Here is a 57,671-nt window from a genome sequence, read left to right as displayed (position 1 = left end):
ACGGTAAATGCCATTGCACCCGGATTTGTAGACACAGAGATGACAGGAGTACTCTCAGAAGAAATCAGGGAAAATGCATGTAAGCAGATTATCCTGGGACGTTTCGGAAAGCCTGAGGATATTGCAAATACAGCAGTATTTCTGGCATCAGACAAAGCAGACTATATTACAGGACAGGTCATCAGCGTAGATGGCGGTATGAACGTATAAATAAGGAGAACAAAATGAGAAGAGTTGTAATTACAGGTATGGGAGCAATCACTCCGGTAGGCCTTAGTGTAGAAGAATTCTGGAACAGCGTAAAAGAAGGAAAAACAAACTTTGCAGAAGTAACACGTTTTGATTCCACAAATTACAGAGCGCATATGGCAGCAGAGATCAACAATTTTAATCCAAAGGATTATATGGATTTCAAATCTGCAAAACGTATGGAGCTTTTCAGCCAGTATGCGGTAGCAGCAGCAAAAGAAGCTATTGAGCAGTCCGGACTGGATATGACAAAAGAAGATTCCTTCCGTGTAGGCTGTAGCGTGGGAAGCGGTATCGGAAGTATGCAGGTGGTAGAGAAATCCTGCGAAATTCTCAACACAAAGGGACCAGGAAGACTGAATCCTCTGATGATTCCTCTTCTGATCTCCAATATGGCATCCGGAAATGTTTCCATTCAGTTTGGACTCCGCGGAAAGAACATTAATGTTGTAACTGCCTGTGCAACAGGAACCCACAGCATTGGAGAAGCATACCGTACTATTCAGTGCTCTGATGCAGATGTTATGGTTGCAGGTGGAACGGAAGCAGCTATCACACCAACAGGCTTTGGTGGTTTTGCGGCACTGACAGCATTGACCTCATCCACAGATCCTGAGAGATGTTCCATCCCTTTTGACAAAGAAAGAAGCGGTTTTGTAATGGGTGAGGGTGCCGGCGTGGTAGTTCTGGAAGAACTGGAGCATGCCAAAGCACGTGGAGCGAAAATCCTTGGCGAGGTTGTCGGATATGGTGCAACAGGAGATGCTTATCACATTACATCCCCTGCAGAGGACGGTTCCGGTGCTGCCAAAGCTATGGAATGGGCTGTAAAAGAAGCAGGAATTTCCACAGATGATGTATGGTATGTAAACGCACATGGTACAAGCACACATCATAATGACTTATTTGAAACAATTGCCATTAAGAAAACATTTGGTGAACACGCAAAAGAAATGAAAATAAATTCTACAAAATCTATTACAGGACATCTTCTGGGAGCTGCCGGTGCAGTGGAAGTGATCACCTGTGTAAAAGAACTTCAGGAAGGCCTGATCCATCAGACTGTTGGTTATAAGGTGCCGGATGAACAGTGTGACCTGGATTATGTAGGAAACGGTAATGTAAAGATGGATATCAAATATGCACTTACCAATTCTCTTGGCTTTGGCGGACATAACGCATCCTTACTTATTAAAAAGTACGAAGACTGATCACGCAGATAATAAATGGTATGGTGATTTTGAAAACAATATACGACAGTGATCTTATAATATAGCTATTTCAGCAGGAGGAAATAAATGGAACTGGCAAATATATTAGAACTGATCCACGCAGTCAGCGATTCAGATCTCACAGAATTTAACCTGCAGGACGATACCTTAAATATTTCCATGTCAAAAGAGAAAACAATTGTACAGCAGATGGCAGTCAATACTGATCCGGCAGATGCTCAGCAGTATCAGCCGGTAGTGCAGCAGGCTGTACATGTAGAATCCGTCAATGCTGTTAACGATGAAGTACAGACAGGAAGTGTGGTAAAATCTCCTCTTGTAGGTACCTATTATGCAGCATCTTCTCCGGAAAATCCCCCCTTTGTAAAAGTAGGAGATAAAGTAAGCAAAGGTCAGGTCCTTGGCATTGTGGAAGCAATGAAGCTGATGAACGAGATTGAATCAGAATTTGATGGTACAGTAAAAGAAATCCTTGTAGAAAACGAGCAGATGGTAGAGTTCGGACAGCCGATGTTTGTGATAGAATAGAAGAAGGAGGTAAAAAACTATGAAACTTACAACAAAAGAAATCATGGAGATCATTCCCCACAGACACCCGTTCCTCCTGATTGATACTATTGAAGAACTGGTGCCGGGTGTGAAGGCAACAGGAAAGAAATGTGTTACCTATAATGAGCCGCATTTCGCAGGACACTTTCCACAGGAACCGGTTATGCCGGGAGTTCTGATCGTTGAAGCGCTTGCGCAGACAGGTGCAGTTGCAATTCTGAGTAAACCGGAAAATAAAGGAAAGATCGCATATTTTGCATCGATCAACAATGCAAAATTCAAGAACAAGGTAGTTCCCGGAGATACCCTTACTCTCGAAGTAGAGATCATTAAGGAAAAAGGTCCCATGGGAGTGGGAAAAGCAAAAGCAACAAACCAGGACGGTAAGGTAGCAGTGATCGCAGAGCTGACTTTTGCAGTAGGAGCATAACAGATGTTTAATAAAATTTTGATCGCCAATCGTGGTGAAATTGCAGTGAGGATCATCCGGGCATGTCGTGAGATGGGAATCCGCACAGTAGCCGTATACTCAGAAGCAGACAGAGATGCCCTGCATACCCAGCTTGCAGATGAAGCAGTATGCATCGGAAAGGCACAGTCATCAGACAGCTATCTGAACATGGAGCGAATCTTAAGTGCTACCATTGCCACAAAAGCAGAAGCAATCCACCCGGGATTCGGATTTCTCTCAGAGAACAGCCGTTTTGTGGAAATGTGTGAGAAATGTAATGTGGCATTTATTGGTCCTTCCGCAGAAGTAATTTCCAGAATGGGAAATAAATCTGAGGCGAAAAACACAATGCGGAAAGCTAAAGTCCCGGTAGTGCCCGGCACAAAGGAACCGGTCTACACAGTAGAGCAGGCTTTGGAAGCTGTAAAGGAAATCGGTTTTCCGGTCATGATCAAAGCATCAGCAGGCGGCGGTGGAAAAGGAATGCGTGTAGCCGGAAATGAACAGGAATTTGCCAAATTGTTTGAGACAGCACAGCAGGAGTCGGTCCATTCCTTCTCCGATAATACCATGTATCTGGAACGGTTTGTGGAGAATCCCAGACATGTTGAAGTGCAGATTCTTGCGGATAAATACGGAAATGTAGTTCATCTGGGAGAACGAGACTGCTCTGTTCAGAGACGTCACCAGAAAATGATCGAAGAGTCTCCATGTATCGCAATCTCTGATGATCTGAGAAAGAAAATGGGTGAGACAGCAGTACGGGCAGCAAAGGCAGCAGGCTATGAAAGTGCAGGAACCATAGAATTTCTTCTGGATCAGTCCGGAGAATTTTATTTCATGGAAATGAACACCAGAATCCAGGTAGAACATCCGGTAACAGAATTTGTGTCTGGTGTAGACCTGATCAAAGAGCAGATCTGCATTGCGGCAGGTGAACCGTTAAGCGTTCAGCAGAAAGACATAGAAATCCGCGGCCACGCCATGGAATGCAGAATCAATGCCGAGGATCCTGAGAGACATTTCATGCCATGCCCTGGTAAGATCACTGACTTACATCTTCCCGGTGGAAACGGAATCCGCGTGGATACAGCAGTTTATAATGACTACGCAATCCCGCCCTACTATGATTCTATGATTGCCAAGATCATTGTTTATGACAAAGACCGCCGCAGTGCCATTCGAAAGATGATCAGTGCACTTGGAGAAGTTGCCATCGAAGGAGTAAAAACTAACGTGGATTTTCTGTATGAACTTCTCAATCAGCCGGATTTTCAGGAAGGAAATATCACCACAGATTTCATTCCGCAGCATTATCCGGATCTGTAAAAGAAAACTGGTGCAAATATATTTTATAGTTCAGCAGAAATTACATATTTATTATTGAAAGGTAATTGATAAGCAAATCGATAAAATAATTTTTGACAGAATTAGTTTGATTAATAGTTATTAACGTTATTTTGTTGTCTGAAAGAACATCAAATTGGGTTACATAAAGGAGCAGGATTTTAATGGCAGACTTGAAGAGATTTTTTAAGAAAACAGTTTCAGAAGACCGGCATAAACAGGCCGCATCTGTTTCCGTACCTGAAGGCTTATGGATCAAATGTCCAAAGTGCGGAGAAATGGTTTACAGAGAAGACGTAATATCCAACGCCTATGTGTGCCCGAAATGCGGAGGATATTTCAGAATCAGTGCGAAACGCCGGATCAAAATGATCGCAGATAAAGGAAGTTTTAAAGAGTGGTTCACAGGAATTGACAACAGCAATCCACTGGACTATCCGGATTATCCGCAGAAAATTGAGGATCTGAGAGAAAAAACACACCTTGATGAGGCAATTCTCATCGGAGAAGCCACCATCGGAGGAATCCGTACAGTGATCGGAGCCATGGATACCAGATTTCTCATGGCTTCCATGGGATATGTGGTGGGAGAAAAGATCACCCGCTTATTTGAAGAAGCAACAAAACAGGGACTTCCGGTCATTCTGTTCTGTTGCTCCGGCGGTGCCAGAATGCAGGAAGGAATTGTATCACTGATGCAGATGGCAAAAACCTCCGCAGCCATTAAACGTCACTCCCAGGCAGGGCTTCTCTACACATCTGTGCTGACAGACCCGACTACCGGTGGCGTTACAGCAAGCTTTGCCATGCTTGGAGATATTATCCTTGCAGAACCAGGCTCACTGATCGGATTTGCCGGCCCGAGAGTCATTGAACAGACTATAGGTCAGAAACTGCCGGAGGGCTTCCAGAGACCGGAATTTCTTCTGGAACATGGATTTCTCGACGGAATTGTTGAACGAGGCTCTATGCGGGATGTTCTTTCGCTGACCCTGAAACTGCATGATACCAGAAAATGTTACGGAGAATTTCCACAGGAAACATCTGCCAGATCTTTCGATACTTTTGGCAAAAAGAAAAAGCAGAAGAAACAAAAAAATCTCACAGCCTGGGACAGAGTCCAGATTGCCAGAAGCAGTGACCGTCCGTCAGCAGCGGAATATATTGATGCCATTTTTGATGATTTCATGGAATTTCATGGTGACAGAGGTGTCAGAGACGACAATGCCATCATCGGCGGCATTGCTACACTGGACGGACAGCCCGTTACAGTAATCGGAATCCGTAAAGGGCATACTACAAAAGAAAACATCAGATGTAACTTCGGAATGCCATCACCGGAAGGGTACAAAAAGGCTCTTCGACTGATGAAACAGGCAGAGAAATTCGGACGTGCAGTCATTGCATTTGTAGACACTCCGGGGGCATTCTGTGGACTGGAAGCAGAAGAACGGGGACAGGGCGAAGCCATTGCAAGGAATCTTCTGGAAATGTCCGATTTGAAGGTGCCGGTTCTTTCGGTTGTAATTGGTGAAGGCGGCAGTGGCGGTGCACTTGCACTTGCAGTTGGCAATGAAGTCTGGATGATGGAAAATGCAACCTACACCATCCTTTCACCGGAAGGCTTTGCATCCATTCTCTGGAAAGACAGCAGAAAGGCACCGGAAGCTGCGGAGGTCATGAAAGTAACGGCGGCTCATCTGAAAGAACTGGGAATCATTGAACGGATCATACCGGAGGAATATCCTGCAAGTGAGGAGAGTTTGCCGGAAATTGCAGAATATATGAAGATCAGAATGAAGCAGTTCCTGGAGAAACAGACTGGTAAAAGTGGACTGCAGATTGCACAGGAACGGTATGAGAGGTTTCGTAAGATGTAGCACGATGTTAAAAGGGACGCGCAGAAAAATATTTTATTTGGAGTGCGGTTTCGGGGTCTAAGATATTCTAAGCTCTCAGAAATCTGCTAAAGGCATGAGCCGTCTTGTCAAACTCGCTCCGTTGCAAACTTCGCTCAGACAGTGATGCAGCCGGCTCATAACGCAGATTTCTGAGAACTAAGAATATCTAAGACCCCTGCAAATGCACTCCAAATAAAATATTTTTCTGCGCTGTTTTGTTGCATGTTGTTATGCGTTTTCTTAGGGTTTCTATAGTTATATTGTACAGTAGATATATTATTTTGGTTAATTATTCTGCGAAGTCAGGAGTGGTGCTTTCTTTACTGTTGTACGGTAAATATGTTATATAGCCAATAGTCAGCATGGGAAGCGATAGTGTCCGGGGGTGAATTTGAGGGTTCATTGTAGTTCTTGGCATTTGGGAAGACGCGTTATGAGCCAATCGTTTCACTGTCTGAGCGAAGTCGGAGACGTAGCGAGTTTGAGAGAGTGGCTCGTGATTTTAGCGGCTTCCCAAATGCCTAGAAATACAATGGTTCCGAAACTGAGCCCCCGGATACTATCGCTTCCCATGCGTCCCTATTCAAAAAACATTAAAATTTTCCTCCATCCCGACTTGAAATAAGAAAGCCTCTGACGTATAATAAACCCGAAAGTAGAAAGGCGCTGCTTTTAAGCAGGGTCTTTTTTTACAGATTTTGAATATATAAAAAATTCAGGAGTGAAAAAAGTTATGACCAAGATCAGAACAAGATTTGCACCAAGCCCTACAGGCAGAATGCATGTTGGAAATTTAAGAACAGCATTATATGCATACCTTATTACAAAACATGAAGGCGGAGATTTCATCCTCCGTATTGAAGATACAGACCAGGAACGTTACGTAGAAGGCGCTGTAGATATTATCTACCGTACTCTTGCAAAAACAGGACTTCTCCATGATGAAGGTCCGGACAAGGACAAAGGCTTTGGACCGTATGTTCAGAGCGAGCGTCAGGCACAGGGGATCTATCTGAAATATGCACAGCAGTTAGTAGAACAGGGTGATGCATACTACTGTTTCTGTAAGAAGGAAGAACTGGAAGGTATGAAACGTGTTGTGGCAGGAAAAGAGATTTCCATTTATGACAAACGCTGCCTTAAACTTTCCAAAGAAGAAGTACAGCGTCGTCTTGATGCAGGAGAACCACACGTAATCCGTTTCAATATGCCAACAGAGGGAACTACAACATTCCATGATGTAATCTACGGAGATATCACAGTAAACAATGAGGAACTGGAAGATCTGATCCTGATCAAATCTGATGGATACCCAACTTATAACTTTGCAAACGTAATCGATGACCATTTAATGGAGATCACACACGTAGTAAGAGGTAACGAGTATCTTTCCTCAGCTCCGAAATACAACCGTATCTACGAAGCTTTCGGATGGGATATCCCGGTTTATGTACATTGTCCGCTGATCACAGATGAGACACACCAGAAGCTTTCCAAACGTTGTGGACATTCCTCTTATGAAGACCTGCTTGATCAGGGATTCGTTTCAGAAGCGATCATCAACTATGTGGCACTTCTCGGATGGAGTCCTTCTGACAACAGAGAGATCTTTACACTGGATGAACTGGTACAGGCATTTGATTATCACCATATCAATAAATCTCCGGCAGTATTTGATATTGCGAAACTTCGTTGGATGAATGGTGAGTATATCAAGAAAATGGATGCGGATGAATTCTATGAGAGAGCACTTCCGTATATGAAAGAAGTTCTGAAGAAAGACTACAACTTCAAGAAGATTGCAGGAATGGTACAGACCAGAATCGAAACATTCCCTGACATTCCGGCTCTGATCGACTTCTTTGAGGAAGTACCGGAATATGATTCCGCCATGTACTGCCATAAGAAAATGAAGACAAATGAAGAAACTTCTCTTACAGTATTAAAAGAAGTACTTCCGGTTCTGGAAGAACAGGAAGATTATACAAATGATCCGTTATTTGAAACATTAAGTGCATTTGTAAAAGAGCATGGTTATAAGAATGGATATGTAATGTGGCCTCTGCGTACTGCTGTTTCCGGCAAGCAGATGACGCCGGCCGGTGCTACTGAGATCATGGAGATCATCGGTAAAGATGAGACAATCAAACGAGTAAAGGCAGCTATTGAGAAATTAAGCAAATAAATATGAAGAGAAATCCATCTCAACTTCGGGCAATCACTCACCTGTCAGGACCTATGATGGTCCTGGCAGGTCCCGGCTCGGGGAAAACTTCCGTTATTGTGGAGAGAACTGCATACATGATCAATGAGGGGAAGATACCGGCTTCTTCTATTTTGGTTGTAACTTTTTCCAGAGCAGCGGCAACAGAGATGAAAGAACGGTTTTTGAAATTCGTGGGACAGAACAGAAGCGAAGTGACTTTTGGAACTTTCCACGGAATTTTTTATGGGATTTTGAAAGCGGCCTATCATCTGAGTGCGGCCAATATTCTTTCTGAGGAAGAAAAATTCAGTATTCTACGTGAGATGACTGAGAAATATGGACAGGAAATGGCTCAGGAGGGAGATTTCATTGAAGAAGTTGCCAAGGAAATCAGTGTTGTAAAGGGGAACTGTATTTCTCCGGAGCATTATTATGCATCCTGTTGCTCGGATGAGATATTCAGGGACATTTTTCATGGCTATAAGCAGGCTCTGAAGGCGAAACGCAAGCTGGATTTTGATGATATGATCCTCTGTTGTTATGAACTTTTTTCTCAGAGACAGGATATCCTGAATGCATGGAGAAGAAAATTTGTCTACATTCTGGTGGATGAGTTTCAGGATATCAACAGCTTACAATACAAGATTTTGCAGATGTTGGCGGCACCTGTCAATAACCTGTTTATTGTAGGGGATGATGACCAGTCCATCTATCATTTCCGGGGCGCAAGACCAGAGATTATGTTAAATTTTACAAAGGATTATCCGAAGGCAGAGACAGTCCTTCTGAATGTGAATTACCGGTGCAGTAAGAATATCCTGCGTACAGCCATGGAAGTAATCGGATGTAATACCAGACGTTTCAAAAAGCAGTTGGATACTCCAAATGAAGAAGGGATGCCTGTGACGTGCAAGGAATTTGATAATCCAAGAGAAGAGTATATGTGCGTGGTGGCAGCACTGAAAAAAAGAATGGAGCGCGGCGAGGAGCTGCTAAATACGGCAATCCTGCTTCGTACAAATCAGGAATCGGAAGGTCTGATCAATGTGCTGATGGAATATCAGGTTCCTTTTACAATGAAAGAACAGCTTCCCAATCTTTTCCGCCACTGGATCTGCCGGGCGCTTCTGGCTTATCTTGAAATGGCAGCAGGAGACAGGAGCAGGAAGAATTTTCTGGAGATCATGAACCGGCCAAATCGCTATATTTCCAGAGAAGCGTTGAACAATTCACAGATTAATTTTAATGAACTTCGGGAATATTATAAAGACAAAGACTGGATGTGCGACAGGATTACCACACTGGAAACGCATCTGAGGATTCTTGGTACTCTTTCCCCTTTTGCTGCGATTAATTTTATCAGAAAAGGAATGGGATTCGAAGAATACTTGCGTGAATATGCACAGTATCGTAAAATAAAACCAGAGGAACTGCTTGAGACCCTGGACCGAATCCATGAGAGTGCAAAAGGCATGAAAACCCTGGCGAAGTGGCAGGCTTACATAGAAGAATATACGAAGCGCCTGAATGAACAGGCAAGGAAACAGCAGGATAAAAAAGAAGGAGTGACTATATCCACACTCCATGCGGTAAAAGGTTTGGAATATGATATTGTGTATATTCTGAATGTTAATGAAGGAAGCATTCCATATCGCAAGGCGGTTTTGGCAGAAGCAGTGGAAGAAGAACGAAGATTGTTTTATGTAGGGATGACCAGGGCGAAAAAGAAGCTGGTGCTTGCCTATGTGAAACGCCAGTATGAGAAGGAACGGGAGCCTTCCCGGTTTCTTGAGGAGACAGGCCTATGAATAAAGGAATTATTTACTGTACAAAAATACGGGAAGAATATGAAGGCGCACATATGGAGCATATGATCGCAGAGAAACTTCTGGAAATCGCACTGAAAAAAGAATATGGAATCAATCTGTACAATGAACCCAGAGCAGAGGGAGAACATGGAAAACCATTCCTTTCCTATCGTCCGTCCCTGCATTATAATATCAGTCATTCCGGAAAATATGTGGTATGTATTCTGGCTGATCAGGAGGTTGGAATTGATGTGCAGATTCATTGCAGAGCCAATTATGAAAGAATGCTCAGACGTATGGTACCCCGGGAACAGTATCTCGAAATTCTCTCAGATATAAATGTGGAAAAGAAATTTTTTGAACAGTGGGTACTGAGGGAAGCTTATATCAAATGGACCGGTGAGGGGCTTTCCAGAGACATGAGGACTATATCCATGGATGAAGGCAGTCATATGCTGCTTGATATGGAAGACGGTTACAGTGGAGCAGTATGGGCAATGAATCCCATGGAAATCAACTGGAAATATGAAGACATCATACTTGGGTAAGACATGAACAGACAAACGAAGAAAGAAATCCGGAGACTGGCAGTGAAGATTCTTGTAGCAGTACTGGCACTTGGACTGGCTTTCTGGGGATATGCTTTCGTATACAGGGGTAAGACGGAACCTCCTGCAAAATATCCGGTAACCAACCAGGATGCTGCAGTGTATTCATTACGTGGACAGATACAGATGCTGTCGCAGCAGGAGGAGTTAAATACCTTTGCCTTTGAGGGCAGAAAAAAAGAAAAAGAGTACGGAACTTATATTATTCCCGGACTGAGATATACAAGAACATTCCTGAATGCAGAGGGTACAAAACAGGCGGTATGTACTTCCATGACTCCTCAGGGACTTGCAGTGACCGATGAGTATGTACTTGTAAGTGCCTATTGTCATACGGAAAAACATAACTCTGTTATTTATGTGATCAACAAAGAAACTCACAGATTTATCAAAGAGGTAGTCCTGCCAGGTCTGCCTCATGTAGGCGGACTTGCCTATGATCAGGAACATGATATGCTGTGGTATTCTTCAAATACCAATGGAATCGCGCAGGCGATCAGCATTAAGATGGATGTGCTGCGTGACTATAATTATGCGGATAACCATATGCCTGTGCAGGTAAATCAGACATGTAGTCTTTATGGAATCGTGAGAGATTCTTTTATGACTTTCTATAAGGGGTGCCTGTATGTAGGATGTTTTAACAAATATACAGAAAGCACCATCGCGAGATATGCGGTGGATTCAAAAGGTGATCTGGTGAATACTTTTAATGAGGAACTTGGCATGATGTTTGAAATGGCGGTTCCGCTGGATTATTCTACAATATCAGAACAGGCACAGGGAATGGCTTTTTATAACGATAAGCTGTTGTTGTCTCATTCTTTTGGTATTCTGCCATCCAGGATTGTTTTTTATGAACAGTCGGATAAACGTCTGTATGTCAATGAAAATTCTGCAAGATCATACAGAATGCCTGAGATGATCGAGCAGATTGTTGTAGAAGGGGATGAACTTTACGTACTCTTTGAATCAGGAGCTTATGCGTACAGGGGGTATGCAGGAAATGTGGTAGACCGGGTTCTGAAGCTGAATCTGATAAAAATGGAAGAGTCTTATCAGGAAGAGTACTAAAATCGGTTTGTCCACATATATTAAGTGTAAAGAGGTGAGACATATAGAAGCGCAGCAGATTGAAAACCTGTTTGCCGGAAATATCCGGAATCTTTTAATGGATGCGAAGCTGGATTATGATAAATTATATGAGATACGCCTTCGTGTAGGGCGTCCGTTGTTTTTAACTTATGACGGAGGAGAGTGTTTTCTGCGAAAACCGGGTCAGGAACAGTATCTGGTGACAACGGAAGATCTGAAAGAAACACTGGAATATGTCACAGGATATTCCCTGTATGCTTATGAGGATGAGATCAGACAGGGATTTATCAGTGTTCAGGGTGGTCACAGAGTAGGTGTGACCGGAAAGGTAGTGCTGGATCGGGGCTGGATCATGGGAATGAAATATATTTCCTGCATCAATGTCCGTCTGGCACATGAGATTCAGGGATGTGCGGATAAGGTGATGCCTTATATCCGTACAGAGAAATGGGTTGCAAATACATTGATCATTTCACCGCCAAGGTGTGGAAAGACTACGCTGCTCAGAGATATTATCAGGCAGCTCAGTAATGGATGGGCCAATACCCAGGGTCTGACAATAGGTGTGGTGGACGAGAGAAGTGAGCTGGCAGGCTGTTATCAGGGAATTCCTCAGAATGATCTGGGAATGCGTACAGATGTGCTGGACTGCTGTCCGAAATCAGAAGGTATGCAGATGCTGGTCCGTTCCATGTCACCGGATGTGGTTGCAGTGGATGAGTTAGGCTGTGAAGAGGATTTCAAGGCAGTTGACTCAGTGATCCACTGCGGATGTAAGCTGATCGCAACTGCACATGGAAGCTGTCTGGAGGATGTTCTGGATCAGCCATTTTTTTATAAGCTTATGGGTGAGAAAGTATTTGAACGTTATATTATCCTGGACAAAAATGCTCAGGCGGGATGTCTGAAAGCTGTATTAGATGAAAATGGAAAAGTATGCTTAGAACAGTAGGATTATGTGTAATTGTAATTTCCGGTATCGGTTGCGGTTTTGCCATGAGCAATGAACTTGGCAGACGCAAAAAGATGATGGAAATGATCTTACGGATGATCATCCTCCTAAGAGGAGAAATACGTTATGGAAATAAATCTCTGTACGATGCCTTTACAGGTGCTTCCGGGAAACTGGAAGGGAAGTACAGAGAATTTTTTATACTTACGGCACAGAAAATGAAAGAAAAAACAGGGGATTCCTTTGGGACAATCTTCAGAGAATCGGCCGGAAAGTGTCTGGATCTGGATTGTCTTTCGCAGGAAGAGAGAGACAGATTTTATTCACTGGGAGATCAGCTTGGTTATCTTGGACTGGATATGCAGCTAAAACAGATGGATCTGATGGAAAAGGAAACAGAATATGCGATCAGGGAACTCAGGAAAGATTTTTGTGAAAAAAGAAAATTATACCGCAGTATGGGAATACTGGGTGGAATATTTGTGGCTGTGTTTTTTTGGTGAGCATGTATTTATAATCTGTTTCTTTACTGTGTAGATTACTGTTTTGCTATATCTGGCAGCAGAAGCCGGAAAGGAGAGACTGTGGAGGTAAGTCTTATTTTTAAAATCGCTGCAGTAGGGATTCTGGTTTCTGTTCTCTGCCAGATCCTAAAACACAGTGGAAGGGATGAACAGGCATTTCTGGTAAGCCTGGCGGGGCTTCTGATGGTGCTGTTCTGGATTGTTCCATATATTTATGAACTGTTTGAAAGTATTCAGCAGTTGTTTGTGCTGTGATTTCAAATCAACTGTTATGGCAGTTGACAGAACAGAAAGAGGTTTGAATGGCATGGATATTGTGAAAGTTTCAATCATGGGTATCTGCGGAATGATGCTTGGTTTTATTCTAAAAGAAACCAGACCGGAATTTGCTGCACTTGTGACCATGATGACGGGTTTTCTGATTCTTGGTCTTGCAGCAGGAAAAGTTTCTTATCTGTTTGAAACCATGAACAGGCTGAGAGAAAGCTTCCCCATAGACAGCAGTTATCTCACAGTTCTGGTTAAGATTATCGGGATTACATATATCGGACAGTTTTCATCTGCAATCTGCAAAGATGCCGGATATCAGATGATCGGAACACAGATCGACCTGTTCTGTAAACTGTCTGTGATGGTTCTGAGTATGCCAGTACTGCTGGCAATTCTGGATACGATTTCGGAGTTTATGATATGAGGCAGAATAAAGAGAAAAGTATCAGGAAACAGGCAGATCTGTGGAAAGGTTACTGGTGTATACTGGCATGTATACTTTTGGTGGGAAGAGTGTCATATCTTACATTCTTTCAGAATCATATAGTATCCGTATATGCCGCTGCGCAGACAGAACAGAAAGAAGATTCTTCAGTACAGATCCTGCAGGAGAATCTAATGGAAGAGATACAGATTGATGATGTGCAGAAAATGTTGGATGAGATCATGGATGACCATGTTTTTTCTGTCAGAGAAGCACTGATGAATATCATAAACGGGGAGGAGCCTGTTTCAAAAGAGACTGTACGGAGCTTTTTGTACAGTCTCTTTTTTTCGGATATAGAGAATGAAAAAGGATTAATACTGAAACTTTTACTTGTGATTTTTATTGCAGCGGTGCTGGCGGAGTTTGCTGAGGTTTTCGGAAACGGACAGGCTGGCAGTATCAGCTTTTATATTGTCTATCTTGCGCTGTTTACAATGCTTATGGAGAATTTCTCAAGGCTTGGAAGTACGCTTACAAACTGGCTTCTTGGACTGACGGATTTCATGAAAGTTCTGTCTCCGGCTTATTTTATGACAGTGGCTGCATCAACCGGATCATCAACGGCTGCTGCATTTTATGAAGGGATTTTGCTGATGATCTGGGCGGTTCAGTGGCTTCTTGCAAATCTGTTTCTGCCTGCTGTAAACCTGAGTTTGCTTCTGAAAATGGTTAATTATTTGTCAAAAGAGGAGATGCTTACAAAAATGGCAGAACTTTTGGAGGTAGCTGTAAACTGGGGGTTGAAAACTCTTCTGGGAGCTATTGTTGGTCTGCAGATTGTGCGGAATATGGTGAGCCCGGTGATGGATGCCATGAAGCGTTCTGCTGTTGGCAAGGCAGCGAGTGCGATTCCCGGCATTGGAAATGCAGTGACCGCTGTAACAGAATTAGTGCTGACCAGTGCAGTGATGGTGCGAAACAGTTTTGGCGCAGTAATCGTGATCCTTCTGTTGCTGATTGGAGCAGGACCGATTATCCATTATGGAAGTCTTTCTCTGGTTTATCGTTTTCTGGCTGCGATTGCACAGCCAATTTCTGACAAAAGAGTTGTGGGAGCCCTGAGTACAATGGGGGAGGGATGTGCAATGCTTTTAAAGCTTTTGCTGACAGCAGAAGTACTTTGCATGCTGACATTCCTGATAGTTGTAGTTTCTGTATCCTGATGAACTGACAGAAAGATTGCCGGAGGAAACATATGAAAGAAGAGCTGTATTTATGGATTCGGAATCTGGCAGTATTTTATATCTTTTTCACTGCGGTTCTGAATCTGATACCTGACCAGAAGTATGAGAAATATGTACGCTTTTTTATGGGCCTGCTGCTGATTTTTATGATGAGTACCCCGATATTTTCCATTCTTGGAAAAGGTTCGGAACTGACGGAAAGTTTTCTGGATAATTTTTCTGAAGAAAACAGAGAGAAAGAACTCCGGGAATTTCAGAATATTCAGAAAGTCTATCTGGAAAAAGGTTACGAACTGGAACTGGAACAGAAAATCCGGGAAACTCTGGAAAAAAGAGGCATAGAAGTATATAAGGTGAAAGTAAATATAGAAGGGGAGGAGACGCAGGCAAACCTTGTACTGAAGACAGAAATTTCTCAGGAGGAGAGAAAGGAGCTTAAAGATGTGCTGGTGGAAGAGTGGGGACTTAAAGAAAACAGAATTTGTATCCAGATTGTCCGAAATGAATCCGGCAAAATGGGGAATCCTGTTGCTCATCGGAGTACTTCTGGCAGTAGCGGCGATGCCTGTATCCAGTAAGCAGCAAAAGAAAAATACGGCAGGAGAGCAGAGTGAAGATATGCAAAAAAGTGTTCTGGAAGAGAAACTTGAAGCATTTCTTGAAAATACGGAAGGGGTGGGAAAGGTACAGGTTATCCTGATGACAGATGAGAAGAAAGACAGGCAGAGCTTCTATAATTCAGAAACCATACAGGTGACCGGTGTTCTGATTTCTGCGGAAGGCGGAGGAAATCCTGTAGTGGTCCAAAATATTCAGGAGGCGGTCATGGCATTATTTCAGGTGGATGCTCATAGAATTAGAATAATGAAAATGAAATGAGGAGATAAATGTGAAAAAAGTCATCGGAAAAAATCAGGTCATTATTACATCGCTGGCAATTCTGATTGCAGTGGCAGGATATCTGAACTTTGCGGATGTAGATCTTGGATTCAGGGATAAGGAGGCAAGTACGGACAGCAGCAGTATCCTTGAAGATGCAGGATATGATCTTACAGATGAAACTGCTCTTCTGGATGAAAATCAGGCAGATGGAGGTCTGACTGATAACAGTCTTACAGACAGTCAGGAAACGGATACTCCCGGGGAGGCTGTGTTTACGGGTTCTACAGGATTTGCCGCACAGGCAAAGATCAGCAGAGAACAGGTGCGCTCACAGAACAAGGCAGATCTGCAGGACATTATCAATAATGAAGAAATTGATGATGAAGAGAAGCAGGAGGCAATACATACGATGGTCTCGATGACAGACCTTTCAGAAAAAGAAGCGGCAGCAGAGCTTTTGCTGGAGGCGAAGGGCTTTAAGAATGTAGTTGTAAATCTTACCGGAGAAACTGCGGATGTTGTGATCCCTGAAGCAGAACTTTCTGATGCACAGAGAGCACAGATTGAAGATATTGTAAAAAGGAAAACAGGAATTGCGCCAGAAAATATTGTGATCACCCCACTGAAGGAGAGTGAAGATGCAGAAGATACAACACAGACAGATGAAACATCAGCAGATACTTCGTATGAGGAAGACAGCGAAACATCAGCACAGCCATATGAGGATACCGCAATCGATACAACTGATATTTATGACTGATATTTTGATATGAATATGCGAACATATATCTTGACAGAAAAGAGGTGCATATACTAGAATAGGAATGCTGTAAAAAAATAGAAAACGTAACTGATACCGGCTGTTGCCGGTGTTTTATGCAAACAATTATAAAAAAACGCAACAGGAGGCTGAACGTGTCTAAGTATACGAATGAAATAGAAAAAAGAAGAACATTTGCCATTATTTCCCATCCGGATGCAGGTAAAACTACACTGACTGAGAAATTCCTGCTGTATGGCGGAGCAATCAATCTTGCCGGAAGTGTTAAAGGTAAGGCAACAGCCCGCCATGCAGTGTCAGACTGGATGGAGATCGAAAAAGAGAGAGGTATTTCCGTTACTTCCTCTGTTCTGCAGTTTCATTATGATGGTTACTGCATTAATATTCTGGATACACCGGGACATCAGGATTTCTCGGAGGATACTTACCGTACACTGATGGCAGCAGATTCTGCAGTCATGGTAATCGACGGTTCCAAGGGTGTGGAGGCACAGACCAGAAAACTGTTCAAGGTCTGCGTAATGCGCCATATCCCGATTTTTACATTTATCAATAAGATGGACCGCGATGCAAACGACACATTTGACCTTCTTGATGAGATTGAGAAAGAACTTGGCATCGCAACCTGCCCGATCAACTGGCCAATCGGTTCCGGTAAGAAATTCCGCGGTGTTTATGACCGTAATACAGAGAAAATACTTACCTTTTCTGATACACAGAAAGGTACCAAAGAAGGTGTGATCGAGGAAATCCCGTTAAGTGACAGCCGGGCAGATGAGATTATGGATCCGGAGCAGAAAGCACAGCTTCTGGATGAGATTGAGCTTCTGGACGGCGCAAGTGCAGATTTTGACCAGGAGCTGGTAAGCAAAGGTAAGCTGACACCTGTATTCTTCGGATCTGCGCTGACAAACTTCGGTGTGGAAACATTTCTGGAACATTTCCTGAAGATGACAACATCACCGCTTCCGAGAGTGTCTGATATTGGGAAAATTGACCCCATGGATGATGATTTCTCAGCGTTTGTATTTAAAATCCAGGCAAACATGAACAAGGCACACAGAGACAGGATCGCATTTATGAGAATCTGTTCCGGTAAATTTGACGCTTCCCAGGAAGTATATCATGTGCAGGGTGATAAAAAGATGCGTCTGCTTCAGCCGCAGCAGATGATGGCAGAATCCCGCCATGTGGTAGATGAGGCATATGCCGGAGATATTATCGGTGTTTTTGACCCGGGTATCTTTTCCATCGGAGATACAATCTGTGCACCCGGTAAAAAGTTTGCATTCGAAGGTATTCCTACATTTGCACCGGAACATTTTGCGAGAGTCCGTCAGATTGATACTATGAAGAGAAAACAGTTTGTTAAAGGTATCAATCAGATCGCGCAGGAAGGTGCTATTCAGATTTTTCAGGAGTTTAATACCGGTATGGAAGAAATTATTGTAGGTGTTGTAGGTGTCCTGCAGTTTGATGTTCTGAAATATCGTCTGGAAAATGAATATAATGTAGATATCCGTCTGGAAACACTTCCATATGAACATATTCGCTGGATTGCAAATAAAGAAGAAGTAAAAGTGGATAAGATCATTGGAACCTCTGATATGAAAAAAGTTACTGATCTTAAGGGAAATCCGCTGCTCCTCTTTGTAAATTCCTGGAGTGTGGGTATGACAGAGGACAGAAATCCTGGCTTAATATTAACGGAATTCAGTAAATAACCCTTTTCATTTATCTGTCGATTTGGTATAATGAACAAAGATTAAAGAATCCCTCAGGAGGTTTTCAGATGGCAGAGAAAAGAATAACATATAAAATACAGGATTTAGGAGGCATTGGTGAGGTCCAGATCGCAGATGAAGTGGTCGCTATCATTGCCGGACTTGCTGCTACGGAAGTAAACGGAGTTGCTTCCATGGCAGGCAATATCACAAACGAGCTGGTAAGCAAACTTGGAATGAAGAATCTTTCCAGAGGTGTTAAGGTTACTGTACTCGAAGGAGTTGTAACAGTAGACCTGAACCTGAATATCGAATATGGTAAGAACATTCTTGAGACAAGTAAGAAAGTTCAGGAGAAAGTAAAATCATCCATAGAGAATATGACAGGTCTTGAGGTTGCAGATGTTAATATTCATATTGCCAGTGTAGATATGGAGAACGAAAAAGGAAAGTAACCCTTTCCTTTTTTGTGTACTTAAGAGATATTTAGAAAGGAAAGCTGTTTATACAGCAAAAATTATGCGAAGAAGAGAGCAGAGAGAACATATTTTTAAATTACTGTTCATGACAGAATTTAATTCAGAGGAAGAGATGAGTGAGCAGCTTTCACTTTATTTTGATACTCTGGAGGAACTTTCAGAGAAAGATCAGGAGTATATGAGCCGGAAATACCGCCATGTACTTGAAAAATTAGACGAGATCGATGCACTGTTAAATGAGACAAGCAATGGCTGGAAGACAAAGAGAATGAGCCGCGTTGACCTGACTGCCCTGCGTCTGGCAGTGTATGAACTGAAATATGACAAAGATGTACCTACAGGTGTAGCTATCAATGAGGCGGTAGAGCTTGCCAAACGTTTTGGCGGTGAGACTTCCGGTTCCTTTGTAAACGGTATCCTTGGCAAGATTGCCAACAGTGAAAGCGAAGAAAAATCAGAATGAAAAACACATATTCTGTAGGTCAGGTAAACCGTTATATCAAAAATATGTTTACCCAGGATTATTTACTGCAGAAGATTTATGTAAAAGGCGAGGTGTCCAATTGTAAATATCATACAAGCGGACACATCTATTTTTCCCTGAAAGATGAGACAGGAACATTGAATTGTGTGATGTTTGCCGGACACAGACGGGGACTTGCATTTGCCATGAAAAATGGCGATAAGGTGATCGTTGGCGGGAGTGTGGATGTATATGAACGCGACGGCCGCTATCAGATGTATGCAAAGGAAATTACTCTGGAAGGTGCAGGTGCTTTGTATGAGAGATATCTTGCGCTGAAACAGGAACTTGAAGATATGGGAATGTTTGCGCAGGAGTACAAGCAGCCCATTCCGAGATTTATCAGACGTCTGGGTGTGGTAACTGCACCGACAGGTGCGGCTGTTCAGGATATCCGCAATATTTCCTATCGAAGAAATCCCTATTTACAGATTATTTTATATCCGGCTCTTGTACAGGGGGCGGGTGCGGCAGAAAGTATTGTAAAAGGAATACAGATGCTTGATAAGACAGATGTGGATGTGATCATTGTGGGAAGAGGCGGCGGCTCTATTGAAGATCTCTGGGCGTTTAATGAAGAAATCGTGGCCAGAGCTATTTTTGAGTGCAGTACACCCATTATTTCCGCAGTAGGTCATGAAACGGATTTTACAATTGCTGATTTCGTTGCTGATCTGCGAGCTCCTACTCCTTCTGCTGCGGCAGAGCTTGCGGTGGATGATTACAGAAGTGTGATTGAAGCAGTAAGTATTTACAGGCAGCGGTTATATCGTGCAATGAGTGGTAAAACGGATCTGTACCGCAGCAGACTGGAACATTTTCAGACAAAATTTGCTTATCTGAGTCCGGAGAACAGGCTGCGGGAGCAGAGACAGCGTCTGGCAGATCTGGAGAATGCTGTACAAAATGGAATGAACAGGAAACTTCAGGATGAGAGACACAGATTGTCTGTTTATCTGGAACGTTTTGCAGGACTTTCCCCTTTAAAGAAACTGAATCAGGGATATTCTTATGTGGCAGATAAATATAAAAAGACATTGACAAGTGTAGAACAGGTACAAAATGGGGATACCATTTATATATCTGTGACAGACGGTACGATAGAAGCAGATGTTACAGGTACGGTGAAGGAGGAGAGAATCTATGGCGAAGAAAGAAAACTGTGAGCAGTTACAGGAGGAGAAACCTTTGGAAGAGATGTTTGCAGAACTGGATCTGCTGGCTGAAAAACTGGAAAACAGAGACACATCGCTGGAGGACTCTTTTATACTGTACAGACAGGGCATGGAACTTTTGAAACTTTGCAGCGGGAAGCTGGATACAGTGGAGAAGAAAATGCTGCAGCTTAATGAGGATGGTACATTTAGTGAATTTTCAAGATGAATTAGCAAAGAGAACGGAAGAAACAGAGAAAGTGATCAGAAGCTTTCTGCCTGCAGAGGCGGGATTCGCCGGAACAATGGCTCAGGCTATGAATTACAGTATGCTGGCAGGAGGCAAGCGCCTTCGGCCAATGTTGATCCGGGAGACATATCGCCTGTTTGATGGTAAGGAAGAAGTTGTAAAACCGTTTATGGCAGGAATGGAGATGATCCATACTCATTCCCTGATTCATGACGATCTTCCTGCACTTGATGATGATGATTACAGGCGCGGCAGACTGACTACACATAAGGTATATGGGGAAGCCATGGGGGTGTTAAGCGGTGTTGCGCTGCTTAATTACGCATACGAAACCATGTTTCAGGCATTTGCCCTGACAAAAGAGCAGGATCGGGTAATCCATGCGTTGAGAGTGGTCTCACAGAAAACAGGCATTCATGGAATGCTTGGAGGACAAAGTGTTGATGTGGAAAATGACGGAAAGCCCCTTGAAAAAGAGATGCTTGACTATATTTACAGAAATAAGACGTCAGCATTGATCGAAGCCTCCATGATGACAGGCGCAATTCTTGCAGGAGCAAATGAGCAGGAAGTATCTGCAGTGGAGAAAGCTGCCGGAAATATAGGACTGGCTTTCCAGATTCAGGATGATATTCTGGATGTGACCAGCACTGCAGAAGAACTGGGAAAACCTGTACACAGTGATGAGAAGAATAATAAAGTTACTTATGTGACTCTTTTTGGAACAGAGAAGGCTGCTGAACAGGTGGAAGAACTCTCAGAGAAGGCAATCGATCTGCTGAAGAGTCTGAATAAAAATAACGAGTTTCTGTATTTGTTAATTGAAAAATTAATAAACCGCAGAAAATAAAGGAAGGATACAAATGATTCTGGAAAAGATTAAGAAACCCAATGATATCCATAAGATACCATTGGAAGATTTCGAGCCTCTGGCAGCGGAGATCAGGGATTTTTTAATCCGGTCAGTAAGTCAGACAGGCGGACATCTTGCTTCAAATCTGGGAGTAGTGGAACTGACTCTGGCTCTTCATAATGTGCTGGATTTTCCGGAAGACAAACTAATCTGGGATGTAGGACATCAGGCATATACACATAAGATTCTTACCGGAAGAAAAGATGAATTTAAGAATCTGCGACAGGAAAGTGGATTAAGCGGTTTTCCTAAGAGAAGTGAGAGCCCCTGTGATGCATATGATGCAGGACACAGTTCCAATTCAATTTCGGCAGGACTGGGATATGTGCATGCCAGAGATATTCTGGGACAGAAGCATCATGTAGTTTCTGTGATCGGAGATGGTGCTCTCACCGGAGGAATGGCGTATGAGGCATTAAATAATGCTGCAGAGTTAAAGACAAATTTTATTATTATCATAAATGACAATAATATGTCCATTTCCAGAAATGTAGGAGGCATGTCCACTTATCTGAGTGCACTGAGAACTGCAGAAGCTTATACAGGAATGAAGATGGGTGTGACAAAGGCACTGAAGAAGGTTCCGAAGGTAGGGACTGCTCTGGTAGATACTATGAGAAAAACCAAAAGCAGTGTCAAGCAGCTTTTTATTCCGGGAATGCTGTTTGAAAATATGGGGCTGACATATCTGGGACCTGTTGACGGTCATAATATGCGTCAGATGATGAAACTCTTTAATGAAGCAAAACGGGTAGAGGGACCGGTAGTTGTTCATGTCCTGACAAAGAAAGGCAGAGGATACGAACCTGCAAGTGCCCATCCGGACAGGTTTCATGGAACAGGTCCTTTTGATATTAAAACAGGCCGGGTACTTCAGAAGAAAACAGTGCCGGGTTATACAGATGTTTTTTCCAAAGCACTGGTCTCTCTTGGTGAGAAAAATAAAAAACTGACAGCTATTACCGCAGCCATGCCGGATGGAACCGGACTTGTGGAATTTTCCAGGAGATTTCCGGACAGATTTTTTGATGTGGGAATCGCAGAGGAACATGCAGTGAGTTTTGCGGCGGGTCTGGCTCTTGGCGGCCTGGTTCCTGTTGTTGCCATCTATTCATCTTTTCTGCAGCGTGCTGTAGATCAGATCCTGCATGATGTATGTATGCAGAAGCTTCATGTGATTTTTGCTGTTGACAGGGCAGGGCTTGTAGGCGCAGACGGGGAGACGCATCAGGGCTGCTTTGATCTGTCTTATTTGTCCATGATGCCGAATATGACTGTTCTGGCACCGAAGAATGACAGAGAACTGGAAGAGATGCTTGCATTTGCGGTAAGCTTTGACGGACCGATTGCAATCCGCTATCCGAGAGGCAGTGCGCATCAGGGGCTTCGGGAATATCAGGCACCTGTGGAATATGGCAGAAGTGAGATTATCCGCAAAGGAAAAAAAATCGCTGTGCTGGGAGTGGGAAGTATGATCCCGTCCTGCATGGAAATCTGTAAAGGACTGAAAGATGACGGCTATGATCCTACTTTTGTAAATGCCAGATTTGTGAAACCACTGGATGTGGATCTTCTTGATGAACTGGCAAAGGATCACAGTCTGTTTGTGACAGTAGAAGAGAATGTGAAAAGCGGCGGATACGGAGAGCATGTGTCTGCTTATATGGAAGCCTGTCATCCGGAAATAAGAGTGTTGTCGGCAGCTGTCTGGGATCGTTTCGTACCCCAGGGAAATGTAGAAAGCCTGCGCAGCCGGATTGGACTTGGAGTGGAAGACATCAGACAGGCAATAGAAGATAGTGAGGAATTAAGAGAGCAATGAAGAAACGTTTGGATATGCTTATGATGGAACGCGCCCTTACGCCATCCCGCGAGAAGGCAAAGGCATTCATCATGGCAGGCGATGTATATGTTGATGGTCAGAAAGAAGATAAGGCGGGAACCATGTTCCCGGAGACTGTAAAGATTGAGGTCAGAGGAAACACTCTTCCGTATGTAAGCCGCGGTGGGCTGAAACTTGAAAAAGCTATGAAAAACTTTGATGTCACATTGGATAGTAAGGTCTGTATGGATGTAGGTGCGTCCACCGGAGGGTTTACAGATTGTATGTTACAGAACGGGGCAGTAAAAGTTTATTCCATTGATGTAGGATATGGACAGCTTGACTGGAAGCTTCGTAACGATCCGCGTGTAGTCTGTATGGAGAAAACCAATATCCGCTATGTGGTACCGGAGGATTTGGGAGAACCGGCAGATTTTTCATCAATTGATGTGTCCTTTATTTCTCTTACAAAAGTACTGCTTCCTGTAAGAAATCTCCTTACAGATGAGGGTGAGATCGTATGTCTGATCAAGCCGCAGTTTGAGGCGGGGAGAGAGAAAGTCGGAAAGAAGGGGGTTGTAAGAGATCCTGCTGTTCATCAGGAAGTGATCGAAAAAGTGCGCGATTATGCCATGAGTATTTTTATGGAGCCATGTCATCTTTCTTTTTCGCCAATTAAAGGACCGGAAGGAAATATCGAATATCTTCTTCATCTGAAAAAACATCCGGAAGGTACCGGGGTTACCGACAGCCTGAAGGTATCTGTAGAAGCTGTTGTGGCAGAGGCTCATGGACAGTTGGATTAAAAAGGCTGAGTCAGGAAGAAACTATGGACAGGTTTTATATTATTACAAACAGTGACAAGGATAAAAAACTTGAAATCACAGAAAAAATCGCAGATTATCTGAAAACACATCACAAAAACTGTGAAGTACAGCAGGCAGAAAGGAAACATGAGGGTTCCTTTCATTATACAGATCCTGATAAGGTTCCGGACGATACACAGTGTATTATTGTTCTGGGAGGAGATGGCACACTTCTTCAGGCAGCAAGGGATGTGGTGCATAAGGAAATTCCTCTTCTTGGAATCAATCTGGGAAATCTGGGTTTTCTTGCAGAAGTGAATCAGACCTCTCTGTACAGTGCTCTGGATCAGCTAATGGCGGATGATTACGAGGTAGAAGAACGCATGATGCTGGAAGGAAGGGTGTACCGTGGCAGAAAACTGATCGGACAGGATATTGCATTGAATGACATTGTGATCGGCAGAGACGGTCATCTCCGCGTGGTCCGGTTTAAGAATTATGTAAATGATGTTTATCTTAACTCTTATAATGCTGATGGAATTATTATTTCAACACCTACCGGATCTACCGGATACAGTCTGTCAGCGGGAGGACCTATTGTATCGCCCAATGCCGCCATGACGATCATGACTCCCATAGCACCACACACGCTGAATACAAGAAGCATTATTTTTCCTGCGCAGGATGTGATCACTGTAGAGATAGGAAAAGGAAGACACTGTGACTGTGAAAAGGGAATCGCATCTTTTGACGGAGATACATTTATCCCCATGGTCACCGGTGACTGCATTCAGATCCGGCAGGCAGATGTAAAGACAAAGATTCTGAAGCTGAACCATTTAAGTTTTGTTGAGGTATTGCGCCGGAAGATGAGAGACAGCTGATCAGCAGGAGGAAATAAGGTGAAAGTTGCGAGACATGAGAAAATTATTGAACTGATTCATCAGTATGATATTGATACACAGGAAGAGCTGGCCTCCAGACTTAATGAGGCAGGATTTAAGGTGACACAGGCGACTGTATCCAGAGATATTCGTGCTCTCAAGCTGACAAAAGTGGCAGGAAAGGACGGAAAGTCTCGTTATGCAATTATTAATAATGAATCAGGAAGTCTTGGAGAAAAATATACAAGAGTACTGGAAGATACCCTGCTTTCTATTGATGTGGGACAGAATATCATTGTGATCAAAACCGTTTCCGGAATGGCCATGGGCGTGGCAGCAGCCCTGGATGCGTTGAAATGGACGGAAATACTGGGATGTATTGCAGGTGATGATACTATTATGTGTGCTGCAAAGACTGCAGACATGGCACTGGGAGCAGCAGAGAAACTGAGAAGTTTTGTCAGATTGAATAAGTGATCCCACGAGTAACTGCTCAATACCTTTGCAGTTACGATCCTGAACTTTTAACATTACAAATGACTTGATTATGGAGGCAATAAATGTTAGCTCATCTGCATGTGAAAAATCTTGCACTGATAGAAGAAATAGAAGTGGAATTTGGTCCCGGACTGAATATCCTGACCGGTGAGACCGGAGCAGGTAAATCTATCCTTCTGGGGTCTATGCAGCTGATCCTGGGTGCAAAAACTTCTAAAAATATGATAAGGGAAAATGCATCCTATGCACTTGTGGAGCTACTTTTTCAGGTAGAAAACGAGAAAGCGCTGGAGACACTGAAAGCACTGGATATCTGTCCGGAAGATGGACAGGTACTTCTGTCCAGAAAAATCATGGATGGAAGAAGCATCAACAAGATTAATGGAGAGACAAGTACTGTAGGTCAGATGAAGGCCGCTGCTGCATGCCTTTTGGATATCCATGGACAGCACGAGCATCAGTCACTTCTGTATCAGGATAAGCAGCTTGCAATCCTGGATGCATATGGAAAAGAAAAAATCCTTCCTGCAAAGGAGAAAGTATCTCTGGCATATAAAGAATACAGCAAATGCAAAACAGAACTTGGTTCCATGAATATGAATGAGGAGCAGAGGAATCGTGAGCTGGCTTTTCTGGAGTTTGAGATCAAAGAAATCGAGAAAGCAAATCTGCAGCCGGGAGAGGATGAGGAACTGGAAGCCCGATACAGAAAAATGAGCAATGCAAAACTCATCGTTGACTCCCTGCAGCTTGTACATAATCTCACAGGCTATGAAAGCAAGGAAGGCGCCGGAGAGACTGTCGGAGAGGCATTAAAGGAATTCTCTCATGTAACACAGTATGATCCGGAGCTTACACCTCTTGCAGAGACACTTACTTCTGTAGACGGTCTTCTGAATGATTTTAACAGAGAAGTATCCGCTTATCTGGACGAGCTGACCTTTGATGAAGGAGAGTTTTATGAGACAGAGAGAAGACTGGATCTGATCAATAGACTGAAGGCAAAATATGGACGTACCATTGAGGAAATTTTCACATATCGCAAACTTCAGGAAGAAAAACTGGAAAAATTACATAAATATGAAGAAAATTTACAGGAATTAAAGGAGCATCTCAGAGAACTGGAAAATATTCTTGAGAAAAAGTCGGATGAATTAGCAGAAATCCGTAAAGAATACAGTAAACAGCTTGAGCAGAAGATTATTCAGGGATTGAAGGATTTAAACTTCCTGGATGTGAATTTTGCCATTGATTTCCGGAAAAAGAAAAACTACACAGATAATGGAACCGATGATATCCAGTATCTCATTTCTACAAATCCCGGAGAAACTCTGAAGCCACTGGGACAGATCGTATCCGGCGGTGAGTTGTCTCGAATCATGCTTGCATTAAAGGCAATCCTTGCAGACAGAGATGAGATTGAGACATTGATCTTCGATGAGATCGATACTGGTATCAGTGGAAGAACTGCACAGAAAGTCTCTGAAAAGATGGCAGTGATCGGACAGCATCATCAGGTACTCTGCATCACGCATCTGCCGCAGATTGCAGCTATGGCAGACAGTCATTTTGAAATTGAAAAACATCTGCAGGGAACTGAGACTATTACCCAGATTCATGTGCTTAAAGAACATGATTCCATCCGCGAATTGGCAAGACTGTTAGGTGGTGCAGAAATTACACCTGCAGTTCTTGAGAATGCGAAAGAGATGAAAGAATTGGCACAGAAACAAAAAAATACAAGATTTAAATAAAATAATTGACCACATACTAAGAGAGGATAATCTTTGTGACGGATTGTTCTCTCTTATTTTTGTACCTTTCGGGTTTGCTGTGATGGGAAGTGTTTTATGGCAATTTCACAGTTACAGAATTTCATAAATACAGAATGAAAGGATGTGCATAATAATGAACAAAAGAAAATACAGACTTTTTGTCATCTGTTGTCTTGTGCTGGATCTGTTGGTGATGCTGATATCAGGTTACAGATATCTGGACAGAAAGATACCTGACGAAATTCAGATTTCCAGAGGCAAAAAAACAGAAGATGTCACAGAAGTTTTGTCAACACCGTTTGTTACATTTGAAGAAGCAGTTACTGTTTCGCAGGATGGAGGCTATATTCTGCCCTGTAAACTTTTGGGTTATATTCCATTTAAAGAAATAAAAGTAACACCTGCAGATGATCAGGAAATTTATGTCAGCGGAAGCACCATAGGAATTTATATGCAAACAGAAGGTGTTCTGGTGATTGACACCGGTGAAATTCAGAATCGGAATGGTGAGACAGAGGAGCCTGCGAGAAATATTATCAGACAGGGAGATTACATTATCTCATTTAACGGAGAAAAAATCTCTACAAAAAGAGAACTGATAGATGACATCTCAGAACTTGATGGCAGCGAAGTTACACTGGGGATAAGCCGCAAAGGAGAGAGTATTCCTGTATCTGTAACTCCTGTAAAAGACAAAAAAGGAGACTATAAACTTGGAATCTGGGTAAGAGATGACACGCAGGGGATAGGAACGCTTACCTACGTAGATCAGAATGGTAATTATGGTGCCCTTGGCCATGGAATCAGTGATATAGACACTGCCCAGCTTCTGAATATCCGAAACGGAGCTTTGTATAAAGCCCGGATTCTTGCGATTAACAAAGGAAGTAAAGGCAATCCCGGCGAACTTGCAGGATACATCTGCTATGATGACAGAAATATTCTTGGAACTATCGAAGCAAACAGCAGAAACGGAATTTATGGTCAGTTCACAGGGATTGCAGATGATGCGATCACTTTAAAGAAAATGCCGGCTGCGTATAAGCAGGAAGTGAAGATTGGAACAGCCACAATTCTCTGCAGTACAGATGGCGAGGTAAAAGAATATGATGCAGAGATCAGAAAAATAGATTTGAATCATGAAGATACCAACAAAAGTTTTGTGATAAAGGTGACAGATAAAGAACTTCTGGAAGCTACAGGAGGGATTGTACAGGGGCTCAGCGGAAGCCCGGTTATCCAGAATGGAAAAATCATTGGTGCGGTAACTCATGTATTTGTTCAGGATGCTTCCAGCGGATATGGAATCTTTATTGAAAATATGCTGAAAAATACAGAAAGACTCTTTTAATGGATGATCAGGATTATGAAACAAAAATCTGATTATTGTCGAAATATATCAGATGCCTGTGAAAAATGAAAATAAAGAAAAAAGAATCACCAAAGCTGTCGACATAAAATAGGACAAATTTCCCTCTGTGTCTTGATTTTTCCGTAAGCATTCCTCTATAATATGTGATGAACCGAAAAAGAAAAGAGATTTATTGAAAAATGGGGGAGGAGTGAAATTTATGGAAAAATTAAATGTGGCAATTGCAGATGATAATGAGAAAATGGTGGAAGTACTTGGTCAGATAATAGAAGAAGACAAAGATCTGGAACTTGTGGGAAAAGCGCATAACGGAGAAGAAATCTGTAATATTATACGTGAAAAGGAACCGGACGTTGTGGTTCTGGATATTATTATGCCGAAAATGGACGGACTGGCAGTAATGGAGAAATTTGCCAATGACAAAAGTCTCAAAAAGATCCCATCATTTATCGTAGTTTCGGCAGTCGGTCAGGAACGTATTACAGAAAATGCATTTAACTTAGGGGCAGATTATTATATCCTGAAGCCTTTCGATAATCAGATGCTGCTTAATCGTATCAAACATGTGCGCAGAGCCAGCGAGAGAAGAATACGTCAGATCGGGCGGCAGCCTGAAAGGACAGAAGACAATCCGGTACCTGTGAGAAATCTGGAAACAGACGTGACAAATATCATTCATGAGATTGGAGTGCCTGCACATATTAAAGGATATCAGTATCTGCGTGACGCCATCATCCTGTCAGTTAATGACATGGAGATGCTCAATTCCATTACCAAGATACTGTATCCTACGATTGCAAAGAAACATCAGACAACAGCCAGCAGAGTGGAACGGGCTATCAGACACGCCATTGAAGTTGCCTGGAGCAGAGGAAAAATGGACACAATAGATGAATTATTCGGTTACACAGTCAGTACAGGAAAAGGAAAACCCACAAATTCAGAATTTATTGCTCTGATTGCAGATAAAATCAGATTGGAATATAAAAATCGCTCTTTCCAATAGTCATAGTTTGGAGTATAATTATTCAATAAAGGCTACCAAGGAGGGTTTTTCGCATGAAAAATATTTTATTTGCAACATCTGAAGCTGTACCATTTATCAAAACAGGAGGTCTGGCAGATGTAGCTGGCTCATTGCCGAAATATTTTGATAAACGATATTTTGATATTCGTGTGATCTTACCGAAATATGCCTGTATGAAACAGGAATGGAAAGATAAAATGAACTATATCACACATTTCTACATGGATCTTGGATATAAGAACTGCTATGTAGGAATCATGCACATGGAGTACGAAGGAATTCAGTTTTATTTTATTGACAATGAATACTATTTCAGCGGACCCAAACCGTATGATGGAGGAACATGGGATCTGGAGAAATTTGCATTCTTCTCCAAAGCTGTACTGTCAGTTCTTCCGGTTATCGGATTCAGACCGGATATTATACACTGTCATGACTGGCAGACCGGACTTGTTCCCGTATATCTGCACGACAGCTTCCAGCAGAATGAATTTTTCTGGAATATCAAGACGATCATGACAATACATAACCTTAAATTCCAGGGTGTATGGGATGTACAGACAATCAAGAATATCACAGGACTGTCCGATTATTATTTTACAGCAGACAAACTGGAAGCATATAAAGATGCCAACTATCTGAAGGGCGGTATTGTGTTTGCAGATGCAGTCACTACTGTAAGCAATACTTATGCAGAGGAAATCAAGACACCGTTCTATGGAGAAAAACTGGACGGTCTGATGTGTGCGCGTGCAAATAGCCTGCGTGGAATTGTAAATGGTATTGATTACAATGAATTCAATCCTGAAACAGATCCATATATCACAAAGACTTATAATGCAACAACTTTCAGAAAAGAGAAAGTTAAGAACAAACTTCAGCTGCAGAGAGATCTTGGATTGCAGGAAGATCCGAAGACGATGATGATAGGTATTGTATCACGACTGACAGATCAGAAAGGGTTTGATCTGATCGCATATGTGATGGATGAGCTTTGCCAGGATGCTATCCAGCTTGTAATTCTTGGAACCGGTGATGAACGTTATGAGAATATGTTCCGTCACTTTGACTGGAAATATCATGGAAAGGTATCTGCTCAGATCTATTATGATGAGAAAATGTCTCACCGTATCTATGCATCAGCAGATGCGTTCCTGATGCCGTCCTTATTTGAGCCATGTGGTTTGAGTCAGCTGATGAGTCTTCGTTACGGAACACTTCCGATCGTCAGAGAAACAGGTGGACTGAAAGATACGGTCGTACCTTATAATGAATATGAGGGAACTGGAAACGGATTTTCTTTCAGAAACTACAATGCGCATGAGATGCTTGCAACAGTGCGCAATGCGGAAAGAATCTATTATGATAAGAAACGTGAATGGAATAAAATGGTTGATCGTGCTATGGCAGCTGATTTCTCATGGGGTAATTCCGCACGTCAGTATGAAGAAATGTACAACTGGCTGATTGGTGATAAATAGAAACAGAGAGAAATATTAAAAACTACGAAAGAGCAGGGAATGTAAAAAAAGCACATTCCCTGCTTTTACTGTTATGTTGTTACTGTTTACACACCATTATCCCGCGAGGTGTTTTGGCATGAATATGCCAAAATCCCGAGACATACAAGCCGAAATTCCATTGCCACAGGTAATCTGAAATGAATTTTGGCAACGTTACTGAGAAACGGAGTGAACAGTAACATGAAAAGGTTATTCAGGCAGAATAAAAAGCTTGACATTTGACAGGAAGTATAATACTATAATGAATAGAAAACGAACATAAGTTCTTAAAGGGCTGAAGGAGATTAAAATAAATGATAAATGAAGAAAAGCAGAAAGCACTGGAAGCAGCGCTTGGACAGATTGAGAAACATTACGGGAAAGGATCAGTCATGAAACTCGGGGAATCCGGAGCAAATATGCAGGTGGAGACAGTCCCTACCGGATCTTTAAGTCTTGATATTGCACTTGGAGTAGGCGGTGTTCCCAAGGGACGTATCATCGAGATTTACGGACCGGAATCCAGCGGTAAGACAACCGTTGCACTTCACATGGTTGCGGAAGTGCAGAAACGAGGCGGGATTGCCGGATTTATTGATGCAGAACATGCTCTGGATCCTGTCTATGCAAAGAATATCGGTGTAGATATCGATAACCTGTACATATCACAACCGGACAATGGAGAACAGGCACTTGAGATCACAGAGACGATGGTGCGTTCCGGAGCTGTGGATATTGTGATCGTTGACTCGGTTGCCGCACTTGTACCGAAGGCGGAGATTGATGGAGATATGGGTGACAGCCATGTAGGTCTTCAGGCCAGATTGATGTCACAGGCTCTCCGTAAACTTACAGCAGTGATCAGTAAATCTAATTGTGTAGTTATCTTTATCAATCAGCTGCGTGAGAAGGTTGGAGTTATGTTTGGAAATCCTGAGACAACGACAGGTGGGCGTGCTCTGAAATTTTATTCATCTATCCGCATGGATGTCCGCAGAGTAGAGACATTGAAACAGGGCGGTGAGATGGTGGGAAACCACACCAGAATCAAAGTTGTGAAGAATAAGGTGGCTCCGCCGTTTAAACAGGCAGAATTTGATATTATGTTCGGAACCGGCATTTCCAAAGAGGGAGATATTCTTGATCTGGCAGCGGAATGTGGAATTGTAAATAAGAGCGGTGCATGGTACGCATATAACGGAGATAAGATCGGACAGGGACGTGAAAATGCGAAGATTTTCCTGAAAGAGCATACAGATATCTGTGATGAGATTGAGAAGCAAGTCAGAATCCATTATCATCTTCTTCCGGATGAAGAAGGACAGGCCAAAGAGCCGGTGCCGGCAACAGGTGATGCACCGGATGCTTCTGAGGAGTGATCATGGGGAATTCATCCGGAGATCTGAGAGAATTTCTCAGGAATGCAGAGGCTTTAAAGAGACAGACTGTACAGAAACAACAGAAAAATTTAACGGAAAAACCTGAAGAATACAGAGACGCAAGGCGTAAAGCCATGCGTCTCTTAGAACATATGGATCGGACGGAGAAGGGATTGAGAGAGAAATTGCGCCAGGCGGGATTTACCAGTCAGGCGGTTGATCATGCTCTGACATATGTTGAAGCCTATGGATATATAGATGATGAACGATATGCCAGAACTTATATTGCATACAGAATGGATACAAAGAGCCGGCAGAAGATCATCCGGGAACTTATGGGAAAGGGAATAGACAGGAAAACAGCGATAAATGCATGGGAGGAAGAGGCTGCCTTAAATATGCCTGATGAAAAAGAAATCCTCTATCGAACCATAGAAAAGAAATATGCGCCGGATACTGAGCTGGATGAGAAAAAAATGCGTCGGCTCTATGGTTATCTTGTGAGAAGAGGATTTGGATATTCAGACATTACAGATACTCTTGAGAATATGAATATCAGACTTGTACATACATATTCAGATGAACCATAGTATACTCCATTGTCTGTGCATCGCAAAATGTATTACTGAGAACAGAACGAACAGTAATTAAATATAGGAAAAATATTCAAACAATTATCCTGAAAAACTTGACATAAGTATGAAAAAAAGATAAACTTGTATTGTTGTATTTGTACAATGAAAACTAAATAAGGAGGTGCTCCTGTGACAACAACAATTATTGTTGCAATTGTCGCTGTGGTAGTCGCGCTACTTATTGCAGTTCCTGTTACTTGCAAAGTCGCTGTGAACAATAAAATCCAGAAGGATGCCGAGATTGTTGGGACAGCAGAAGACAAAGCAAGAAGCATCATAGATGAAGCTCTGAAAACAGCTGAGACTAAAAAAAGAGAAGCTTTATTGGAAGTGAAGGAAGAATCTCTCCGTACAAAAAATGAACTGGAGAAAGAAACCAAGGAACGAAGAAACGAACTGCAGAAATATGAAAATCGTGTATTAGCAAAAGAATCCGCGGTTGACAAGAAAGCAGATGCAGTTGAGAAGCGTGAAGCGGAATGCACAGCGAGAGCAGCTGAGGTGCAGAAAAAAGAAAAACGGGTAGAAGAACTTGAGCAAAAAGGAGTACAGGAACTGGAACGAGTTTCAGGTCTGACCTCCGAACAGGCAAAAGAAGAATTACTCAGATCCGTTGAAGATGATGTAAAAGTGGATGTAGCCAGACTTTACAGGGAATTGGAAAGCAGGGCAAAGGAAGAAGCTGGTAAGAAGGCTAAGGAATATGTTGTCAATGCCATCCAGAAATGTGCAGTTGACCATGTAGCTGAAACTACCATTTCGGTTGTTCAGCTTCCGAGCGATGAGATGAAGGGAAGGATTATTGGTCGTGAAGGCCGTAATATCCGTACTCTTGAGACACTTACAGGTGTGGATCTTATTATTGATGATACACCGGAAGCAGTTGTGTTATCTGCTTTTGATCCGATCCGTCGTGAAGTTGCACGTGTAGCTCTTGAGAAACTGATCGTAGATGGACGTATCCATCCGGCCAGAATCGAAGAGATGGTTGAGAAAGCCCAGAGAGAAGTAGAAGCGCAGATTCGCGAAGATGGTGAGAATGCAGCTATGGACGTTGGAGTTCATGGTATTCATCCTGAATTACTGAAACTTCTTGGACGTATGAAGTTCCGTTCAAGTTATGGACAGAATGCTTTAAGACATTCTATTGAGGTAGCTCAGTTATCCGGAATGCTGGCCGGTGAGGTTGGCGTAGATGTCCGTATGGCTAAGAGAGCAGGTCTTCTTCATGATATTGGTAAATCAATTGACCATGAAGTAGAAGGATCTCATATTCAGATTGGTGTGGATCTCTGTAAGAAGTATAAGGAATCCCAGATTGTTATCAATACGGTCGCATCTCATCATGGTGACTGTGAGCCGGAATCTCTGATCGCATGTATTGTACAGGCTGCAGATGCTATTTCAGCGGCGAGACCTGGTGCAAGAAGAGAAACTCTGGAAACTTATACCAATCGTCTGAAACAACTGGAGGATATTACGAACCAGTTTAAAGGTGTTGATAAATCTTTTGCCATTCAGGCGGGAAGAGAAATACGTGTAATGGTAGTGCCGGAGCATGTTAATGATGCAGATATGGTTCTCCTTGCGCGCGATATTGCGAAACAGATTGAAGCAGAACTTGAATATCCCGGTCAGATTAAAGTCAATGTGATACGTGAAAGCAGAGCGATTGACTATGCGAAATAATATGATTGTTCATTTTATGGACTATCGTGGACAGTTCTTTGCAGATATAAACTGTGCAGATTGTATTTATACAGTCTGTGCAGTTTTTTTATGTTATGGGAAATTACTCCGTAATGTTCCTATAACATAAAAAAGCCCTCCGGACACGATTCTTTCTTGTAAAGACAGGAATACTTCCTGGAATTTCTCAGTAAACTGGTACAGGGTGATAGAATGAAGAAAAACAGAATGGGAACCAAAAAATTTCCTGCGCTTATTTTATTTCTTCTTGGATTTCTGGCCGGAAATCTGATACCGAATATAATCTGGAAGGCAAAATGGCAGCAGAAAACATGGGCATCGGTATATTTTCTGAGTACATTTGCAGGAAAAAATACAGGCAATATTGAATATCTGAAAGAAATATTAAAATACAGAGGTGTTTTTTATCTGTTGAATATAATTTGTGGATTTTCGGTTTTTGGTGCGCCGCTTGCTGTTATAACGCTTCTGGGATCAGGATTGTATGCAGGTATGATAATGACTGTTTCTATACTGGAATTTGGATTTGCAGGCGGGGTGATCGGAATGGGACTTTTGCTGCCGCAATATTTATTTTACATTCCGGTCTGGCTTTATTCTATGGAACAGGAATGGAAGATATCATCAGAAATATGGAGAAACAGAGGTTTGATTTCCGGAGAAGTCAGTATTTATCTTAAAAAAATGTGCATTGCAGCAGTAGGATATTTTCTGGGAATACTTATCGAATGCTATGTGAACCCTCTGATCATTGACATTATTCTGAAATATATAAAAATTTTTTAATGACATATTTACTATATTTAGTATTGGTTGTCATAAAATCTCCGACATATGGTATTTGATGCTGAAAAAGCTTGAAATACAAGGATTTTCCTCGAAAAAAAGGTTTGATTTTATGTAAAATAAACAGTATAATACATATACATTTTATCGGAGAGAGTACGATTTTCTGCTGATAAACTGCGAAGAGGATTAATTTTCGTCTGATCGCAGGAGCTACAGGCAGAGGATATTTTGATTAAAAGGAAACGGGAATATGGACATAGAAATAAGGGAATTTATTACATATCTGCATAATACAAAAAAAACATCGGCAAATACAGAGATCTCATACCAAAGAGATCTGAAAAAAATGGCGGAATTTCTGAAGGAACGGGGAATCAGAAATTATAAAGATGTAAAAGAACTTGAGCTTGAAGGGTATATCAGTTACATGGAACGTGAGAAGTTTGCGTCATCTTCCATTTCCAGAAGCGTTGCTTCTATGAGAGCATTTTTTCAGTATCTGTGGAAGGAAGGCGTGATCGCAGAAGATCCGGCAGATAACCTGAAACCTCCGAAGGTTGAGAAAAGGGCACCTGAGATACTTACCATAGAAGAAGTGGATAAATTACTTCAGCAGCCGAAATTGGATACCCCTAAGGGGATAAGAGATTCAGCAATGCTGGAATTGCTGTATGCAACAGGTATGAGAGTCAGTGAGATGCTTCATCTTCAGATTTTTGATGTCAATCTCCAGTTTGGATATGTGGTCTGTAATGAGAATGGAAAAGAGAGAATTATCCCTATTGGTATTCCATGCAAGAAGGCAATGGAACGGTATCTGCAAACAGCCAGAACTGTTTTTGTGAAAGATGAGAAAGAAACAGCATTATTTACAAATTGTTCAGGGAAAGCGATGAGCCGTCAGGGATTCTGGAAAGTATTAAAGGGATATGCGGATGATGCCGGTATCAAAAGGGATATTGCCCCGCATACATTGAGACATTCTTTTGCTGTGCATATGCTGCAGAATGGTGCGGATATACGAAGCGTTCAGGAAATGCTGGGACATTCCGATATTTCCACTACGCAGGTTTATCTGGGCATGAATATGAATAAAATGCGTGATGTGTATATGAAAACACATCCACGTCATTAAAAACTTATTATTTATGAGGATTGCTATAATGTCAAATGAAAAAGCTTCTATAGTCTGTTTTGAACAGTTTATAGAAGCTTTTTTAACTGAATCAAGTAAGTCCCCTGCGGAGGTTGCGAAGAGCAATAAGCAGTGGGTGGCTGAATAGTTTTTTTCTGTAATGTCATAACATGTGCTATTCACAGATAATGTAATTACAGCAATCCATCTGATCAGAAAATATAGAATGTTGTTTATAAACAATAACGGATCAACACATCTCAGCAATTGTATACAGAAGACGTTCAGATTCTTCCCATCCAAGACATGGATCAGTAATAGATTTTCCGTAAATATGATCACATCCGATTTTCTGATTTCCCGGTTCAATATAACTCTCGATCATAAGACCTTTTACCAGAGTATGAAGTTCTGGGTCTACCTGGCGGCTGTGGAGAACCTCTTTTGCAATACGAACCTGCTGGTCATATTGTTTATTAGAATTAGAGTGGTTGGTATCAACGATAACCGCCGGATTTTTAAGATTTTTCTCCTGATATTTCTCCCAGAGAAGACGAAGATCCTCATAATGATAGTTCGGGATTGCCTCCCCATGTTTATTTACGGCACCACGGAGAATTGTATGAGCCAGTTCATTACCTGTTGTTTCTACTTCCCAGCTTCTGTAGATAAAACGATGTCCGCCCTGAGCTGCTACAACGGAATTGAGCATGACTGCAAGATCACCGCTGGTTGGATTTTTCATACCTGCAGGAACTTCCATGCCGCTGACGGTAAGACGATGCTGCTGGTCTTCCACAGAACGTGCACCTACTGCCACATAAGAAAGCAGGTCAGAAAGGTAACGGTAATTTTCCGGATAAAGCATCTCATCTGCACAGGTCATACCACTGGTCCGGATTGCATGGATATGCATTTTACGGATTGCCACAAGCCCTGCAAGAAGATTTGGCTGTTTCTCGGGATCCGGCTGGTGAACCATACCTTTATAGCCTTCTCCTGTTGTTCTTGGTTTGTTTGTATAAACACGTGGAACGATCAGAACCTTGTCAGCTATTTTCTCCTGAACATTGCGTAATCTGGTAAGATAATCCAGAACAGCATCTTCATTATCTGCTGAACAAGGACCGATGATTGCAAGGAATTTATCGGACTTTCCGGTAAAAACATCACGCAGTTCCTTATCTCTTGCATCTTTAACAGCCTGAATTTCAGCATCAATGGGATACTGATTACGGATTTCTTCAGGGGTTGGTAATTTTTTGATAAAATCGAATCCCATAGTAATATCTCCTTTGTGTCTATTTGTCTTACTTTTTCGGGATTTATTATAAACCATTCTTATCTGAATGTCGATAGTCAAAATATTTTCGGATGACTTTCTGCGATCCTATCAAGCCTCTTGATCAATATGAATTATTTACGGGGATTGCTATAGTTGTTTGGCAGTATCTGTAAGCTGTGCAGGATGCTGAGCACCAGTTCGCTGCAGAGAATCCCGTACAGATATCCCCGGATTCCCAGGACAGGGATTGCAAACAGCACGAAACTGATCCGGATGCAGACGCTGATCACACTGTGCAGCAGGCAGATACCGGGTTTTCCAAGACCGTTGAGTACGCTGGTGAGAGTGGTGTTCAGGTACAGAAAAGGACAGATATAGGACATGGTATGGATATAGATTCCGGCCGTCTGACTGTGAAACAGAAAATTTCCAAGAAATTCTCCAAGAAACAGAAAAAAAACCATGCAGGATCCGCCTAGCAGCAGACAGTATCGGAAAATCCTGCCAATCACATATTGGATTCGCTTTTGATACCCCAGAGTCTGCAGCTGGGTAATGGAGGGAAGCAGCATGGCAGCAGCCGAGTTTGTAAGCGTAGCGGGGAAAAGAATAAGCGGAAGTGCCATTCCTGTAAAGATTCCGTAAACACTCAGGGAATCTTTGGGAGTAAGTCCTGACATTTGCAGCCTTGCAGGTATAAGAATCACTTCAATACTTCCCAGAAGGGTGAGCAGTATTTTATTCATGGTAAGAGGAACGGAAATATGGAGCAATTTTCTGAGAACAGAAAGCGGTTTTCTGATATTCCGGATATTATAATGTGTGACCTTAAAATGCATACTGACTGCGAAAAGAGAAATAAAAGATGAGGCTATTTCCCCGATGAGATTTCCGCCGACTGCAATTGCCGGAGTGATGCTTCGCCCCTGCGATACACAGATCAGATAAAGAATGTAGCATCCGCCTGTGCGGAAAAGCTGTTCCAGAAGCTGGACTCCTGCGGGAAATCCGGCCTGTTTTCTTCCTAAATAATAGCTGTTGATACAGGTATGAAGTGTACTCAACGGAATACTCAGAGAAAGAATCCGTATCAGACCGGAGGTCTGTGGTTCTTTCAGAATCTGTACTGCCCAGAAATCCGCATAGCTGTAAAGAAACCAGGAGAATACCAGGGAGAAAACAACAGAAAATACAGTTCCCACGACAAAATAATCTGAGATATGACGACTGGGATTTTCAGAAACTTTTTCTGCGGCAGTGAGGCGGGAGATTGCAGTCTGGATACCGGAAGCGCAGATGGACATGATCAGGATCTGCAGTGGAAGTATAAGCTGAAAGATACCAAGCCCATGTGCACCAATAGTGTGTGACAGGAATATTCTGTAAAAGAACCCCATAAGTCTGCTTAACAGACCGGCAAATGTAAGAAGTAAAGTTCCTTTGATAAAAAGTTTTTTTGACATAATGAAAAATCCGGACCTTTTCATGCGCAGCAGGTTGCGAATAGCTGCCTGACTAAAAAACAGTAACCTGCCAAAACGCCTTTACAGCAATATATGAACAAAACAGCCTTGACAGAACGGTTTCTTTCTGGTAAAGTAATCATGAAATCCGAGGGAAACACTGGGAATTAAAAAACGAGGTGAGAAAATGAAACTCTCAACAAGAGCCCGTTATGGCTTGAAAGCACTGATAGATCTTGGTTTGCACAGTGAGAATGAAGCTATATCTTTACAGAGTATTGCGGAGAGACAGGACATTTCCACAAGCTACCTCGAACAGCTTATGGCCATGCTTAAGAAGGCCGGTCTGGTAAAGAGCAGCAGAGGGGCTTACGGCGGATACCAGCTTGGCAAGCCGGCAGATGAGATCTCGGTCGGTGAAGTCCTGCGTGTGCTGGAAGGCAGCCTGGAAGCAGCAGCCTGTCCCGGGATTGAGAATGACGGAACCTGCCATGGCAGTGATGTATGTGTGGCAAAACTCGTCTGGAAGAGAATCAATGACAGTATTACAAGCGCTGTCGATACCCTGATGCTTGGTCAGCTGATCGAGGAAAGCAGAAGAGTACATGAAGAAAAAATGGAAAGTCAGGGCATGGAAGAAAATGTACCGGACATACTTAAATAAAACAGGAGGACAAGAAAATGGGAAAAATGATTTATCTGGACAATGCAGCAACAACTAAAACAGCACCGGAGGTTGTCCAGGCAATGCTGCCATATTTTTCAGAATATTATGGCAACCCGTCCAGTATTTATGATTTTGCAGGCAAGAGCAAAGAGGCGATCACCAAAGGAAGAGAGCAGATCGCGGAAGTTCTTGGAGCAAAGAAAGAAGAAATTTATTTCACAGCAGGTGGTTCCGAGTCTGATAACTGGGCTCTGAAGGCTACCTTTGAAGCATATAAATCAAAAGGAAACCACATCATCACAACAAAGATCGAGCATCATGCAATTCTTCATACCTGTGAATATCTGGAGAAACGCGGTGCAAAGATCACATATGTAGATGTAGACGAGAACGGTATTGTAAAACTGGATGAACTTGAGAAAGCAATCACACCGGAAACAATCCTGATTTCTGTAATGTTTGCAAACAACGAGATTGGTTCTATCCAGCCGATCAAGGAAATCGGACGTATCGCAAAAGAGCATGGAGTGCTTTTCCACACAGATGCTGTTCAGGCATTCTGTCAGGTTCCGATCAATGTGGATGAATGCAATATTGATATGTTGAGCTCCAGCGGACATAAGATCAATGGACCAAAAGGAATCGGTTTCCTCTACATTCGTAAGGGTGTTAAAATCCGTTCCTTTGTACATGGCGGTGCACAGGAACGTAAACGTCGTGCAGGTACAGAGAATGTGCCGGGAATCGTTGGATACGGTGTAGCAGCAGCGCGTGCAAATGCATCCATGAAAGAACGTACTGACAAAGAAATCGCTATCAGAGATCATCTGATCCACAGAATTGAGACAGAGATTCCTTATGTAAAAGTAAACGGTGACCGTATAAAACGTCTTCCGAATAACGTAAATGTCAGCTTCCAGTTTGTTGAGGGCGAATCTCTCCTGCTGATGCTGGATAATTATGGAATCTGTGCATCCAGCGGATCAGCCTGTACATCAGGTTCTCTTGATCCGTCCCATGTACTTCTTGCAATCGGACTTCCGCACGAGATTGCACATGGTTCTCTGCGTATGACACTCAGCGAAGAGACAACAATGGAAGATGTAGATTTCGTAGTGGACAGATTGAAAGAAATTGTAGCGCACTTAAGAAGCATGTCTCCATTATATGAAGATTTCATGAAAAAACAGAATAAATAACAAAACAGAAGATAATTGTTTGTATTTTTACAGTTATAACAGAAATAATATTAAAAGAAAGTCAGGATAACAGGAGGAAACACAAATGGCTTACAGTGAAAAAGTAATGGATCATTTTCAGCATCCGCGTAATGTAGGAGAAATAGAGAACGCAAGTGGCGTAGGTACAGTGGGAAATGCAAAATGTGGTGATATCATGAGGATTTTTCTTGATATCGATGATGAAACACATATCATCAAAGACTGCAAATTCAAAACATTCGGATGTGGTGCGGCAGTTGCAACCAGCAGCATGGCAACAGAGATGGTAATGGGAAAAACCATTGAAGAAGCTATGGAAGTTACAAATAAGGCAGTTATGGAAGCCCTGGACGGACTTCCGCCTGTAAAAGTACACTGCTCCCTGCTTGCAGAGGAAGCAATCCATGCGGCTCTGTGGGATTATGCACAGAAGCACCATATTGAAATCAAAGGTCTTAAGAAACCAAAGTCTGATATTCACGAAGGCGAAGAAGCAGAGGAAGAAGAATATTGATTATAGCAAAAAATCTGAATCTGTTTGTAATCTGAAATCGTTATTTATAAAGAAGGGGCGGGTGATACTCATCATCTGCCCTGTACTTTATATTATGGCATTATATGATATCAGGGACGAAAGATATTTTGTGAAGCAGTTCCCGCAATTTTTATTATATGATGCTGCTATAAATATTTTCTGCAGGAGGTAGAAATGACAGGACTTACAAATGAACAGGTGCAGGAGAGGATTGCAGAAGGAAAAGTTAATGTCAACGAGAACCCGAATACCAGAACCTACAAGCAGATTATTTTGGAAAACACCCTTACGTTTTTTAACTTTTTAAATATTGTACTGCTTGTTCTGGTGCTTTTTGTGAGATCTTATAAGAATTCCATGTTTATGGGAATCATTCTGATCAACACAGTGATAGGGATTATCCAGGAAGTCAGAGCAAAGAAGACTATTGACAAACTTGCTATCCTTACAGAGAGTAAAACGGTAGTTTTACGTGAGGGAAAGAAATGGAGTATTTCCACAGAGAAGCTGGTACTGGATGATCTGATCTTCCTGAAAACAGGAGATCAGATCCCTGCTGACGTAAAGGTGCTGGAGGGAACTGTAGAAGTAAACGAGTCTCTGCTCACCGGTGAGTCGGACAATCTGTCCAAAAGCCAGGGAGACGAACTTTTTTCAGGAAGCTTTGTGACATCAGGGGAAGCCTGCTGTCAGGTAATCCATGTTGGAAAAGACAATTATGCATCGCAGATCACAAGTGAAGCAAAGGAATTTAAACGTCATAATTCGGAACTTCGCAATTCTCTGAATGCGATTCTGAAGGTGATCAGTATCATTATCGTGCCTCTTGGTGCCATGTTGTTTTACAAGCAATATATGATCGTAGGAGATACACTGAAGGACTCTGTGGTAAATATGGTTGCCGCAGTACTTGGAATGATCCCGGAAGGCCTGGTGCTTCTGACAAGTGTGGCACTGACATTGGGTTCTATGGTTCTTGCTACAAAGAAGACACTTGTGCAGGAGCTTTACTGTATTGAAACACTGGCGAGAGTTGACACGCTCTGTCTGGATAAGACCGGTACGATCACAGAAGGTACCATGAAGGTTGAAGCTGTGCAGTTGTATGATACAGCACAGACAACTGTTGTACAACATACAGCAAAATTTGATCCGGAAACAGGGGAGCCTGTTCAGAATGTGCCAGCATTAAAACCGGAGGTTACGGTATCAGCAGAGAAGGAAAACGGACAGATACAGGAAACAGTAAATTCAGAAACGGTATCTCAGGAAGAAAGACAGAAGCTTCAGGAAATTGACCACATTATGGGAAATATGATGTCAGTTCTTCATGATCAGAATGCAACGGCAGATGCGCTGAGAGAGCGTTTTCCGTCAAGAACTGACCTGAAGCTGATCCATGCAATTCCCTTTTCTTCAGACCGAAAATACAGTGGTGCTGTTTTTGATGGAAAGGGAACATATCTTATGGGAGCTGCCCAGTTCCTTTTTCCGGAAGGAAATGAAGAGCTTCTGACACATTGCAGCAGCTATGCACAGGCTGGATACCGTATCCTTGTTCTGGCTCACAGTGAACAGGAGACAAAAGGAACGGAACGCCCGACAGGACTTAAACCGTTGGGACTGTTTCTCATCACTGACGTGATACGTGAAGAAGCACCGGATACTCTGGCTTTTTTTGACAGCCAGGGAGTTGACCTTAAAGTTATCTCAGGAGATGATCCTGTGACTGTCTCTGCGATTGCAAAGAAAGCAGGACTGAAAAATGCCGATCATTATATCGATGCAACAACAATCAAAACTTCGGAAGAAATGCAGCGTGCAGTTGCAGAATGCAGTGTGTTTGGGCGTGTAACACCGCAGCAGAAGAAACAGATGGTACAGGCTCTTCAGTCACAGAAGCATACAGTTGCAATGACCGGTGACGGTGTAAACGACGTACTTGCACTCAAGGAAGCAGACTGCAGTATTGCCATGGCGGCAGGAAGCGATGCAGCTAAAAATATTGCAAATGTCGTTCTTCTTGATTCTAATTTCGGGGCAATGCCTCATATTGTAAATCAGGGCCGTCGTGTTGTAAACAATATCAGAAGTGCGGCATCCATGTTTCTGATCAAAACAATTTTTTCTGTTTTACTGTCATTGATCACAATTTTCTTTGGAGATGCATATCCCTTTGAACCAATCCAGATGTCACTGATCAGTGCCTGCGCAGTGGGAATTCCCACATTTCTTCTGACACAGGAAAATAATTACAATAAGATTGATCATACATTCCTGAGGCATGTATTTATGAATGCATTTCCTGCGGCAGTAACCATTACAGGATGTGTATTTACGATCATGCTGGTCTGTCAGGATGTATACCATTCCAACGTCATGCTTAATACAGCCTGTGTTCTGGTTACGGGGTGGAACTATATGTCTGCACTGCGTACAGTTTATTCGCCGCTGAACACATACAGAAAAGTGATCATTTATGGAATGCAGTTTGCATTTTTTATAAGTGCGGTTGTATTGCAGGATTTGCTGACACTGGGTTCTCTGGAATTTGGAATGATCATTCTGGTATTTGTACTGATGACATTCTCTCCAATCCTGATCGAAACTATTACAGAATGGATCAGGAGGATTTATGAGAAGTCACTGGACAGAGAAGATGAAAATAAAGGATTTTTTGCAAGATTTCTGGAAAGAGTCCAGAAGTAAAAAACGAGGACAATCTGTAAAATATGCAGATTGTCCTCGTTTGCATTATGCGATCTGCGTTATGCAGATGAATGGTTTATTTCTTTCTGCACAGCCAGAAGCATCCAAATGCGGGGATCATAACACCTTTAGCTTCCATCTCATGTCCAGAGATAAGATCAGTGTATATGCCGTCATCTTCGTTGATCCATGCAACCTTATCCTGATCGCTGAAGTTATAGATTCCGATGAATTTCTCCTCTGCATTTTCGCGTACGATCGCAAGGATAGAAGAATCCCAGGTATCGATTGTACGAAGATCAGCTGTTGTATCAAAAACGCTGTGTGAACTTCTGATATGTTCCAGATGATCCAGTGCGTGGAAAAGTTTTCCCTGTACTGTATCTGCGATATTTCTGTTTGGAGCAAGTGACCAGCTGAATTCTCCTCTGTGGAGATAGCGGGAATCAACTGCCTTGTCAGGATCATCTTTATAAGAATAGTCGTTTACCTGACCAATCTCATCTCCGCTGTAGATTACAGGGATACCTGACTGGGAAAGCATAAATGCATGAAGTGTGATGTCATAGCGCACACTTCTGTCAACACCAGCTACATTTCCTTCAAAACCATATTTCTCAATACCGCACAGAGATGCAGTAGTACCGCAAAGTCTTGCATCACCCAGACGTGGGTCATCATTGTAAAGTTCGCCGCGGCCAAATGTATCCGGATATTTGCCTGTAAAGAAATCATTCAGGAATTTCTTATGAGAAACCTCATCGATTGAGAAATTCTTCAGGAAATCATAATCCAGTCCCCAGCCAATATCATCATGGCAGCGCAGATAATTCTGGAAGATATACTCTTTTGGAAGAGATCCCAGAATATCCAGCTGCCTGCGGAGCAGAGATACATCTTTGGTTGCAACTGTGTGCCAGGTGCTTGCCATAGTAGTAACGTTGTACAGGATATGGCATTCCGGCTTTTCAAGTGTACCGAAATATGGAACAACTTTTTCAGGAGCCATGACAACCTCTCCGAGAAGAAGGACTCCCGGGCACACGATCTCGCAGATCATACGCATCATACGTACGATTGTGTGAACCTGTGGCAGGTTGCGGCAGTTTGTTCCAAGCTGTTTCCAGATATAAGGAACTGCATCGAGACGTACGATGTCAACACCCTGGTTTGCCAGATATAACATGTTGTAGACCATTTCGTTAAACACAACAGGATTTCTGTAGTTTAAATCCCACTGGTATGGATAGAAAGTAGTCATGACATGCTTGTGAAGGTCATCCAGCCATGTAAAGTTGCCCGGTGCGGTAGTTGGGAATACCTGTGGACAGGTCTTCTCATAGAGAGCAGGAACATCGTAGGTATCAAAGAAGAAATAACGGTCCTGGTATTCTTTTTCACCTGCGCGTGCTCGTTTCGCCCATTCATGCTCTTCGGAAGTATGGTTCATAACGAAATCAAGGCAGATGTTGATGCCGCGTTCATGGCATTTGGAGGTAAGCTCTGAAAAGTCCTCCATAGTACCAAGCTCAGGCTGCACTGTGCGAAAGTCAGCTACTGCATAACCACCGTCACTTTTTCCTTTCGGAGATGCGAGCAGAGGCATCAGATGAAGATAATTGACATTGCATTCTTCCACATAATCCAGATGTTCCTCCAGACCTTTTAAAGTATGTGCAAAATTGTTTACATACATCATCATGCCTACAAGGTCATTGCGTTTATACCAGTCCGGATCAGCCTCACGCTTTTTATCAGATGCCTTTAATGCTGAATTTCTGCTGTTATAGAAAGCTTCCATATTAGAAGTAAGATCATGCAGATAGGTCATGACATCATCACGATCCTGATATAATTCGCAATATAACCATTTCAACTCATCATAATGTTTCTGAAAACGTTCATTATATAAAGTACGATCAACAGGAACGTCCAGTTTAACAGGTTCCACTTTGGAAGTCTCGACCTTAACAGGTTCTACTTTGGAAGTCTCAACCTTAACAGGTTCTACCTTGGAAGTCTCAACCTTAACAGGTTCTACCTTGGAAGTCTCGACCTTAACAGGTTCCACTTTGGAAGTCTCAACCTTAACAGGTTCTACCTTGGAAGTCTCGACCTTAACAGGTTCTACTTTGGAAGTCTCAACCTTAACAGGTTCCACTTTGGAAGTCTCGACCTTAACAGGTTCTACTTTAGAAGTTTCAACTCTGGCAGGCTCAGTTTTGGAAGTAGTCACTTGTAAAATTTCTGATTCCTGCTTTCTGACTGTTGATGAAGAACGTTTCTTCTGGAGTCTTTTTTTAGCCATAATATTCCTCCCTGGTTTATGAAAAATACAGTAACTGGGCAGTGTCGGGACATATAAAACATAAATATGGAGACACCGGACAGTTACGAATATATACAGAAAGCTGCAATTTCCATATCTGCTGTCAGTTTTTTATCATGATCAGCTATGATGCAGACCAGAGAAACAGTATTTGGAGCAGTTTGGAAATTGGGCTTCTGAAATCATATGTAATATTATATTATAGGAACTGCCATATAGGCAAGTACTGACACGTTTTACAGAGAAATAAATTCCGGTTTACGGTCTTTGAAGATTGTATAGTAACGAAAACCACAGGCTTCCAGTACACTGGCAGCTTTATCAAATGCACAGGCGATTTTATCCGGAGTATGCGCATCTGCTCCGATGGTGATGATCTCTCCGCCAAGTTCTCTATAGCGCCTTATTACGGCAGTACATGGATTGGGTTCTCCAAGACCATAATGATATCCGCCGGTATTAAGTTCGATGCCTTTTCCCATGGAAATCAGTTTCTTCAGAATCTCATCCAGAATATCTTTATACCGTCCGTAAGAATATTCCCGGTTCTTGTTAGGACCATAACGGACAACATAATCAATATGTCCGTAAACGTCAAATCCGTCATATGCGGAAATGTTTTCAAGAATGGATTCAAAATATTCCATATAACATAAAAATTCCTTACGTCCTTCAAAAAATTCCGGGTAATAAGGATCATACCCATGGACAAGATGGGATGAACCGATAACGAAATCAAAAGGTGTCTGAGAGAGAAGTGAGTCAAAATATTCTCCCAGATGCATCTGCAGTCCTAGTTCAATTCCGAAACGTACCTGAATTTTATCCTTATATATATCTGAAAGTTCAGCCAGCTTTTCTTTGTAAGCCGGAATATCCAGAGAAAAATCCAGATTGTCCGGAGTAACAGGGTAATCCGGATCCAGATGTTCCGTAAAAGTAATTCCCTGTAGTCCCGTTTCAACAGCACGATGAATCATAATTTCCATAGGCGTATCCGAGTCAGCAGAAAAAGAAGAGTGCATATGACAATCCCACAATATTTGTCTGTCCATAATTTCAGTCCTTTCTTCTGTAAAAAACAGTACTGTTATATTTGCGTGTGATATATTACAAATGAATACGGTGTCCTCTTAAATGGATATATCTGCACCTGAAATATCACAATTACAGGCCCGGATCAGTGTATTCATAAAGCACTGTATACACAGTATAACATATAATTTACATTTTTTACTTAATTTTTATATGTTTTTTGGAAAATGGTCTTGAATTTTTGTTTAGAATTATGTACAATACATTACAGGTTGATGATTCTTTAACAAACAAAGGATTACCATAATTAACCACTTAATTCATAGGAGGAATTTTATCATGGCAGTAAAAGTTGCAATTAATGGTTTTGGACGTATTGGACGTCTTGCATTCCGTCAGATGTTTGGAGCAGAAGGATTTGAAATCGTAGCAATCAACGATTTAACATCTCCTAAAATGCTTGCTCACTTATTAAAATATGATTCAACACAGGGAAAATATGCTCTTGCAGATACAGTAACAGCAGGAGAAGATTCCATCACAGTTGACGGAAAAGAAATCAAAATTTACGCAAAAGCTAACGCTGCTGAACTTCCATGGGGAGAAATCGGTGTAGACGTAGTTCTTGAGTGTACAGGATTCTATACATCTAAAGACAAAGCTCAGGCTCATATCGATGCAGGTGCTAAACACGTTATCATTTCCGCTCCGGCTGGAAACGATCTTAAGACAATCGTTTACAATGTAAACCATGAAACTCTTACAAAAGAAGATCACATCATCTCCGCAGCTTCCTGTACAACAAACTGCTTAGCTCCAATGGCTAAAGCATTAAATGATCTTGCTGCAATCAAATCCGGTATCATGTGCACAATCCACGCTTACACAGGCGATCAGATGACACTTGACGGACCACAGAGAAAAGGTGATTTAAGAAGATCTCGTGCAGCTGCAGTTAACATCGTTCCTAACAGCACAGGTGCTGCTAAAGCTATCGGTCTTGTTATTCCAGAACTGAACGGTAAACTTATCGGATCTGCTCAGCGTGTTCCTACCCCAACAGGTTCTACAACAATCTTAACAGCAGTTGTTGAAGGAAACGTAACAAAAGAACAGATCAACGCAGCTATGAAAGCAGCTTCTAATGAATCCTTCGGATACAACGAAGATGAAATCGTATCCAGCGATATTGTTGGTATGAGATTTGGTTCTCTGTTCGATGCTACTCAGACAATGGTTCTTCCACTTGAGAATGGCACAACAGAAGTACAGGTAGTTTCCTGGTATGACAACGAGAACTCCTACACAAGCCAGATGGTTCGTACAATCAAACACTTTGGTAAATTACTGAACGCTTAATTTTCAGTAAGTGTAAAGGAATAGACTCCAACGAAGGGTCCGGTCTGATTTGGACCGGACCTTTTTCGCGTGGTCTGGAATAACAGCAGGAAATCAATAAGTTACTGTTTACAGATATGCAGTAACTGTTAAAGAATATTATTAAGGAGGCACCACAAATGCTGAATAAAAAATCTGTTGATGATATCAATGTAAAAGGCAAAAAAGTTCTTGTAAGATGTGACTTCAATGTTCCTCTTCAGGATGGAAAGATCACAGATGAGAACCGTCTGGTTGCAGCTCTTCCTACAATCAAGAAGCTGATCGCTGACGGCGGAAAGGTTATTCTCTGCTCCCACCTTGGAAAACCGAAGGGAGAGCCGAAACCGGAATTATCTCTTGCACCGGTTGCAAAACGTCTTTCCGAATTATTAGGACAGGAAGTTAAGTTTGCAGCAGATCCTGAAGTAGTAGGACCTAATGCAAAAGCAGCAGTAGCTGAGATGAAAGACGGAGATGTTATCTTACTTGAGAACACACGTTATCGCGCAGAAGAAACAAAGAACGGAGACGAATTCAGCAAAGAACTTGCTTCTCTTTGTGATGTATTTGTTAATGATGCATTTGGTACAGCTCACAGAGCACACTGCTCTAATGTTGGTGTGACCAAATATGTTGATACAGCAGTTGTTGGTTACTTAATGCAGAAGGAAATCGATTTCCTTGGAAATGCAGTGAACAATCCTGAGAGACCGTTTGTTGCTATCCTTGGCGGAGCTAAGGTTTCCAGCAAGATTTCTGTAATCAATAACCTTCTTGATAAAGTAGATACTCTTATCATTGGTGGTGGTATGTCTTACACATTCTCAAAAGCTATGGGTGGACATATTGGAACATCTCTTTGTGAGGATGATTATCTTCAGTATGCATTGGACATGATGAAGAAAGCAGAAGACAAAGGTGTGAAACTTCTTCTTCCGTTAGATAACAGAATCGGTGATAACTTCTCTAATGACTGTAATATCCAGGTTGTTAAACGTGGTGAGATTCCGGACGGATGGGAAGGAATGGATATCGGACCGGAAACAGAGAAGCTTTTCGGTGACGCAGTAAAAGATGCTAAGACAGTTGTATGGAACGGACCGATGGGCTGCTTCGAAATGCCAAACTTCGCTCATGGTACAGAAGCTGTTGCAAAAGCACTTGCTGAAACAGATGCCACAACTATTATCGGTGGTGGTGATTCTGCAGCTGCAGTTAACATCCTTGGTTATGGCGACAAGATGACACACATCTCCACAGGTGGCGGTGCATCTCTTGAATTCCTGGAAGGAAAAGAACTCCCGGGTGTTGCAGCAGCAAACGATAAATAAGAATATAATAACATCCCACAGGGATACTAAGGAGATAAATCATCATGGCAAGAAAGAAAATTATCGCTGGTAACTGGAAAATGAACATGACACCAAGCGAAGCCGTTAAATTAGTAGAAACATTAAAACCATTAGTAGTTAACGATGAAGTAGACGTAGTATTCTGCGTACCTGCAATCGATATCATCCCGGTTGTAGAAGCTGCTAAGGGAACAAACATCCAGGTTGGTGCTGAGAACATGTACTTCGAAGAGAAAGGTGCATACACAGGAGAAATCTCCCCTGCAATGCTCGTAGATGCCGGAGTTAAATATGTTGTTCTTGGACATTCCGAAAGAAGAGAATACTTCGGAGAAACAAACGAAGATGTTAACAAGAAAGTTCTCAAAGCTTTCGAACATGGAATTACACCTATCATGTGCTGTGGCGAAACTCTTACTCAGAGAGAACAGGGCGTGACAATGGATTTCATCCGTCAGCAGGTTAAAGTTGGATTCCAGGGTGTTACAGCAGATCAGGCTAAGACAGCAGTTATCGCTTACGAGCCAATCTGGGCAATCGGAACAGGTAAAACAGCTACAACTGAGCAGGCTCAGGAAGTATGCGCAGGTATTCGTGCATGCATCGCTGAAATCTATGATGAAGCAACAGCAGAAGCAATCCGTATCCAGTATGGCGGATCTGTAAATCCTGCAACAGCACCTGACTTATTCGTTCAGAACGATATCGATGGCGGCCTTGTAGGTGGTGCTTCTCTGAAAGCTGATTTCGGAAAGATCGTAAACTACAAATAAGAATAAAAAACTGATTATAAGCAGATAATCTTTGTGTCCAAACGAGAAATAATATAATGCCCCTGAATACAGGAAAATTGGTAATTTTACTGATTGGATTGTATTCAGGGGATTGTTATAGTTGAAGCAGGTAAGTTACCTGCTTTAATTGCTGTTGCGAATATTTGTTTGGCTATGTCAGACACATAGTATCTTATGAAATTAATATGTATAAAGAAAAAGACAGCTTCATTACTGAAACTGTCTTTTTTATCTGGTGTAAAAATCTGCTGTAAGCTGTTTCTTTTGTACTTTGGGTAAATCTCTTTTGCACGAAAGGAATGCCTCGATACTTTTGTATTTTGACTATTTATCAGGTGTATTTAGTTCATGTATTTTATCTTTTGTATTTTGGAGTATTTCTGAATTTTTATCCTTGGTGATATAAATTTTTTTCTCTTTGGCAATTCGATGATTTTCTCTTTTGTATGTACAAACTATATCATATTTTTCTACATTCGTCTACAAGTTTCAACAGAAATCAGTCAAAAACATTTCGACAGAATCCCTGCTTTTTCGACATTTGGAGAGGAAATTGACAGATAAATAAAGATTGTCTGATTGCGGGAATCCATTTTCGCTGATATAATGTAAAAAATGTGTAATTATAGAAAGCAGGTTAATATTTTATGGAAGAAAAAGTAACAAAATGTAGTGTATCAAAGAAATGCGGAAGCTGCCAGTATCAGGGTGTTCCTTATAAAGAACAGCTTGCCGCCAAGCAGAAAAGGATGAAGAAGCTTCTTGGAAAGTTTGCAAATGTAAAACCAATCATTGGAATGGATGATCCCTTTTATTATAGAAATAAAGTTCATGCAGTATTTGACAGGGATAAAAAAGGTAATATTATCTGTGGAACCTACGAAGCGAAAACACATAAGGTTGTTCCGATAGAAGAGTGCATGATCGAGGATAAGATCAGTCAGGAAATCATCCGTACAATTCGGGATATGCTGAAATCTTTTAGAATCAAAACATATGATGAGGACACAGGATATGGACTTTTGCGCCATGTGCTGGTGAGAAGAGGGTTTTCCACAGATGAGATCATGGTGGTTCTTGTGATTGGTTCCCCGATCTTTCCTTCAAAAAATAATTTTGTGAAAGCTCTGAGAAAGAAATACCCACAGATTACAACAGTTGTGCTTAACGTCAATGATAAGAAGACCAGTATGGTACTGGGTGAGCGTGATATCGTCATTTATGGAAAAGGATATATCCGGGATACGCTCTGCGGATGTACATTCCGCATTTCTCCGCAGTCTTTTTATCAGGTAAATCCTGTACAGACAGAAATTCTGTATAAGACAGCAATTGAATATGCGGGGCTTGGACGAAAAGAAACAGTGATAGATGCATACTGCGGAATAGGAACAATCGGACTTGTAGCTGCAAAGCGGGCAAAGAATGTCATTGGTGTGGAATTAAATCCGGATGCAGTCCGCGATGCCAGAATCAATGCAAAGGAAAATAAGATTACAAATGCACGTTTCTATCAGGGAGATGCAGGAGAATTTATGGAAAATATGGCAGAAAACGGAGAACATGCAGATGTTGTGTTTATGGATCCACCCCGTACAGGCAGTGATAAAAAGTTTATGTCCTCTGTTATCAAACTGAATCCATCAAGAATCGTATATATCTCCTGTGGACCGGAAACACTGGCAAGAGATCTGGAGTATTTGACAAAACATGGCTATGATGTGAGAAAAATACAGCCGGTAGATATGTTCAGTTTTACAGACCATTGTGAAAATATTTGTCTTTTGACGAAAAAATTTGAGAAACAGACGAAAAATCAAAACGAATACAAATACTAAAAGAATATAAATACCAAAAGAAAAGGAAGGTTTCATGGAAATAAGAAAAGCATCAGTACAAGATCTTGGGCAGATCATGCAAGTTTATGATAAAGCCCGCAAATTTATGAGAGAAAATGGCAATGCAGAACAGTGGGGTGAAGATTACCCCTCAGCAGAACTGATAGAGCATGATATTGATAAAATGTATCTGTGCATGTCAGAAGGGCGGATTGCCTGTGTTTTCTATTATGCGGCGGAAGAAGATGAAGATTATAAAGAAATTAATGGAAAATGGCTGAATGAAGAACCCTATGGAGTAGTTCACAGGGTAGCGTCCACAGGAATAGTAAGAGGAGCCGCATCATTCTGTCTGGACTGGGCCTATGCTCAGACACAGAATCTCCGTATGGATACATACAGCGATAACATCCCCATGCAGAAACTTCTGGAAAAATGCGGATTTCAGTACTGTGGTTCATTTGAACGTCTGGGAATGGATAAATGGATGGCATACCAGAAAATATAATAAACAAGTCCCTATCTGTTTCAACTGTAAGAGACAGATGGGGACTTTAAGGTTATTGATTGCTGTAGTTAGAGGTATCCATCAGAAGAAATCCGGTCTTTTACAGATTCTCAACAATCTGGCGTGCTACATATACACCGCTTGCAGAAGCATGGGACAGGGAATGGGTTACACCGCTTCCGTCTCCAATGATATACAGGCCTTTGTATCTGCTTTCCAGATTTTCATCAATATCAACTTCCATATTATAGAACTTAACCTCCACACCATAGAGGAGGGTGTCGTCATTAGCTGTCCCGGGAGCGATTTTATCCAGAGCATAAATCATTTCAATGATTCCGTCAAGGATACGTTTCGGGAGAACAAGACTCAGATCACCGGGAGTAGCTGCGAGAGTAGGTCGTACCATACCTTCTTCGATACGTGCAACCGTACTCCTTCTTCCGCGCACCAGATCGCCGAAACGCTGTACGATCACACCGCCGCCCAGCATATTGGAAAGACGGGCAATGCTTTCGCCATATCCATTACTGTCTTTAAATGGCTCAGAGAAATGTTTGGCTACCAACAGTGCGAAGTTTGTATTTTCTGTCTGTTTGGACGGATCTTCATAGCTGTGGCCATTTGCTGTGACAATGCCGTTTGTATTTTCGTTTACAACGATGCCATAAGGATTCATACAGAAAGTCCTCACATTATCTTCGAATTTTTCTGTTCTGTAGACAATCTTACTCTCATACAGTTCGTCTGTCAGGTGTGAGAAGATAACAGCAGGAAGTTCTACACGTACACCCAGGTCTACCCGGTTTGATTTGGTTGGGATATCAAGTTCTTTACAGATCTGTTCCATCCATTTGCTTCCGCTTCTGCCTACGGATACAATGCATTTGTTGCAGTCAGTGGTATCATTCTTTGTGATGATACGGTATCTGTCTTCAAGTACTTCCAGACGTTCTACAGGAGTGTTGAAATGAAAATCAACATGCTCTTTTAATTTTGCATATAAGTTCTCAAGAACCACATAGTTAATGTCTGTTCCCAGATGACGTACGGAAGCATCCAGAAGCTTTAATTTGTTCTGCATACAAAGTTTTTTGAATTTGGTTCCGGCTGTAGAATACATTTTTGTGTCCTGTCCGCCGTAGGCAACATTGATCTCATCTACGTAACGCATCAGGTCAAGAGCGTCTTTCTTTCCAATATGTTCATAAAGTGTTCCGCCGAAATCATTTGTGATATTGTATTTGCCGTCAGAGAAAGCACCGGCACCGCCAAAGCCGCTCATAATGGCACAGGTTTTACATTTGATACAGGTTTTTACTTTGTCACCATCAATTGGGCAATGTCTTTTACTGAGAGGATTTCCAGCCTCAAAAACAGCAATCTTTAAATCGTTATTTTGCTTCATCAGCTCATAGGCAGAGAAAATACCGCCAGGTCCTGCGCCGATGATCACTACATCATATTTCATATATACTACGATCCTTTCAGGTAAAAATATTTTGTAAATCTGCAGCAAGTCTCCTGAACGCACTATTTAACTGATAAATTGCGAAGCGGATGATATTATGCGCCTGAAGAGAATGCCATAGATAAGTCTGCGTTACTGAGAACGAAGGATACAGTAATAAGTATATCATAAATAAATGAAAAAATCTTATGTTTTTGTGAATGGACTTATAGGATAACATTATAAATAATGTTTTAACCGAATCAGGTAAGTCCCCTGTGGAGATTGCGAATATCAGCCTGACTTTCTGCAGGATATGATAAGCAAAATATATTATAGATATGAGAAGATATCAGGTTAGGGGTAAAATACCTTTTTCCCGAACATAAAAAGAACAAATAGTTCTATAAAAGGGCACAACTACATCATTTTGATACTGAACCCGAAAAAATTATTTTTTCTCAGGTTCAGCATTATCCGGAATGTGTTCTACAATATCACCGAAATCGCAGTCAAGGATTGAACATAAGATATCAAGACTGCGGATTTCCACATTTTCATTATGACGGAGTTTATCCAGAAAAGAAGTGCTTATGCCATAGTGAGTGTACAGGGCATACTGGCTGATTTTCCGCTCCTTCATAGTCTTCCATAATTTTCTATAGCTTATCATATGTAATAACCGTCCGATTTGTTCTTGATTCATATTTATTATCGGGTTAAAATAGGTCTTGTAACAGTGTCTTTATAAAGACACTATTGAGAAGGAAAGTGATATAATGAAGACGATCAGAAAGATAATGGAAGGCGTGGCCGCAGCCTGCATATCAGTGGCAATGTATTACTGCTTCCTGAGTGGAGCCCCTGCCGGGGGAACAGAGAGAACTGTTTATATGATCCTGGATGGAATATTCTGTATTTCTGCCTGGGTGGCAGGAGTGGGGATATTATGGTATGTGAGATGGCTTCGCAGACGGAACAAAGAACTGGGAAATATGATAAAGATTTTGCTTAAAAATGCAGACAAACTTGACAAATAGGAAATTCTGCCATACTATAAAAACCAACGAAAACGAAAGGGGAATCCTGCAAAATGAATGAAAATGTCATCAAAGCCGCACTGTTAGGATTTGGAACAGTAGGAACAGGTGTATATAAGGTACTGAAGAATCAGGAAAAGGAAATGTCGGCCAAGATTGGCTGTAAAATTGAGATAAAGAAAATCCTTGTGAGAAATATAGAGAAGGCAGCGGCGAAGATAGAAGACGCCTCTTTGCTCACCAGCCAGTGGGATGAGATTATAAATGATCCGGAGATTGAGATTGTGATTGAACTGATGGGTGGGATTAATCCTGCAAAAGAGTATATCCTTTCTGCATTAAAAGCCGGTAAGCATGTAGTCTCTGCAAACAAGGATCTGATCGCAGTACATGGTCATGAGCTTCTGGATGCGGCACATGAGAGTAAAGTGGATTTTCTGTTTGAAGCAGCAGTAGCAGGTGGTATTCCGATCATCAGACCATTGAAACAGTGTCTGGCAGGAAATCACATGACAGAAGTTATGGGTATTGTAAACGGAACCACAAACTTTATTCTGACAAAGATGACTCAGGAAGGCATGGAGTTTAAGGATGCCCTGGCACTTGCAACAGAACTTGGATATGCGGAGGCTGATCCGACTGCTGATATCGAAGGTCTGGATGCAGGACGTAAGGTAGCGATCCTTGCATCTGTGGCATTTAACTCACGTGTGGTATTTAACGATGTATATACAGAGGGAATTGCCAAGATCACATCAAAAGATATTCATTATGCGAAAGAAATGGGACGTGATATCAAGCTTCTGGGTGTTGCAAGAAACGAAGCAGACGGAATTGAAGCATATGTGTGCCCGATGCTGATTCCCAGTTCCCATCCGCTTGCAACTGTAAATGATTCCTATAATGCAGTATTTGTCCATGGAGATGCAGTGGAGGATGCCATGTTCTTCGGAAGAGGAGCAGGAGAACTTCCTACAGCCAGTGCAGTTGTGGGTGATGTATTTGATATTGTGAGAAATATTCTTGCAGGATGCTGCGGCAGAATCGGATGTACCTGTTACAAGAATATCCCTGTTAAGAAAATGGAAGATACACATAACCGTTATTTCCTCCGTCTCAAAGTAGAGGATCGCTGCGGTGTTCTTGCCGAGATGACTGCTATT

54 protein-coding genes (2 of these 54 only partly in view) are annotated in these 57,671 nt (G+C 42.0%); 48 read left to right on the top strand and 6 right to left on the bottom strand.

Features of this window, described 5'->3' with window-relative positions; genetic code table 11:
• The 37 genes from fabG to xerD form a co-directional block, all read left to right on the top strand.
• Positions 1 to 210, top strand: the end of a protein-coding gene (gene fabG / locus NQ550_RS14370) for a 3-oxoacyl-[acyl-carrier-protein] reductase (RefSeq protein WP_025577335.1). Its footprint begins 531 nt before the window's first position; only the last 210 of its 741 coding nucleotides appear in the window; its start codon lies off the left edge, out of view; it ends in the stop codon at positions 208 to 210.
• A gap of 14 nt (positions 211 to 224) precedes the next feature.
• Entirely contained in the window at positions 225 to 1,460 is a 1,236-nt protein-coding gene (gene fabF / locus NQ550_RS14365) for a beta-ketoacyl-ACP synthase II (RefSeq protein WP_025577333.1), read from the top strand.
• Positions 1,461 to 1,547: 87 nt separating this feature from the next.
• Positions 1,548 to 2,009 (top strand): acetyl-CoA carboxylase biotin carboxyl carrier protein, encoded by a 462-nt coding sequence (gene accB / locus NQ550_RS14360; RefSeq protein WP_022381152.1) that lies wholly within the window; start codon positions 1,548 to 1,550, stop codon positions 2,007 to 2,009.
• Positions 2,010 to 2,028: 19 nt separating this feature from the next.
• The gene (gene fabZ, locus NQ550_RS14355) at positions 2,029 to 2,460 is read left to right on the top strand and encodes a 3-hydroxyacyl-ACP dehydratase FabZ (RefSeq protein ID WP_008704118.1); all 432 of its coding nucleotides are present in this window, start codon (positions 2,029 to 2,031) and stop codon (positions 2,458 to 2,460) included.
• Between the two features lie 3 nt (positions 2,461 to 2,463).
• A complete protein-coding gene (locus NQ550_RS14350; RefSeq protein ID WP_022381151.1) occupies positions 2,464 to 3,810 on the top strand; it encodes an acetyl-CoA carboxylase biotin carboxylase subunit in 1,347 nt (448 codons plus the stop codon).
• Between the two features lie 182 nt (positions 3,811 to 3,992).
• Positions 3,993 to 5,708 carry an acetyl-CoA carboxylase carboxyl transferase subunit gene (locus NQ550_RS14345; protein ID WP_029676824.1) on the top strand — a complete coding sequence of 572 codons (1,716 nt, stop codon included), beginning with the start codon at positions 3,993 to 3,995 and terminating at the stop codon, positions 5,706 to 5,708.
• A gap of 754 nt (positions 5,709 to 6,462) precedes the next feature.
• Positions 6,463 to 7,914 (top strand): glutamate--tRNA ligase, encoded by a 1,452-nt coding sequence (gltX, locus tag NQ550_RS14340; protein ID WP_025577328.1) that lies wholly within the window; start codon positions 6,463 to 6,465, stop codon positions 7,912 to 7,914.
• Between the two features lie 2 nt (positions 7,915 to 7,916).
• Positions 7,917 to 9,743, top strand: a complete 1,827-nt coding sequence (locus tag NQ550_RS14335; RefSeq protein WP_025577326.1) for an ATP-dependent helicase — start codon at positions 7,917 to 7,919, stop codon at positions 9,741 to 9,743.
• Complete coding sequence (locus NQ550_RS14330) at positions 9,740 to 10,291, top strand: 4'-phosphopantetheinyl transferase family protein (protein ID WP_008704112.1); 552 nt, start codon at positions 9,740 to 9,742, stop codon at positions 10,289 to 10,291. The genes NQ550_RS14335 and NQ550_RS14330 overlap by 4 nt, the downstream gene beginning before the upstream one ends.
• A gap of 3 nt (positions 10,292 to 10,294) precedes the next feature.
• Complete coding sequence (locus NQ550_RS14325) at positions 10,295 to 11,425, top strand: hypothetical protein (RefSeq protein WP_025577324.1); 1,131 nt, start codon at positions 10,295 to 10,297, stop codon at positions 11,423 to 11,425.
• A 7-nt stretch (positions 11,426 to 11,432) separates the two neighbouring features.
• The gene (spoIIIAA, locus tag NQ550_RS14320; protein WP_259837771.1) at positions 11,433 to 12,398 is read left to right on the top strand and encodes a stage III sporulation protein AA; all 966 of its coding nucleotides are present in this window, start codon (positions 11,433 to 11,435) and stop codon (positions 12,396 to 12,398) included.
• Positions 12,383 to 12,901, top strand: a complete 519-nt coding sequence (locus NQ550_RS14315; protein WP_025577321.1) for a stage III sporulation protein AB — start codon at positions 12,383 to 12,385, stop codon at positions 12,899 to 12,901. Before spoIIIAA ends, NQ550_RS14315 begins: the two co-directional genes overlap by 16 nt.
• A gap of 81 nt (positions 12,902 to 12,982) precedes the next feature.
• Entirely contained in the window at positions 12,983 to 13,177 is a 195-nt protein-coding gene (gene spoIIIAC / locus NQ550_RS14310; RefSeq protein WP_008704108.1) for a stage III sporulation protein AC, read from the top strand.
• Between the two features lie 16 nt (positions 13,178 to 13,193).
• Entirely contained in the window at positions 13,194 to 13,616 is a 423-nt protein-coding gene (locus tag NQ550_RS14305; RefSeq protein WP_243099440.1) for a SpoIIIAC/SpoIIIAD family protein, read from the top strand.
• On the top strand, positions 13,613 to 14,842 hold the full coding sequence (locus NQ550_RS14300; protein WP_025577319.1) for a stage III sporulation protein AE: 1,230 nt from the start codon (positions 13,613 to 13,615) through the stop codon (positions 14,840 to 14,842). The genes NQ550_RS14305 and NQ550_RS14300 overlap by 4 nt, the downstream gene beginning before the upstream one ends.
• Before the next feature lie 32 nt (positions 14,843 to 14,874).
• Entirely contained in the window at positions 14,875 to 15,441 is a 567-nt protein-coding gene (locus NQ550_RS14295) for a stage III sporulation protein AF (protein ID WP_025577317.1), read from the top strand.
• Complete coding sequence (locus tag NQ550_RS14290; RefSeq protein ID WP_226840004.1) at positions 15,365 to 15,742, top strand: hypothetical protein; 378 nt, start codon at positions 15,365 to 15,367, stop codon at positions 15,740 to 15,742. The genes NQ550_RS14295 and NQ550_RS14290 overlap by 77 nt, the downstream gene beginning before the upstream one ends.
• A 10-nt stretch (positions 15,743 to 15,752) precedes the next feature.
• Positions 15,753 to 16,505 (top strand): SpoIIIAH-like family protein, encoded by a 753-nt coding sequence (locus NQ550_RS14285; protein WP_020994069.1) that lies wholly within the window; start codon positions 15,753 to 15,755, stop codon positions 16,503 to 16,505.
• A gap of 155 nt (positions 16,506 to 16,660) precedes the next feature.
• Positions 16,661 to 18,250, top strand: coding sequence for a peptide chain release factor 3 (locus tag NQ550_RS14280; protein ID WP_025577313.1), 1,590 nt, complete (start codon positions 16,661 to 16,663; stop codon positions 18,248 to 18,250).
• A 68-nt stretch (positions 18,251 to 18,318) separates the two neighbouring features.
• Entirely contained in the window at positions 18,319 to 18,705 is a 387-nt protein-coding gene (locus tag NQ550_RS14275; protein ID WP_008704100.1) for an Asp23/Gls24 family envelope stress response protein, read from the top strand.
• A gap of 64 nt (positions 18,706 to 18,769) precedes the next feature.
• On the top strand, positions 18,770 to 19,192 hold the full coding sequence (nusB, locus tag NQ550_RS14270) for a transcription antitermination factor NusB (protein WP_008704098.1): 423 nt from the start codon (positions 18,770 to 18,772) through the stop codon (positions 19,190 to 19,192).
• A complete protein-coding gene (gene xseA, locus NQ550_RS14265; RefSeq protein WP_025577310.1) occupies positions 19,189 to 20,418 on the top strand; it encodes an exodeoxyribonuclease VII large subunit in 1,230 nt (409 codons plus the stop codon). Before nusB ends, xseA begins: the two co-directional genes overlap by 4 nt.
• Positions 20,396 to 20,635: an exodeoxyribonuclease VII small subunit gene (xseB, locus tag NQ550_RS14260; RefSeq protein ID WP_025577309.1), complete on the top strand. Its 240-nt coding sequence runs from the start codon at positions 20,396 to 20,398 to the stop codon at positions 20,633 to 20,635. The genes xseA and xseB overlap by 23 nt, the downstream gene beginning before the upstream one ends.
• A complete protein-coding gene (locus NQ550_RS14255; RefSeq protein WP_008704093.1) occupies positions 20,619 to 21,506 on the top strand; it encodes a polyprenyl synthetase family protein in 888 nt (295 codons plus the stop codon). The genes xseB and NQ550_RS14255 overlap by 17 nt, the downstream gene beginning before the upstream one ends.
• Before the next feature lie 13 nt (positions 21,507 to 21,519).
• On the top strand, positions 21,520 to 23,391 hold the full coding sequence (dxs, locus tag NQ550_RS14250; RefSeq protein ID WP_025577307.1) for a 1-deoxy-D-xylulose-5-phosphate synthase: 1,872 nt from the start codon (positions 21,520 to 21,522) through the stop codon (positions 23,389 to 23,391).
• Positions 23,388 to 24,197 (top strand): TlyA family RNA methyltransferase, encoded by an 810-nt coding sequence (locus NQ550_RS14245; RefSeq protein ID WP_025577305.1) that lies wholly within the window; start codon positions 23,388 to 23,390, stop codon positions 24,195 to 24,197. Before dxs ends, NQ550_RS14245 begins: the two co-directional genes overlap by 4 nt.
• Positions 24,198 to 24,220: 23 nt before the next feature.
• Complete coding sequence (locus NQ550_RS14240; protein ID WP_008704089.1) at positions 24,221 to 25,081, top strand: NAD(+)/NADH kinase; 861 nt, start codon at positions 24,221 to 24,223, stop codon at positions 25,079 to 25,081.
• Between the two features lie 18 nt (positions 25,082 to 25,099).
• Positions 25,100 to 25,558 (top strand): arginine repressor, encoded by a 459-nt coding sequence (gene argR, locus NQ550_RS14235; protein WP_025577302.1) that lies wholly within the window; start codon positions 25,100 to 25,102, stop codon positions 25,556 to 25,558.
• Between the two features lie 83 nt (positions 25,559 to 25,641).
• Complete coding sequence (gene recN, locus NQ550_RS14230) at positions 25,642 to 27,333, top strand: DNA repair protein RecN (RefSeq protein WP_025577300.1); 1,692 nt, start codon at positions 25,642 to 25,644, stop codon at positions 27,331 to 27,333.
• A 154-nt stretch (positions 27,334 to 27,487) separates the two neighbouring features.
• Positions 27,488 to 28,705 carry a SpoIVB peptidase gene (gene spoIVB / locus NQ550_RS14225; protein WP_020994066.1) on the top strand — a complete coding sequence of 406 codons (1,218 nt, stop codon included), beginning with the start codon at positions 27,488 to 27,490 and terminating at the stop codon, positions 28,703 to 28,705.
• Positions 28,706 to 28,925: 220 nt separating this feature from the next.
• Entirely contained in the window at positions 28,926 to 29,732 is an 807-nt protein-coding gene (gene spo0A / locus NQ550_RS14220) for a sporulation transcription factor Spo0A (RefSeq protein ID WP_022381058.1), read from the top strand.
• A 53-nt stretch (positions 29,733 to 29,785) separates the two neighbouring features.
• Positions 29,786 to 31,234, top strand: a complete 1,449-nt coding sequence (gene glgA, locus NQ550_RS14215) for a glycogen synthase GlgA (protein ID WP_008704084.1) — start codon at positions 29,786 to 29,788, stop codon at positions 31,232 to 31,234.
• A 335-nt stretch (positions 31,235 to 31,569) separates the two neighbouring features.
• The gene (gene recA / locus NQ550_RS14210; RefSeq protein ID WP_022381059.1) at positions 31,570 to 32,634 is read left to right on the top strand and encodes a recombinase RecA; all 1,065 of its coding nucleotides are present in this window, start codon (positions 31,570 to 31,572) and stop codon (positions 32,632 to 32,634) included.
• 2 nt (positions 32,635 to 32,636) lie between these two features.
• A complete protein-coding gene (locus tag NQ550_RS14205) occupies positions 32,637 to 33,224 on the top strand; it encodes a regulatory protein RecX (protein WP_025577298.1) in 588 nt (195 codons plus the stop codon).
• 225 nt (positions 33,225 to 33,449) lie between these two features.
• Positions 33,450 to 34,958, top strand: coding sequence for a ribonuclease Y (gene rny, locus NQ550_RS14200; protein ID WP_416386865.1), 1,509 nt, complete (start codon positions 33,450 to 33,452; stop codon positions 34,956 to 34,958).
• 213 nt (positions 34,959 to 35,171) lie between these two features.
• On the top strand, positions 35,172 to 35,765 hold the full coding sequence (locus NQ550_RS14195; protein WP_025577296.1) for a stage II sporulation protein M: 594 nt from the start codon (positions 35,172 to 35,174) through the stop codon (positions 35,763 to 35,765).
• A 253-nt stretch (positions 35,766 to 36,018) separates the two neighbouring features.
• Positions 36,019 to 36,903, top strand: a complete 885-nt coding sequence (gene xerD, locus NQ550_RS14190) for a site-specific tyrosine recombinase XerD (protein WP_008704075.1) — start codon at positions 36,019 to 36,021, stop codon at positions 36,901 to 36,903.
• Between the two features lie 250 nt (positions 36,904 to 37,153).
• Here the strand turns inward: xerD and NQ550_RS14185 are convergent, their stop codons facing one another.
• Together NQ550_RS14185 and NQ550_RS14180 are read right to left on the bottom strand one after the other, a co-directional pair.
• Entirely contained in the window at positions 37,154 to 38,185 is a 1,032-nt protein-coding gene (locus NQ550_RS14185) for a 3-deoxy-7-phosphoheptulonate synthase (protein WP_025577295.1), read from the bottom strand.
• A 134-nt stretch (positions 38,186 to 38,319) separates the two neighbouring features.
• Complete coding sequence (locus NQ550_RS14180; RefSeq protein WP_025577293.1) at positions 38,320 to 39,651, bottom strand: polysaccharide biosynthesis protein; 1,332 nt, start codon at positions 39,649 to 39,651, stop codon at positions 38,320 to 38,322.
• Positions 39,652 to 39,838: 187 nt separating this feature from the next.
• Here NQ550_RS14180 and NQ550_RS14175 point away from each other — a divergent pair, with 187 nt between their 5' ends.
• From NQ550_RS14175 to NQ550_RS14160, 4 genes are all read left to right on the top strand, one after another.
• Positions 39,839 to 40,315 (top strand): RrF2 family transcriptional regulator, encoded by a 477-nt coding sequence (locus NQ550_RS14175; protein ID WP_025577291.1) that lies wholly within the window; start codon positions 39,839 to 39,841, stop codon positions 40,313 to 40,315.
• A 17-nt stretch (positions 40,316 to 40,332) separates the two neighbouring features.
• On the top strand, positions 40,333 to 41,517 hold the full coding sequence (gene nifS, locus NQ550_RS14170) for a cysteine desulfurase NifS (RefSeq protein WP_025577289.1): 1,185 nt from the start codon (positions 40,333 to 40,335) through the stop codon (positions 41,515 to 41,517).
• Between the two features lie 85 nt (positions 41,518 to 41,602).
• On the top strand, positions 41,603 to 42,052 hold the full coding sequence (nifU, locus tag NQ550_RS14165; protein WP_008704067.1) for a Fe-S cluster assembly scaffold protein NifU: 450 nt from the start codon (positions 41,603 to 41,605) through the stop codon (positions 42,050 to 42,052).
• A gap of 195 nt (positions 42,053 to 42,247) precedes the next feature.
• A complete protein-coding gene (locus NQ550_RS14160) occupies positions 42,248 to 44,782 on the top strand; it encodes a cation-translocating P-type ATPase (protein WP_025577287.1) in 2,535 nt (844 codons plus the stop codon).
• Between the two features lie 76 nt (positions 44,783 to 44,858).
• Here the strand turns inward: NQ550_RS14160 and NQ550_RS14155 are convergent, their stop codons facing one another.
• Both NQ550_RS14155 and NQ550_RS14150 read right to left on the bottom strand, forming a co-directional pair.
• Positions 44,859 to 47,090 (bottom strand): amylosucrase, encoded by a 2,232-nt coding sequence (locus NQ550_RS14155; protein WP_243281284.1) that lies wholly within the window; start codon positions 47,088 to 47,090, stop codon positions 44,859 to 44,861.
• Between the two features lie 257 nt (positions 47,091 to 47,347).
• Complete coding sequence (locus tag NQ550_RS14150) at positions 47,348 to 48,166, bottom strand: histidinol-phosphatase HisJ family protein (protein WP_025577284.1); 819 nt, start codon at positions 48,164 to 48,166, stop codon at positions 47,348 to 47,350.
• A gap of 319 nt (positions 48,167 to 48,485) precedes the next feature.
• Between NQ550_RS14150 and gap the strand changes: the two genes are divergently transcribed.
• From gap to NQ550_RS14125, 5 genes are all read left to right on the top strand, one after another.
• Positions 48,486 to 49,505, top strand: a complete 1,020-nt coding sequence (gap, locus tag NQ550_RS14145) for a type I glyceraldehyde-3-phosphate dehydrogenase (protein WP_008704062.1) — start codon at positions 48,486 to 48,488, stop codon at positions 49,503 to 49,505.
• A gap of 158 nt (positions 49,506 to 49,663) precedes the next feature.
• Positions 49,664 to 50,857: a phosphoglycerate kinase gene (locus NQ550_RS14140; protein ID WP_025577282.1), complete on the top strand. Its 1,194-nt coding sequence runs from the start codon at positions 49,664 to 49,666 to the stop codon at positions 50,855 to 50,857.
• A 44-nt stretch (positions 50,858 to 50,901) separates the two neighbouring features.
• The gene (gene tpiA, locus NQ550_RS14135; RefSeq protein WP_022381027.1) at positions 50,902 to 51,651 is read left to right on the top strand and encodes a triose-phosphate isomerase; all 750 of its coding nucleotides are present in this window, start codon (positions 50,902 to 50,904) and stop codon (positions 51,649 to 51,651) included.
• 668 nt (positions 51,652 to 52,319) lie between these two features.
• Positions 52,320 to 53,510, top strand: coding sequence for a 23S rRNA (uracil(1939)-C(5))-methyltransferase RlmD (gene rlmD / locus NQ550_RS14130; protein ID WP_025577281.1), 1,191 nt, complete (start codon positions 52,320 to 52,322; stop codon positions 53,508 to 53,510).
• A gap of 34 nt (positions 53,511 to 53,544) precedes the next feature.
• Positions 53,545 to 54,018: a GNAT family N-acetyltransferase gene (locus NQ550_RS14125; protein ID WP_022381025.1), complete on the top strand. Its 474-nt coding sequence runs from the start codon at positions 53,545 to 53,547 to the stop codon at positions 54,016 to 54,018.
• A gap of 100 nt (positions 54,019 to 54,118) precedes the next feature.
• Here NQ550_RS14125 and NQ550_RS14120 read toward each other — a convergent pair whose 3' ends face one another.
• Positions 54,119 to 55,489 carry an NAD(P)/FAD-dependent oxidoreductase gene (locus NQ550_RS14120; RefSeq protein WP_022381024.1) on the bottom strand — a complete coding sequence of 457 codons (1,371 nt, stop codon included), beginning with the start codon at positions 55,487 to 55,489 and terminating at the stop codon, positions 54,119 to 54,121.
• Between the two features lie 430 nt (positions 55,490 to 55,919).
• Positions 55,920 to 56,111, bottom strand: a complete 192-nt coding sequence (locus NQ550_RS14115) for a helix-turn-helix domain-containing protein (RefSeq protein ID WP_326929053.1) — start codon at positions 56,109 to 56,111, stop codon at positions 55,920 to 55,922.
• A gap of 136 nt (positions 56,112 to 56,247) precedes the next feature.
• Between NQ550_RS14115 and NQ550_RS14110 the strand changes: the two genes are divergently transcribed.
• Together NQ550_RS14110 and NQ550_RS14105 are read left to right on the top strand one after the other, a co-directional pair.
• Positions 56,248 to 56,508 (top strand): hypothetical protein, encoded by a 261-nt coding sequence (locus NQ550_RS14110; protein WP_025577276.1) that lies wholly within the window; start codon positions 56,248 to 56,250, stop codon positions 56,506 to 56,508.
• 53 nt (positions 56,509 to 56,561) lie between these two features.
• A protein-coding gene (locus NQ550_RS14105) for a homoserine dehydrogenase (protein WP_025577274.1) crosses the window boundary here: on the top strand, positions 56,562 to 57,671 show its 5' portion. It continues 186 nt past the right edge of the window; only the first 1,110 of its 1,296 coding nucleotides appear in the window; its start codon is at positions 56,562 to 56,564; its stop codon lies beyond the right edge, outside the window.

It is taken from the genome of Blautia wexlerae DSM 19850, assembly GCF_025148125.1.
Lineage (GTDB): Bacteria > Bacillota > Clostridia > Lachnospirales > Lachnospiraceae > Blautia_A > Blautia_A wexlerae.
This window is presented reverse-complemented; position numbering and strand designations above follow the sequence as displayed.

What these genes read in the sequence shown, in the direction of transcription:
- NQ550_RS14330 (WP_008704112.1), top strand. Translation starts at nt 9,740, where the DNA reads ATGAATAAAGGAATTATTTACTGTACAAAAATACGGGAAGAATATGAA.
- rlmD (WP_025577281.1), top strand. Translation starts at nt 52,320, where the DNA reads ATGGAAGAAAAAGTAACAAAATGTAGTGTATCAAAGAAATGCGGAAGC.
- spoIVB (WP_020994066.1), top strand. Translation starts at nt 27,488, where the DNA reads ATGAACAAAAGAAAATACAGACTTTTTGTCATCTGTTGTCTTGTGCTG.
- nusB (WP_008704098.1), top strand. Translation starts at nt 18,770, where the DNA reads ATGCGAAGAAGAGAGCAGAGAGAACATATTTTTAAATTACTGTTCATG.
- xseB (WP_025577309.1), top strand. Translation starts at nt 20,396, where the DNA reads ATGGCGAAGAAAGAAAACTGTGAGCAGTTACAGGAGGAGAAACCTTTG.
- NQ550_RS14195 (WP_025577296.1), top strand. Translation starts at nt 35,172, where the DNA reads ATGAAGAAAAACAGAATGGGAACCAAAAAATTTCCTGCGCTTATTTTA.
- NQ550_RS14110 (WP_025577276.1), top strand. Translation starts at nt 56,248, where the DNA reads ATGAAGACGATCAGAAAGATAATGGAAGGCGTGGCCGCAGCCTGCATA.
- NQ550_RS14155 (WP_243281284.1), bottom strand. Translation starts at nt 47,090, where the DNA reads ATGGCTAAAAAAAGACTCCAGAAGAAACGTTCTTCATCAACAGTCAGA.
- recN (WP_025577300.1), top strand. Translation starts at nt 25,642, where the DNA reads ATGTTAGCTCATCTGCATGTGAAAAATCTTGCACTGATAGAAGAAATA.
- xseA (WP_025577310.1), top strand. Translation starts at nt 19,189, where the DNA reads ATGAAAAACACATATTCTGTAGGTCAGGTAAACCGTTATATCAAAAAT.
- NQ550_RS14315 (WP_025577321.1), top strand. Translation starts at nt 12,383, where the DNA reads ATGCTTAGAACAGTAGGATTATGTGTAATTGTAATTTCCGGTATCGGT.
- NQ550_RS14160 (WP_025577287.1), top strand. Translation starts at nt 42,248, where the DNA reads ATGACAGGACTTACAAATGAACAGGTGCAGGAGAGGATTGCAGAAGGA.
- NQ550_RS14180 (WP_025577293.1), bottom strand. Translation starts at nt 39,651, where the DNA reads ATGTCAAAAAAACTTTTTATCAAAGGAACTTTACTTCTTACATTTGCC.
- dxs (WP_025577307.1), top strand. Translation starts at nt 21,520, where the DNA reads ATGATTCTGGAAAAGATTAAGAAACCCAATGATATCCATAAGATACCA.
- fabZ (WP_008704118.1), top strand. Translation starts at nt 2,029, where the DNA reads ATGAAACTTACAACAAAAGAAATCATGGAGATCATTCCCCACAGACAC.
- NQ550_RS14120 (WP_022381024.1), bottom strand. Translation starts at nt 55,489, where the DNA reads ATGAAATATGATGTAGTGATCATCGGCGCAGGACCTGGCGGTATTTTC.
- fabF (WP_025577333.1), top strand. Translation starts at nt 225, where the DNA reads ATGAGAAGAGTTGTAATTACAGGTATGGGAGCAATCACTCCGGTAGGC.
- NQ550_RS14275 (WP_008704100.1), top strand. Translation starts at nt 18,319, where the DNA reads ATGGCAGAGAAAAGAATAACATATAAAATACAGGATTTAGGAGGCATT.
- NQ550_RS14350 (WP_022381151.1), top strand. Translation starts at nt 2,464, where the DNA reads ATGTTTAATAAAATTTTGATCGCCAATCGTGGTGAAATTGCAGTGAGG.
- NQ550_RS14175 (WP_025577291.1), top strand. Translation starts at nt 39,839, where the DNA reads ATGAAACTCTCAACAAGAGCCCGTTATGGCTTGAAAGCACTGATAGAT.
- NQ550_RS14335 (WP_025577326.1), top strand. Translation starts at nt 7,917, where the DNA reads ATGAAGAGAAATCCATCTCAACTTCGGGCAATCACTCACCTGTCAGGA.
- NQ550_RS14245 (WP_025577305.1), top strand. Translation starts at nt 23,388, where the DNA reads ATGAAGAAACGTTTGGATATGCTTATGATGGAACGCGCCCTTACGCCA.
- NQ550_RS14150 (WP_025577284.1), bottom strand. Translation starts at nt 48,166, where the DNA reads ATGGACAGACAAATATTGTGGGATTGTCATATGCACTCTTCTTTTTCT.
- NQ550_RS14295 (WP_025577317.1), top strand. Translation starts at nt 14,875, where the DNA reads ATGAAAGAAGAGCTGTATTTATGGATTCGGAATCTGGCAGTATTTTAT.
- recA (WP_022381059.1), top strand. Translation starts at nt 31,570, where the DNA reads ATGATAAATGAAGAAAAGCAGAAAGCACTGGAAGCAGCGCTTGGACAG.
- NQ550_RS14305 (WP_243099440.1), top strand. Translation starts at nt 13,194, where the DNA reads ATGGCAGTTGACAGAACAGAAAGAGGTTTGAATGGCATGGATATTGTG.
- spo0A (WP_022381058.1), top strand. Translation starts at nt 28,926, where the DNA reads ATGGAAAAATTAAATGTGGCAATTGCAGATGATAATGAGAAAATGGTG.
- tpiA (WP_022381027.1), top strand. Translation starts at nt 50,902, where the DNA reads ATGGCAAGAAAGAAAATTATCGCTGGTAACTGGAAAATGAACATGACA.
- nifS (WP_025577289.1), top strand. Translation starts at nt 40,333, where the DNA reads ATGGGAAAAATGATTTATCTGGACAATGCAGCAACAACTAAAACAGCA.
- accB (WP_022381152.1), top strand. Translation starts at nt 1,548, where the DNA reads ATGGAACTGGCAAATATATTAGAACTGATCCACGCAGTCAGCGATTCA.
- NQ550_RS14290 (WP_226840004.1), top strand. Translation starts at nt 15,365, where the DNA reads ATGAATCCGGCAAAATGGGGAATCCTGTTGCTCATCGGAGTACTTCTG.
- NQ550_RS14300 (WP_025577319.1), top strand. Translation starts at nt 13,613, where the DNA reads ATGAGGCAGAATAAAGAGAAAAGTATCAGGAAACAGGCAGATCTGTGG.
- NQ550_RS14125 (WP_022381025.1), top strand. Translation starts at nt 53,545, where the DNA reads ATGGAAATAAGAAAAGCATCAGTACAAGATCTTGGGCAGATCATGCAA.
- glgA (WP_008704084.1), top strand. Translation starts at nt 29,786, where the DNA reads ATGAAAAATATTTTATTTGCAACATCTGAAGCTGTACCATTTATCAAA.
- gap (WP_008704062.1), top strand. Translation starts at nt 48,486, where the DNA reads ATGGCAGTAAAAGTTGCAATTAATGGTTTTGGACGTATTGGACGTCTT.
- nifU (WP_008704067.1), top strand. Translation starts at nt 41,603, where the DNA reads ATGGCTTACAGTGAAAAAGTAATGGATCATTTTCAGCATCCGCGTAAT.
- gltX (WP_025577328.1), top strand. Translation starts at nt 6,463, where the DNA reads ATGACCAAGATCAGAACAAGATTTGCACCAAGCCCTACAGGCAGAATG.
- NQ550_RS14240 (WP_008704089.1), top strand. Translation starts at nt 24,221, where the DNA reads ATGGACAGGTTTTATATTATTACAAACAGTGACAAGGATAAAAAACTT.
- xerD (WP_008704075.1), top strand. Translation starts at nt 36,019, where the DNA reads ATGGACATAGAAATAAGGGAATTTATTACATATCTGCATAATACAAAA.
- NQ550_RS14185 (WP_025577295.1), bottom strand. Translation starts at nt 38,185, where the DNA reads ATGGGATTCGATTTTATCAAAAAATTACCAACCCCTGAAGAAATCCGT.
- NQ550_RS14115 (WP_326929053.1), bottom strand. Translation starts at nt 56,111, where the DNA reads ATGAAGGAGCGGAAAATCAGCCAGTATGCCCTGTACACTCACTATGGC.
- NQ550_RS14325 (WP_025577324.1), top strand. Translation starts at nt 10,295, where the DNA reads ATGAACAGACAAACGAAGAAAGAAATCCGGAGACTGGCAGTGAAGATT.
- NQ550_RS14140 (WP_025577282.1), top strand. Translation starts at nt 49,664, where the DNA reads ATGCTGAATAAAAAATCTGTTGATGATATCAATGTAAAAGGCAAAAAA.
- NQ550_RS14345 (WP_029676824.1), top strand. Translation starts at nt 3,993, where the DNA reads ATGGCAGACTTGAAGAGATTTTTTAAGAAAACAGTTTCAGAAGACCGG.
- NQ550_RS14205 (WP_025577298.1), top strand. Translation starts at nt 32,637, where the DNA reads ATGGGGAATTCATCCGGAGATCTGAGAGAATTTCTCAGGAATGCAGAG.